The 54399-nt window shown below is 68.4% G+C and carries 60 protein-coding genes and 2 tRNA genes (1 of these 62 only partly in view); 40 read left to right on the forward strand and 22 right to left on the reverse strand.

Annotated features, from left to right (window positions below):
- Positions 1–142: 142 nt before the first annotated feature.
- On the reverse strand, positions 143–784 hold the full coding sequence (gene upp / locus E0H92_RS34365; protein WP_131499210.1) for a uracil phosphoribosyltransferase: 642 nt from the start codon (positions 782–784) through the stop codon (positions 143–145).
- Between the two features lie 271 nt (positions 785–1055).
- Between upp and E0H92_RS44410 the strand changes: the two genes are divergently transcribed.
- From E0H92_RS44410 to E0H92_RS34390, 5 genes are all read left to right on the forward strand, one after another.
- The gene (locus E0H92_RS44410; RefSeq protein WP_165547398.1) at positions 1056–1217 is read left to right on the forward strand and encodes a hypothetical protein; all 162 of its coding nucleotides are present in this window, start codon (positions 1056–1058) and stop codon (positions 1215–1217) included.
- A gap of 240 nt (positions 1218–1457) precedes the next feature.
- A complete protein-coding gene (locus E0H92_RS34375) occupies positions 1458–1943 on the forward strand; it encodes a tRNA adenosine deaminase-associated protein (RefSeq protein WP_131468858.1) in 486 nt (161 codons plus the stop codon).
- A gap of 31 nt (positions 1944–1974) precedes the next feature.
- Positions 1975–2403, forward strand: coding sequence for a nucleoside deaminase (locus tag E0H92_RS34380; protein ID WP_131468894.1), 429 nt, complete (start codon positions 1975–1977; stop codon positions 2401–2403).
- A 13-nt stretch (positions 2404–2416) separates the two neighbouring features.
- Positions 2417–2507, forward strand: a tRNA-Ser gene (locus tag E0H92_RS34385).
- 108 nt (positions 2508–2615) lie between these two features.
- Positions 2616–4127 carry a potassium/proton antiporter gene (locus E0H92_RS34390; RefSeq protein WP_131468860.1) on the forward strand — a complete coding sequence of 504 codons (1512 nt, stop codon included), beginning with the start codon at positions 2616–2618 and terminating at the stop codon, positions 4125–4127.
- Here E0H92_RS34390 and E0H92_RS34395 read toward each other — a convergent pair.
- Complete coding sequence (locus E0H92_RS34395; RefSeq protein ID WP_131499211.1) at positions 4124–4579, reverse strand: MarR family winged helix-turn-helix transcriptional regulator; 456 nt, start codon at positions 4577–4579, stop codon at positions 4124–4126. The genes E0H92_RS34390 and E0H92_RS34395 overlap by 4 nt on opposite strands.
- A gap of 64 nt (positions 4580–4643) precedes the next feature.
- Here E0H92_RS34395 and E0H92_RS34400 point away from each other — a divergent pair, with 64 nt between their 5' ends.
- A complete protein-coding gene (locus E0H92_RS34400; RefSeq protein ID WP_131499212.1) occupies positions 4644–4940 on the forward strand; it encodes a hypothetical protein in 297 nt (98 codons plus the stop codon).
- A gap of 15 nt (positions 4941–4955) precedes the next feature.
- On the opposite strand, the gene E0H92_RS34405 is transcribed toward E0H92_RS34400, so the two are convergent.
- Positions 4956–5519, reverse strand: a complete 564-nt coding sequence (locus E0H92_RS34405) for a LytR C-terminal domain-containing protein (protein ID WP_131468866.1) — start codon at positions 5517–5519, stop codon at positions 4956–4958.
- Between the two features lie 32 nt (positions 5520–5551).
- Positions 5552–5845 carry a type II toxin-antitoxin system VapB family antitoxin gene (locus E0H92_RS34410; protein WP_130386840.1) on the reverse strand — a complete coding sequence of 98 codons (294 nt, stop codon included), beginning with the start codon at positions 5843–5845 and terminating at the stop codon, positions 5552–5554.
- Between the two features lie 158 nt (positions 5846–6003).
- On the opposite strand from E0H92_RS34410, the gene E0H92_RS34415 reads away from it, so the two are divergent.
- The 6 genes from E0H92_RS34415 (at position 6004) to E0H92_RS34440 (ending at position 11545) form a co-directional block, all read left to right on the forward strand.
- Positions 6004–6708 (forward strand): L,D-transpeptidase family protein, encoded by a 705-nt coding sequence (locus tag E0H92_RS34415; RefSeq protein ID WP_131468868.1) that lies wholly within the window; start codon positions 6004–6006, stop codon positions 6706–6708.
- A 58-nt stretch (positions 6709–6766) separates the two neighbouring features.
- Positions 6767–8314 carry a helicase HerA-like domain-containing protein gene (locus E0H92_RS34420; RefSeq protein ID WP_131468870.1) on the forward strand — a complete coding sequence of 516 codons (1548 nt, stop codon included), beginning with the start codon at positions 6767–6769 and terminating at the stop codon, positions 8312–8314.
- Positions 8315–8461: 147 nt separating this feature from the next.
- Entirely contained in the window at positions 8462–9799 is a 1338-nt protein-coding gene (locus E0H92_RS34425) for a GGDEF domain-containing protein (protein ID WP_131499213.1), read from the forward strand.
- 21 nt (positions 9800–9820) lie between these two features.
- Complete coding sequence (locus E0H92_RS34430; RefSeq protein WP_131468874.1) at positions 9821–10345, forward strand: SigE family RNA polymerase sigma factor; 525 nt, start codon at positions 9821–9823, stop codon at positions 10343–10345.
- Complete coding sequence (locus E0H92_RS34435; RefSeq protein WP_131468876.1) at positions 10342–10818, forward strand: hypothetical protein; 477 nt, start codon at positions 10342–10344, stop codon at positions 10816–10818. The genes E0H92_RS34430 and E0H92_RS34435 overlap by 4 nt, the downstream gene beginning before the upstream one ends.
- Positions 10819–11179: 361 nt before the next feature.
- The gene (locus E0H92_RS34440) at positions 11180–11545 is read left to right on the forward strand and encodes a hypothetical protein (protein ID WP_131499214.1); all 366 of its coding nucleotides are present in this window, start codon (positions 11180–11182) and stop codon (positions 11543–11545) included.
- A 104-nt stretch (positions 11546–11649) separates the two neighbouring features.
- Here the strand turns inward: E0H92_RS34440 and E0H92_RS34445 are convergent, their stop codons facing one another.
- Positions 11650–12861, reverse strand: a complete 1212-nt coding sequence (locus E0H92_RS34445) for a hypothetical protein (protein ID WP_131499215.1) — start codon at positions 12859–12861, stop codon at positions 11650–11652.
- A gap of 319 nt (positions 12862–13180) precedes the next feature.
- Here E0H92_RS34445 and E0H92_RS34450 point away from each other — a divergent pair, with 319 nt between their 5' ends.
- Positions 13181–13696 (forward strand): SigE family RNA polymerase sigma factor, encoded by a 516-nt coding sequence (locus tag E0H92_RS34450; protein WP_131295212.1) that lies wholly within the window; start codon positions 13181–13183, stop codon positions 13694–13696.
- Complete coding sequence (locus E0H92_RS34455; RefSeq protein WP_131499216.1) at positions 13696–14781, forward strand: hypothetical protein; 1086 nt, start codon at positions 13696–13698, stop codon at positions 14779–14781. Before E0H92_RS34450 ends, E0H92_RS34455 begins: the two co-directional genes overlap by 1 nt.
- 35 nt (positions 14782–14816) lie before the next feature.
- On the opposite strand, the gene E0H92_RS34460 is transcribed toward E0H92_RS34455, so the two are convergent.
- Together E0H92_RS34460 and E0H92_RS34465 are read right to left on the reverse strand one after the other, a co-directional pair.
- Positions 14817–15320, reverse strand: coding sequence for a DinB family protein (locus tag E0H92_RS34460; RefSeq protein ID WP_131499217.1), 504 nt, complete (start codon positions 15318–15320; stop codon positions 14817–14819).
- Positions 15317–16111 (reverse strand): helix-turn-helix domain-containing protein, encoded by a 795-nt coding sequence (locus E0H92_RS34465; RefSeq protein WP_131499218.1) that lies wholly within the window; start codon positions 16109–16111, stop codon positions 15317–15319. Before E0H92_RS34465 ends, E0H92_RS34460 begins: the two co-directional genes overlap by 4 nt.
- A 114-nt stretch (positions 16112–16225) precedes the next feature.
- On the opposite strand from E0H92_RS34465, the gene E0H92_RS34470 reads away from it, so the two are divergent.
- From E0H92_RS34470 to E0H92_RS34480, 3 genes are all read left to right on the forward strand, one after another.
- A complete protein-coding gene (locus E0H92_RS34470) occupies positions 16226–16588 on the forward strand; it encodes a nuclear transport factor 2 family protein (protein ID WP_131295216.1) in 363 nt (120 codons plus the stop codon).
- Positions 16589–16687: 99 nt separating this feature from the next.
- Entirely contained in the window at positions 16688–18106 is a 1419-nt protein-coding gene (locus tag E0H92_RS34475; RefSeq protein ID WP_131499219.1) for an alpha/beta hydrolase, read from the forward strand.
- 40 nt (positions 18107–18146) lie between these two features.
- Entirely contained in the window at positions 18147–18884 is a 738-nt protein-coding gene (locus E0H92_RS34480; protein ID WP_131466783.1) for a phytanoyl-CoA dioxygenase family protein, read from the forward strand.
- On the opposite strand, the gene E0H92_RS34485 is transcribed toward E0H92_RS34480, so the two are convergent.
- Positions 18865–19722, reverse strand: coding sequence for an aminoglycoside phosphotransferase family protein (locus tag E0H92_RS34485; protein ID WP_131499220.1), 858 nt, complete (start codon positions 19720–19722; stop codon positions 18865–18867). The genes E0H92_RS34480 and E0H92_RS34485 overlap by 20 nt on opposite strands.
- Positions 19723–19810: 88 nt before the next feature.
- Here E0H92_RS34485 and E0H92_RS34490 point away from each other — a divergent pair, with 88 nt between their 5' ends.
- Together E0H92_RS34490 and E0H92_RS34495 are read left to right on the forward strand one after the other, a co-directional pair.
- A complete protein-coding gene (locus E0H92_RS34490; RefSeq protein ID WP_131466782.1) occupies positions 19811–20611 on the forward strand; it encodes a methyltransferase domain-containing protein in 801 nt (266 codons plus the stop codon).
- A 438-nt stretch (positions 20612–21049) separates the two neighbouring features.
- A complete protein-coding gene (locus E0H92_RS34495; RefSeq protein WP_131466781.1) occupies positions 21050–21802 on the forward strand; it encodes a hypothetical protein in 753 nt (250 codons plus the stop codon).
- 218 nt (positions 21803–22020) lie between these two features.
- Here E0H92_RS34495 and E0H92_RS34500 read toward each other — a convergent pair whose 3' ends face one another.
- The 3 genes from E0H92_RS34500 to E0H92_RS34510 all read right to left on the reverse strand — a co-directional run bounded on the left by E0H92_RS34500 (position 22021) and on the right by E0H92_RS34510 (position 24178).
- Positions 22021–22344, reverse strand: a complete 324-nt coding sequence (locus E0H92_RS34500) for a hypothetical protein (protein WP_131466780.1) — start codon at positions 22342–22344, stop codon at positions 22021–22023.
- Positions 22341–22523 carry a hypothetical protein gene (locus E0H92_RS34505; RefSeq protein WP_131295223.1) on the reverse strand — a complete coding sequence of 61 codons (183 nt, stop codon included), beginning with the start codon at positions 22521–22523 and terminating at the stop codon, positions 22341–22343. The genes E0H92_RS34500 and E0H92_RS34505 overlap by 4 nt, the downstream gene beginning before the upstream one ends.
- A gap of 275 nt (positions 22524–22798) precedes the next feature.
- A complete protein-coding gene (locus tag E0H92_RS34510; protein WP_202873983.1) occupies positions 22799–24178 on the reverse strand; it encodes an MFS transporter in 1380 nt (459 codons plus the stop codon).
- Between the two features lie 63 nt (positions 24179–24241).
- Between E0H92_RS34510 and E0H92_RS34515 the strand changes: the two genes are divergently transcribed.
- Positions 24242–24661, forward strand: a complete 420-nt coding sequence (locus E0H92_RS34515; RefSeq protein ID WP_131466779.1) for a winged helix-turn-helix transcriptional regulator — start codon at positions 24242–24244, stop codon at positions 24659–24661.
- Here the strand turns inward: E0H92_RS34515 and E0H92_RS34520 are convergent.
- Positions 24642–25820, reverse strand: coding sequence for an MFS transporter (locus E0H92_RS34520; protein WP_165550157.1), 1179 nt, complete (start codon positions 25818–25820; stop codon positions 24642–24644). The two genes, E0H92_RS34515 and E0H92_RS34520, sit on opposite strands and share 20 nt — an antisense overlap.
- A gap of 62 nt (positions 25821–25882) precedes the next feature.
- Between E0H92_RS34520 and E0H92_RS34525 the strand changes: the two genes are divergently transcribed.
- The 4 genes from E0H92_RS34525 (at position 25883) to E0H92_RS34540 (ending at position 29862) form a co-directional block, all read left to right on the forward strand.
- Positions 25883–26287, forward strand: a complete 405-nt coding sequence (locus E0H92_RS34525) for a helix-turn-helix domain-containing protein (protein ID WP_131499222.1) — start codon at positions 25883–25885, stop codon at positions 26285–26287.
- Positions 26288–26346: 59 nt separating this feature from the next.
- Complete coding sequence (locus E0H92_RS34530; protein WP_131466777.1) at positions 26347–27123, forward strand: GNAT family N-acetyltransferase; 777 nt, start codon at positions 26347–26349, stop codon at positions 27121–27123.
- Positions 27124–27125: 2 nt separating this feature from the next.
- A complete protein-coding gene (locus tag E0H92_RS34535; protein ID WP_131499223.1) occupies positions 27126–27674 on the forward strand; it encodes a hypothetical protein in 549 nt (182 codons plus the stop codon).
- A 109-nt stretch (positions 27675–27783) separates the two neighbouring features.
- Complete coding sequence (locus E0H92_RS34540; RefSeq protein ID WP_131499224.1) at positions 27784–29862, forward strand: DUF222 domain-containing protein; 2079 nt, start codon at positions 27784–27786, stop codon at positions 29860–29862.
- A 205-nt stretch (positions 29863–30067) separates the two neighbouring features.
- On the opposite strand, the gene E0H92_RS34545 is transcribed toward E0H92_RS34540, so the two are convergent.
- The gene (locus E0H92_RS34545) at positions 30068–30667 is read right to left on the reverse strand and encodes a TetR/AcrR family transcriptional regulator (protein ID WP_238173727.1); all 600 of its coding nucleotides are present in this window, start codon (positions 30665–30667) and stop codon (positions 30068–30070) included.
- Between the two features lie 37 nt (positions 30668–30704).
- On the opposite strand from E0H92_RS34545, the gene E0H92_RS34550 reads away from it, so the two are divergent.
- Both E0H92_RS34550 and E0H92_RS34555 read left to right on the forward strand, forming a co-directional pair.
- On the forward strand, positions 30705–31085 hold the full coding sequence (locus E0H92_RS34550; protein ID WP_131499226.1) for a nuclear transport factor 2 family protein: 381 nt from the start codon (positions 30705–30707) through the stop codon (positions 31083–31085).
- On the forward strand, positions 31082–31282 hold the full coding sequence (locus E0H92_RS34555) for a heavy-metal-associated domain-containing protein (RefSeq protein ID WP_131499227.1): 201 nt from the start codon (positions 31082–31084) through the stop codon (positions 31280–31282). The genes E0H92_RS34550 and E0H92_RS34555 overlap by 4 nt, the downstream gene beginning before the upstream one ends.
- 75 nt (positions 31283–31357) lie before the next feature.
- On the opposite strand, the gene E0H92_RS34560 is transcribed toward E0H92_RS34555, so the two are convergent.
- The 3 genes from E0H92_RS34560 to E0H92_RS34570 form a co-directional block, all read right to left on the reverse strand.
- The gene (locus tag E0H92_RS34560; RefSeq protein ID WP_202873984.1) at positions 31358–33829 is read right to left on the reverse strand and encodes a Tex family protein; all 2472 of its coding nucleotides are present in this window, start codon (positions 33827–33829) and stop codon (positions 31358–31360) included.
- A 170-nt stretch (positions 33830–33999) separates the two neighbouring features.
- Positions 34000–35487 carry a DHA2 family efflux MFS transporter permease subunit gene (locus E0H92_RS34565; protein ID WP_131499228.1) on the reverse strand — a complete coding sequence of 496 codons (1488 nt, stop codon included), beginning with the start codon at positions 35485–35487 and terminating at the stop codon, positions 34000–34002.
- 59 nt (positions 35488–35546) lie between these two features.
- Complete coding sequence (locus E0H92_RS34570) at positions 35547–36164, reverse strand: DUF624 domain-containing protein (RefSeq protein WP_238173728.1); 618 nt, start codon at positions 36162–36164, stop codon at positions 35547–35549.
- A gap of 76 nt (positions 36165–36240) precedes the next feature.
- On the opposite strand from E0H92_RS34570, the gene E0H92_RS34575 reads away from it, so the two are divergent.
- The 4 genes from E0H92_RS34575 to E0H92_RS34590 all read left to right on the forward strand — a co-directional run bounded on the left by E0H92_RS34575 (position 36241) and on the right by E0H92_RS34590 (position 40535).
- Positions 36241–37323 (forward strand): substrate-binding domain-containing protein, encoded by a 1083-nt coding sequence (locus tag E0H92_RS34575; RefSeq protein ID WP_131466773.1) that lies wholly within the window; start codon positions 36241–36243, stop codon positions 37321–37323.
- A 116-nt stretch (positions 37324–37439) separates the two neighbouring features.
- Positions 37440–38714, forward strand: a complete 1275-nt coding sequence (locus tag E0H92_RS34580) for an extracellular solute-binding protein (RefSeq protein ID WP_131466772.1) — start codon at positions 37440–37442, stop codon at positions 38712–38714.
- Positions 38711–39649, forward strand: a complete 939-nt coding sequence (locus tag E0H92_RS34585; protein ID WP_131499230.1) for a carbohydrate ABC transporter permease — start codon at positions 38711–38713, stop codon at positions 39647–39649. The genes E0H92_RS34580 and E0H92_RS34585 overlap by 4 nt, the downstream gene beginning before the upstream one ends.
- A complete protein-coding gene (locus E0H92_RS34590; protein ID WP_131499231.1) occupies positions 39642–40535 on the forward strand; it encodes a carbohydrate ABC transporter permease in 894 nt (297 codons plus the stop codon). Before E0H92_RS34585 ends, E0H92_RS34590 begins: the two co-directional genes overlap by 8 nt.
- Positions 40536–40786: 251 nt before the next feature.
- Here the strand turns inward: E0H92_RS34590 and E0H92_RS34595 are convergent, their stop codons facing one another.
- Entirely contained in the window at positions 40787–41323 is a 537-nt protein-coding gene (locus E0H92_RS34595; RefSeq protein ID WP_202873985.1) for a TetR/AcrR family transcriptional regulator, read from the reverse strand.
- Positions 41324–41432: 109 nt separating this feature from the next.
- Between E0H92_RS34595 and E0H92_RS34600 the strand changes: the two genes are divergently transcribed.
- Positions 41433–42266 (forward strand): nitroreductase/quinone reductase family protein, encoded by an 834-nt coding sequence (locus E0H92_RS34600; protein WP_275670121.1) that lies wholly within the window; start codon positions 41433–41435, stop codon positions 42264–42266.
- On the opposite strand, the gene E0H92_RS34605 is transcribed toward E0H92_RS34600, so the two are convergent.
- From E0H92_RS34605 to E0H92_RS34615, 3 genes are read right to left on the reverse strand one after another with little or no spacing between them, the layout of a single operon-like run.
- A complete protein-coding gene (locus E0H92_RS34605; protein WP_131499233.1) occupies positions 42261–43016 on the reverse strand; it encodes a class I SAM-dependent methyltransferase in 756 nt (251 codons plus the stop codon). The two genes, E0H92_RS34600 and E0H92_RS34605, sit on opposite strands and share 6 nt — an antisense overlap.
- A 42-nt stretch (positions 43017–43058) precedes the next feature.
- Positions 43059–45374, reverse strand: a complete 2316-nt coding sequence (locus E0H92_RS34610) for an ABC transporter permease (protein ID WP_131499234.1) — start codon at positions 45372–45374, stop codon at positions 43059–43061.
- Positions 45371–46072: an ABC transporter ATP-binding protein gene (locus E0H92_RS34615; RefSeq protein WP_131499235.1), complete on the reverse strand. Its 702-nt coding sequence runs from the start codon at positions 46070–46072 to the stop codon at positions 45371–45373. The genes E0H92_RS34610 and E0H92_RS34615 overlap by 4 nt, the downstream gene beginning before the upstream one ends.
- A 142-nt stretch (positions 46073–46214) precedes the next feature.
- On the opposite strand from E0H92_RS34615, the gene E0H92_RS34620 reads away from it, so the two are divergent.
- The 6 genes from E0H92_RS34620 (at position 46215) to E0H92_RS34645 (ending at position 52119) form a co-directional block, all read left to right on the forward strand.
- Positions 46215–47003, forward strand: coding sequence for a sensor histidine kinase (locus tag E0H92_RS34620; RefSeq protein WP_131499466.1), 789 nt, complete (start codon positions 46215–46217; stop codon positions 47001–47003).
- The gene (locus tag E0H92_RS34625; RefSeq protein WP_131499236.1) at positions 47000–47650 is read left to right on the forward strand and encodes a response regulator; all 651 of its coding nucleotides are present in this window, start codon (positions 47000–47002) and stop codon (positions 47648–47650) included. The genes E0H92_RS34620 and E0H92_RS34625 overlap by 4 nt, the downstream gene beginning before the upstream one ends.
- A gap of 126 nt (positions 47651–47776) precedes the next feature.
- Positions 47777–49210, forward strand: a complete 1434-nt coding sequence (locus tag E0H92_RS34630; RefSeq protein ID WP_131499237.1) for an FAD-binding oxidoreductase — start codon at positions 47777–47779, stop codon at positions 49208–49210.
- A 75-nt stretch (positions 49211–49285) separates the two neighbouring features.
- Complete coding sequence (locus tag E0H92_RS34635; RefSeq protein WP_131499238.1) at positions 49286–50641, forward strand: hypothetical protein; 1356 nt, start codon at positions 49286–49288, stop codon at positions 50639–50641.
- A 67-nt stretch (positions 50642–50708) separates the two neighbouring features.
- Positions 50709–51575, forward strand: a complete 867-nt coding sequence (locus E0H92_RS34640; RefSeq protein WP_131499239.1) for a class I SAM-dependent methyltransferase — start codon at positions 50709–50711, stop codon at positions 51573–51575.
- Between the two features lie 106 nt (positions 51576–51681).
- Positions 51682–52119 carry a hypothetical protein gene (locus E0H92_RS34645; RefSeq protein WP_131499240.1) on the forward strand — a complete coding sequence of 146 codons (438 nt, stop codon included), beginning with the start codon at positions 51682–51684 and terminating at the stop codon, positions 52117–52119.
- Between the two features lie 73 nt (positions 52120–52192).
- On the opposite strand, the gene E0H92_RS34650 is transcribed toward E0H92_RS34645, so the two are convergent.
- Entirely contained in the window at positions 52193–52591 is a 399-nt protein-coding gene (locus E0H92_RS34650) for a hypothetical protein (RefSeq protein WP_131499241.1), read from the reverse strand.
- Between the two features lie 580 nt (positions 52592–53171).
- Positions 53172–53259 (reverse strand) — tRNA-Ser (locus E0H92_RS34655).
- A gap of 93 nt (positions 53260–53352) precedes the next feature.
- Between E0H92_RS34655 and E0H92_RS34660 the strand changes: the two genes are divergently transcribed.
- The 3 genes from E0H92_RS34660 to E0H92_RS34670 all read left to right on the forward strand — a co-directional run.
- Complete coding sequence (locus tag E0H92_RS34660; protein ID WP_165550158.1) at positions 53353–53862, forward strand: RNA polymerase sigma factor; 510 nt, start codon at positions 53353–53355, stop codon at positions 53860–53862.
- Positions 53859–54266: a hypothetical protein gene (locus E0H92_RS34665; RefSeq protein WP_131499242.1), complete on the forward strand. Its 408-nt coding sequence runs from the start codon at positions 53859–53861 to the stop codon at positions 54264–54266. The genes E0H92_RS34660 and E0H92_RS34665 overlap by 4 nt, the downstream gene beginning before the upstream one ends.
- 120 nt (positions 54267–54386) lie before the next feature.
- Positions 54387–54399, forward strand: the start of a protein-coding gene (locus E0H92_RS34670; protein WP_131499243.1) for a GNAT family N-acetyltransferase. Its footprint extends 503 nt past the window's final position; the window shows 13 of its 516 coding nt (coding positions 1–13); its start codon is at positions 54387–54389; the stop codon falls past the right edge of the window.

Below are 54399 nucleotides of genomic sequence, written 5' to 3' on the forward strand. Positions count from 1 at the left end.
CCGCACCTGCACCACCTAGCAAGCCCCCGAGAGCCCCACCCTGCAACACCCCCGCCCAGCACCAGCCCCAAGCCAAACCCCATTCCGCAACAGGCTCTGCAACCCGCCACTCGACAAACAACCCGCCACTGGAGGCTCTCGATTAGTGAGCTACGCCGTACAGGCGGTCGCCGGCGTCGCCTAGGCCGGGGACTATGTAGCCTTTTTCGTTGAGGTGGGAGTCCATGCCGGCTATGACCAGGTTGCACGGTACGTCGAGGTGGGTTAGTTCGTTTTCGACGCGTTTGACGCCTTCGGGGGCGGCCAGGAGGCAGATCGCGGTGATGTGGTCGGCGCCGCGGTCCACCAGGAACTGGATGGCGGCGGCCAACGTGCCGCCGGTGGCGAGCATCGGGTCGAGGACGTAGCACTGGCGTCCGGACAGGTCCTCGGGGAGGCGTTCGGCGTACGTCGACGCGGTCAGGGTCTCCTCGTTGCGGACCATGCCGAGGAAACCGACCTCGGCGGTGGGAAGCAGCCGGGTCATGCCCTCGAGCATGCCGAGGCCGGCCCGCAGGATCGGGACGACGAGCGGTTTCGGCGCGGCGAGCTTCACGCCCTCGGCCTCCGCGACCGGGGTCTGCACCGTGACCGGACCGGTGCGCACGTCCCGGGTCGCCTCGTAGGCGAGCAGCGTGACGAGTTCCTCGGTCAGCCGCCGGAACGTGGGTGAGTCCGTGTGCTCGTCGCGCAGCGCGGTGAGCTTGTGGGCGACGAGCGGGTGGTCCACGACGAGGATCTGCATAAGGCCGAACGGTACCTGAGAGGGCGTCTGAGAACCCTGCGCCTACTGCGGGGCACTCGGCACGGCACCTCGCCGCACGGGTGCAAAGGCCACGATGCTCCGCATCGAGACCTTCGCCCCCGCACGCCGATGCACCGCACCGAGCACCTCCTCGCTACGACGCAGAGTTCTCAGACGCCCTCTCGGCGATTCGCGGCGGGAAAGCGCGCTCGCTGCGAAACTGGAAACTGCATTGGATTCTGCCCCTGTTCGCCCACCAGGGAGTAGTTCGATGACCGAGAAGACGCCCGAACAGCTCGAGCGGCTGCGGCGCCGTGCCGCCTTTCTGCGTGAGCTCGACGAAGCGCGCGCCCTCCGCGACCGGATCGCTCCCCGGCGGGCTCGGGTCCGCCAGTTGCGCGAGGCGATGCGCAGAGCGACGTACCATCACTGAGAGGTGGTCTGAGAACTCTGCGCCTACTGCGGGGCACTCGGCACGGCACCTCGCCGCACGGGTGCAAAGGCCACGATGCTCCGCATCGAGACCTTCGCCCCCGCACGCCGAGCTACCGCACCGAGCACCTCCTCGCGACGACGCAGAGTTCTCAGACCACCTCTGACCGTTGACCGGTGTTGGTGGATCTGATATCGGCTTGAGATCGCCGGGACGCCGCTGGTCTGGGACGATGATGCGGTGTCTGATGCCACGGTTACCGACCTGGACTTCGCGGTCGCTGCGTACACCGAGGACGGGAACTGGACCGTCACGCCGCTGGTACTGCGCGGTGAGCCCGATCTGTCCACGCTGGTGTCCGCACTCCGCCGGTATCCCGGTGAGGCCGGGGTGCTCGGCCTGGTGTCGGTCGACGAGGACTTCTTCGTCCTGGTCAGGGTGCTCGGCGGCCGCGCCCGGCTGCTGATCTCCGACGTGACCGCCGCGACCGAGTGGCCGCTGGCTCGGCAGGTCGTGGACGAGTTGGACATCCCGCTGGCCGATGACGACGACGAGCAGGTGCCGGCCGGCGACCTGGCGATCGTCGCGGATCTCGGGATGGCCGCGATGGATCTCGGCGCGCTCTGCGACGACGTCGATCTCTACCCGTACGAGATGCTCGAGGAGATCGCCGAGACGCTTGGCTTCGGCAACCAGTTCCAAGACGCGATCGAAGCCGTTGGCTAGCCCGATCCTGCGGCAGGCGTGGTCGCGGTTGATGACGCTGGCCCTCGAGGAGGCCGAGCGGGCGTTGCCCGATGTACCGATCGGGGCGCTCGTGGTGGACGAGGGCGGCGAGATCATCGGGCGCGGGCACAACGAGCGGGAGGCGACCGGCGATCCGACCGCGCACGCGGAGGTGCTCGCGATCCGCGACGCGGCCCGGAAGGTCGGCGAGTGGCGGCTGACCGGGTGCACGCTGGTGGTCACGCTGGAGCCGTGCACGATGTGCGCGGGGGCGATCGTGCTGTCCCGGCTGGACCGGCTGATCTTCGCGGCGTACGACGAGAAGGCCGGCGCGGTGGGGTCGCTGTGGGACGTCGTACGGGACCGTCGGCTCAATCACCGGCCCGAGGTGATCGGCGGTGTGATGGCCGACGAGGCCGGTGCCCGGCTGCGCGATTTCTTCATCGGCCACAGACCTTGATATTGTCCTCGGCGGTGGCGTGTCCGAGCGGCCGAAGGAGCGCGCCTCGAAAGCGCGTGACGGGCAACCCCCGTCCGAGGGTTCAAATCCCTCCGCCACCGCCAAAACCGCCCTCCGGGGCGGCAGCGAGCCCGAAGACCCTGATGCTGTGTGATGCGTCAGGGTTTTCGTCTCTCTGGACCTGACTCGGGACGCTCGACGAGAGGGCCCCTATGGATGTTGCGGAGCTCGACGGGATTCTGCTCGCGGGCGCGGTGATTCTGCTGGTCGCCGTGGTCGCGGTGCGGTTCTCCGCGCGGCTCGGGCTCCCGTCGCTGCTGATCTATCTCGGGATGGGTCTGCTCCTGGGGGAGTCGGGCCCGGGGCACATCCACTTCGAGGACGCGCAGCTGGCGCACGCGCTCGGGTTCGCGGCGCTGGTCGTGATCCTCACCGAGGGCGGTCTGACGACCCGGTGGAACGAAGTACGGCCGGTCATGCCGCTCGGGCTCTTGCTGGCGACACTCGGGGTCGCGGTCAGTGTCGGGGTCGTCGCCTGTGTGGCGCATTTCGGGCTGGGGCTGAGTTGGCAGCTGTCGGTGCTGCTCGGGGCGATCACGTCGCCGACGGACGCCGCGGCCGTGTTCTCGGTGCTCAGACGGGTGCCGATCCGGCCAAGACTGCGGGGGGCGCTGGAGGCGGAGTCCGGCCTGAACGACGCTCCGACCGTGCTGCTGGTCACGCTCGTGAGCACCGGCGAGGTCAGCGAGAAGGGCCTGCTGTGGTTCAGCGGCCTGGTCGTCTACGAGCTGGTGGTCGGCGCGCTGTTCGGGCTGCTGATCGGGTGGGTGAGCGTCGGGCTGATCCGCCGGATGGCGCTCGGCTCCGCCGGCCTGTACCCGCTCGCGGTGCTCTCCGTGGCCTTCATCTCGTACGCCGGTGGCTCGGTGCTGCTCCACGTGTCGGGGTTCGCGGCCGTGTACGTGACGTCGCTGGTGCTGGGACGGGCGGAGTTGCCGCACCGGATGGCGACGCGATCCTTCGTCGACGGGATCGCCTGGCTCGCGCAGATCGGGTTGTTCGTCATGCTCGGGCTGCTGGCGTCGCCGGGGGACTTCGAGCTGAACGACGTACTGGTCGCGTTGGTGATCGGGGTCGCGGTGACGGTCGTCGGGCGGTTCGCGTCGGTGGCGATCTCGGCGGCGCCGTTCCGGTTGCCGTGGCGGGAGCGGACGTTCATCTCGTGGGCGGGACTGCGGGGTGCGGTGCCGATCGTGCTCGCGACCATCCCACTGGCCGAGGGCGTGCCGCAGGCGGCGCGGATCTTCGATGTGGTGTTCGTGCTGGTGCTGCTGTTCACGTTGCTGCAGGGGCCGTCGCTGCCGTGGCTGGCGAAGCGGTTGAAGGTCCTCGACGAGAACGCCGCACACGAGGTGGACATCGACGTGGCGCCGCTGGAGTCGCTCGGCGCGGACATGCTCCAGGTGCACGTACCGAGCGAGTCCCGGCTGGCCGGGGTCGAGATCGGCGAGTTGCGGCTGCCGCCCGGCGTCTCGGTCGCGCTGGTGATCCGCGGCGAACGAGCGTTTGTCCCGGACCGCCGTACCGTCCTCCGGGCCGCCGACAACCTCCTCGTGGTCGCGCCCAGCCCGGTCCGCGAACAGGCCGTACGCCGCCTCCGCGCCGTCTCCCGAGCCGGGCGCCTGGCCGGCTGGTTCGGCGAACGCGGCCGCGAACAGAGCTAGGTGCGCGTGGCTGCGGCGATCACCTTGGTGAGACGGGCGTGCAGGTCCATCAGTTCGTCGACGTCCATGCCCAGCCGCTCGACGATCGCCGGCGGCACCTCGAGTGCCTGGTCGCGCAGAGCCCGGCCCTTGTCGGTGAGCGCTACGGCGAGGGAACGTTCGTCGGCTCTGGAACGGTCGCGGCGCAGCAGGCCGGCCGCTTCGAGGCGCTTGAGCAGCGGCGACAGCGTCGCGGGCTCGAGTTGCAGCATCCCGGACAGGTCCTTGACCGAGACCGGCTCGAACTCCCAGAGCGCGAGCATCACCAGGTACTGCGGGTGGGTCAGGCCCATCGGCTCCAGCACCGGGCGGTAGAGCGCGACGACGGTCCGCGCGGCGACCGCGAGTCCGAAGCAGACCTGGTGCTCCAGCGCGAGGGGGTTGTCCGGCGGCGTGATCTTCGTCCCTGCCATGCGGTTAGTGTAGCAACATTATGTACACTAACTATTAGTGCGATAAGTCAATGAGGGAGTGAGGATGCCAGCGATACGACGCCGGACCCCGCGGCCGATGAACATCGAGACCGTGCAGCGCTGGGTGGTCTCCGCCGTCCTCTTCCACGTCGGCAGCGTTCCCGCCGTCACGCTGGCCGTCTACAGCATCGGTGTCGCCGGCGACACCTTCGGCAAGGGCGTCGGCCTGTGGCTGATGTCCGGCGTGATCGGTGTGCTGACCGCGGCCGGCATCCTCGCCATCCATCGGCGCAGACTGGTCTCGGCCTGGCTGCTGCCGGGCGTCCTCCCGACCGCGGTCACCGGGTTCTTCATCTTCTGACCGCGGCCGGACGGGTCAGTTGGGGTTCTGCCCCGACGGGATCGGCTTCGGGGTGTGGATGACCGGGAGGCAGACCGTGGAGCCGGGGGCGACGGTGACCGACGGGATGCCCTTGAGCTTCACGGAGCCGAAACCTGAGCCGATGACCAGGTCGACGGTGTGGTCGGTGCGGCCGTCGGCGATCATCACGGCCTTCTGGTTCAGCTGACCCGCGACCAGGAGCATCTCGGGCGCGTTCGCGGCGGCACCGCGCAGCGCCACCACGTCGACCTTGTCGCCCTTGGGTTCGTTCGCGATCTTGTCGATGTTGAACCCGCGCTGCTTCAGCGCGTCGGCCACCCGGCCGGCCGAGCCCGCGCGGGCGCCGCCGTTGTAGACGTTCAGCACGACCTGCTTCGGGACCAGACGGTTGTTCGCCAGTTTCTGCTCGGTGCAGGTCGGCTCGGCGCTGCTGTTCACGAGCGAGTTCCAGCCCCACCAGCCTCCACCGACGAGGATCCCCAGCAGGATCACCATCGTGATCGGCGTACGCCACCGGATCCGCGAATGCGGTCTCGGTTGCGGATGGATCGCTGTCATTTGCTCCACCCCCCGTGAGCGGCAGCCATTGGTCAGTCCACTACCAGTACCCGTGCGTGCAGGACCTGACGCTGCTGCAACGCGGCCCGGAGCGCGCGGTGCAGGCCGTCCTCGAGGTACATGTCGCCCTTCCACTCCACGACGTGCGCGAACAGATCGCCGTAGAAGGTCGAGTCCTCGTCGAGCAGTGCGTTGAGGTCCAAGGTGCCCTTCGTCGTGACGAGTTCGTCCAGCCGCACCTGCCTGGGCGGCAGCGAAGACCAGTCCTTCGGCCGCAGCCCATGGTCCGGGTACGGCTTGTCGTCCCCGACACGCTTGAAGATCACCCCCCGAAGTCTAGCGGTGTGAAAGGTCCTACGAGGAGGTCATGAATGTCACCGGAATAGTCCGCTGACACGACGCAACCTTTTGCGGCCGTTGGGCGTCCCACGGAACAGGGAGCAGTGGGCGCGGTCTCGCACCCACGAGCATGGGGGTGACCGGTATGCGAATTCTTCCGAAACTCGGCCTCGCGACCGCGGCGATCACGGTGGTCGCGCTCGGTACGACGGTGCCGGCCGAGGCGATCACGGTGTCTCAGGTGAAGGCGGCCCAGACCCGGCTGAACAAGCTCGGCTGTGCCTCCGGCCCGGTCGACGGCAAGGCCGGTGCGATGACCCAGGCCGCCACGGTCCGGTTCCAGTCCGCCAACGTCCTGAGCCAGACCGGGTCGCTGAACAGTACGACGTACTCCCGGCTGATGGCCTCGACCGCGAAACGCTGCGATGTCCGCGCGGTGCCGGGACGCTCGGGGACCGGGCGCCGGATCGTGATCAGTCAGACGCAGAACTGGGTGTGGCTGATCGATGCCCGCGGCAAGGTGGTCCGGCAGGGCGGGATCATCGACAACCCGACGTACCTGAAGGCCGGCACGTACACGAGCGGCTCGAAGTGCGGGCGGGCGGCCCGGGTACTGCGGAACACCGACGGCGGACGGCTCTACCTGAACCATTTCGTCCGGTTCGCACCGTGCGGCATCGGGTTCCACCAGATCCCGACGTACAAGTCGAACGGGCAGCAGATCCACGCCGACTGGTTGCTCGGGACGAACTACCGCGCCTCGCACGGCTGTATCCGGGTCTCGGCCTCGATGTCGGTCGCGATCTGGTCCTTCGCGGCCGGCGCGACGCGTGTGGTCGTGATGCGCTGACTCCGGACGGCTAGCATGCCGACGGGTAGTTCCGTCAACCGGGGAAAGGCGCGCTCAGATGGCCGAGAAAGCCGACGTCGTGGAGACCGTGAAGCAGGGGTACGCGTTCGAGGGGGCGGCGCTCGAGCTGGGCGCACTGCTGGTCGACGGCGAGCCGAAACCGGACGCGGCGGTCCGGATCCCGCTGGGCATGATGAACCGGCACGGCCTGGTCGCGGGTGCCACCGGTACCGGTAAGACGAAGACCCTGCAGCTGATGGCCGAGCAGTTGTCCGCGGCCGGTGTCGCGGTGTTCGCCGCCGATATCAAGGGCGACCTGTCCGGCGTCTCGCAGCCGGGTGAGGGCAACGACAAGCTGCTGGCCCGGACCAAGTCGATCGGCCAGGACTGGGTCGGGACCGGGTTCCCGACCGAGTTCTATGCGCTCGGCGGGCAGGGTTCGGGCGTTCCGATCCGCGCCACGATCACGTCGTTCGGCCCGGTGCTGCTGTCCAAGGTGCTGGGGCTCAACGACGTCCAGGAGTCGTCGCTCGGGCTGATCTTCCACTACGCCGACAAGGCCGGGCTGACGTTGCTCGACCTCAAGGACCTGCGGGCCGTCATCACGCACCTCACGTCCGACGAGGGCAAGGGCGACCTGAAGGAGCTCGGCGGTCTGTCCGCGGCGACCGCGGGCGTGATCCTGCGTTCGCTGATCGGGTTCGCGGACCAGGGCGCCGAGGCGTTCTTCGGTGAGCCGGAGTTCGACACCGCGGACCTGCTGCAGCAGCGCGACGGCAAGGGCGTCATCTCGCTGCTCGAGCTGCCGAACCTGCAGGACCGGCCGGCGCTGTTCTCCACCTTCCTGATGTGGCTGCTCGCCGATCTGTTCCACGACCTGCCCGAGGTCGGCGACGTCGACAAGCCGAAGCTGGTGTTCTTCTTCGACGAAGCGCATCTGCTCTTCAACGACGCCTCGAAGGCGTTCCTCGACTCGATCGCGCAGACCGTCCGGTTGATCCGGTCGAAGGGTGTCGGCGTGTTCTTCGTGACCCAGACGCCGAAGGACGTGCCGGACGACGTACTGGCGCAGCTCGGTTCGCGGGTGCAGCACCAGCTCCGGGCGCACACGCCGAACGACGCGAAGGCGCTGAAGGCGACGGTGTCGACGTTCCCGAGTTCGTCGTACGACCTGGCTGAGGTGCTGACCCAGCTCGGGATCGGCGAGGCGATCGTGACCGTGATGAACGAGAAGGGCGCGCCGACTCCGGTCGCGTGGACCCGGCTCCGGGCGCCGCAGTCGCTGATGGCGCCGGCGTCCGCGGAGCAGCTGACCGCGACGGTGCAGGCGTCGGCGAACAACGCGAAGTACTCGCAGACGCTCGACCGTGAGTCGGCGTACGAGGTGCTCGCGGCGAAGGTGCAGGCCGGGGCCGCGCAGGCCGAGGCCGAGAAGCAGCAACAGGAGCAGGCCAAGCAGCAGGAGGAGCCGCGGCCGCGGGCGCAGAAGCAGGAGAAGTCGATGGTCGAACAGGTCGTCGGGTCCTCCGCCTTCAAACAGTTCGCCCGCTCGGCCGGCCGGGAAATCGTCCGAGGCCTCTTCGGCGCCGCCCGCCGTCGCCGCTGATTTCCTTTGCCCGCAAGGGAAAACCTGCGTTTTATAGTTGATCAAACGACTGAATTCTCGGCTGTGAGGATCGTTCTCAAGTCGTCATCCACAGCCGCGCCGTCACCGATTGGGACCTGACGCCTACTCGTCGTACCGTGTGAAGTGATGGTTGCACAGAGTAGGCGAGCGATACGTTCCTGGGCGCTCTGGACCCTGACGGTCCCGGCGTTCGCCGTTGTCGTGCTCGTCGACCTGGCCGCGATCGGGTACGGCGCGCACGCGTTCACCGACCGCCCGAGCTGGCGCGGACTGGACGTCGTGTTCGCGCTGACCGTCTCCGCGCTGATCTCCGTCGAGGGCGCGCGCCGGGTGGAGAGCCGGCGGCGGCGCGGCGGCGCGCTGCACAAGGACTTCGCCCCGGCCTGGATGATCGCCGCGGCGCTCATCCTGCATCCGGCGCTGGCGATCCTGGTCGCGGTGCTGCTGCGGATCTGGTGGCGGATCCGGGCCGGCAAGTGCATCCCGTACCGCTGGGCCTTCTCGACCGCCGTCCACGTCCTCGCCGTCGGCGCCGCCCACGCGGTCTTCGTCTCCGCGCGCGGCCTGACCGGCGGCAACCTCGGTCTGGTCGTGTCGATGGTCGCCGGCGCGATCGCGTACGTCGTGACCGACACCTTGCTCTGCGGGCTCGCGATCTCGCTGATCATCCCGGGCAGCAACCGCCGCGAGACAGTCGGCGGCCTCGACGACCTGTGCACCGACGCGACCGCCGCCACCTTCGGCTGCCTGCTCGCGGCGGCCTGCCTGATCAGCCCGTGGTTCGCGTTCGTCGCGATCCCGATCACGCTGACCGCGCAGCGCGCGCTGCTCCTCGGCCAGTTGGAGACCGAGGCGCAGACCGACCCGAAGACCAGCCTGACCCGGGTCGACTGGTGGCGCCGCCGGACCGAGCAGATGCTGCGCACCTCGCGGAACCAGCACGAGCCGATGGCGGTGCTGCTGCTCGACATCGACCACTTCAAGCAGGTCAACGACCGGCACGGGCACCTGGTCGGCGACGAGGCGCTGCGCGCGGTCGCGACGATCCTGCGCAGCGCGATCCGCGCGAAGGACGTGATCGGCCGGTTCGGCGGCGAGGAGTTCGTGATCGCGCTTCCGGACACCGGGCTCGACGAGGCGACGGTGACCGCCGACCGGCTCCGCAACGCGGTGGCGAACAGCCCGCTGGCCGCGATGTGCGCCGGCGTCCTCGATGACCCGGACCTGGACCCGGACACCTTCCACCTGACCGTCAGTATCGGCGTCGCGGTGTACCCGGCCGACGGGACGGCCGTCGACGACCTGCTGCTCCGCGCCGACCGTGCGATGTACGCCGCGAAGGACGCCGGTCGGAACCGGGTCCGCCTGGCCGCCGACACCGTCCCGCTGCCCCGGCTGACCGCCTCGACCCAATTCTCGGAACACACAGAACCTTTGGCGCCCGCTCAGCGTCCTGTGAGGTGAGGACGGCAGGACGGAGTGCAGATGGCGGCAACGGGGAGTCGTGACGACGACTTCACGGCGTTCGTGCTGGCCAGATCCGCGCGGTTGGTGCACTTCGCGCGGGTGCTGTGTGGTGATGCGGGCCTCGCGGAGGATCTCGTGCAGACCGCGCTGGAGAAGGCGTACCTGCGCTGGGACCGGATCGAGATGGCCGACCCGTTCGCGTACGTCCGGCAGGCGGTGGTCAACCAGCACCTGTCCTGGGTACGTCGGCGGCCGTGGCGTGAGCGACCGACCGGGGACCCGGCCGAGCTCGACCTGCTGCTCGAGGCGGAGGTCGATCCGAGTGGCGGGGTCCATCGGCGGGTCGCGGTCGGGGCCGCGCTCGCCACGCTGAGCCGGCGCGAGCGAGCGGTCGTCGTACTGCGGTACGTCGAGGACCTGACCGAACGGGAGACCGCGGCGGTTCTCGGCGTGGCGATCGGGACGGTGAAGAGCGCGAACGCGCGGGCCCTGGACAAACTACGGGCCGCGCCGGAGCTGAGCGGTGTGGGGGAGCGAACATGAACGACGAGCGCGGGACGCCGGCCGAGGAGGAGCTTCGGGTCGTGCTGGCGCCGGACGATTCCATCGCGCCGCTGGATCCGGCGCGGGTGATCGCTGGTGCGCGTCGGCGGCGGGCTCGGGGGCGGGTTGCTGCGGCCGGGGCTTCGGTTGCGGTCGTCGCGGTGGTCGCGGTCGCGGGGATCGCGGGCAGTGGTCAGCTGCGTGGCGACGTACCGCAGCCGGCGAATCCTGGTCCGTCGGTGACGGTGCCGCCTCCGACTCTTCCTACTCCGAGTCGCGTGACTGCGACGCCGACTACGCCGGTCCCGACGCCGACGGAGCCGTCTACTGTGCCGCCGACGGCGCCGCCTCGGAGGATGCCGACGGCGCGGCCTACCAGTACTCCGACTTCGAGCACGCCTTTGCGGCCGCCGCGACGTACGCCGACTGGGTTGCCTACGCCGTCCAGCTTGTCGTCCCGTAGTCCGGGCTGAGGCCGGCAGAACCATTTCGCCACCCGGCTGCGTCCTTCAGCCCGACCGAACATCAATAGGTGCGGAGGGCAACAATGGACGAGGTAGGCCGGAAGCGGCGGATGACCCGGATTCTGCTGGGCGGGCTGGCCGCCGCGGCGGTGGTGGGTGTCGCGGTCGCCGGTACGGCGATGGCGCGCAGCGGCAACTCAGCCGCCGACACAACCGCCCAAGGCGGACCAACCGCCGCAACCCCCTCCGAAGCAACCCCAACCCCCGCCACCCCGAGCGAGTTGGCCACCCCAAGCGCGGTGCCCACGCCGACGCGCTCATCCTCGGCACGCCCGGTTCCCCCGACCCTCCCGCCAACCCCGTCACCCACTTGCACCCCAACCCGCGCCCCGAAACCGACGCCGACCCGTTCGCCGCGAGCGACCCCGAGCGTCCCGCCGACCGCGGTACCGACCCGCGCGCCGCGGCCGACGCCGACCGTGCCGGCGACCCCGACCCGTTCGCCGAGGGCGACGCCGAGTCTGCCGCCGACCGCAGTGCCGACCCGGGCGCCGCGGCGGCCGGCTCCGGCTCCGACGTGTGTGACGCCGTTGGAGCCGCGGGCTACTCCGACGCGGTCTCCGCGGGCGGTGCGGCCGACGCCGACCGTGCCGGGTACGCCGTCTGTCGCGCCGACTCGCACGCCCGAGCCGCGCGCGACCCCGACGCAGCCGCCGACGGTCCCGTCGCGCGGTAAGTAGGCGGACCTGCACCACTCACCAAGGGGACGGCCGCACGCCCACCGAGCAGTCGGTGAGCGTGCGGCCGTGGTGCTGCTGGAGGTTGGTGAGTGGTGCAGGTTCAGCAGGCGCCGAAGCTCCCCGCCGACACCCACGCCTTCGCGACATACATCCCGGTGTGAACCCGCAGCCACACACTGCTGGTGCCCTGCGACCCGGTGACGCTCTGCCCAGTGGTCTGGCACTCGACAGTGACCTGCGCCGACTTCCCGGCCATCCCGACGACCGCACCGGTCGAGTTCGGCGCGTTCCGCACGTTCAGGTACCCGGACGAGATCGACACCGTCCCGCGCCCACCATCGCCGGTCCACAGGTACGTGACGTCGACCCACGAGTTGTCGGCCAGTTTCAGCGCGTCCCAGAACACCCCGTCCGCGAGGTCGATCCCCGCCGGGTTGGCGACCGTCCGGCCGAACTGGTCCTTCCCGCCGTTGTACCCGTTCTGGTACGCGGCCTGCGCCTCGGGCTTGCCCTGCGGCAGGTCCTTCCACATCTCACGGGTCGCACTCGGGTTCCAGTAGTCGTCCTTGGTGTTCCACGGGCCGACGTCCCACACCGGCTCGAACGCGCAGCGCGAGGCGGTGCAGACCTTCACCGAGTACGTGCCCGATCCGGCGCTGGACAGCCCGCGCCGTGACGGCAGCGCGACGAAGTGGTCCCGGCTGACGATCACGTGGCCGTTGGCCGTCGTACCGCCGACCAGACCTTCCCGCGTGGCGAAGACGCGCGACTTGAGTGGTGCCGCCTGAACGGTCATCCGCGGCGCGGCGGCCTGGTCCGTGGGCTGGACGGTGACGTCGCCGACCCACGGGCTCGCGCCGGTCGACGGTGCAGTCGAGGGGGCGCTGACGATGATGCGGACCTGGACCTGGTCGCTCGCACTCGGCAGCGCGGTCGGCGTACCGGCCTTGGCGGCCGTCCACTCCGACCACCTGTTGTTGACCCACGCCCGTACGTCGACCTCCGCCGACGAACTGTCCGGCGTACCGGCGGTGTAGCCGACGACCACGGCGGACGTGGGATCCGGGAAGCGGACCGGCGTGAGTTCCGCCAGGCCGGAGCGTTGCCTGATCTCGGTCGATCCGATCGCGGCCGGTGCGTCGCCGAGGACGATGCGGCTGCCCTCGACCTTCACGTTGCTGGATCCGGCGACGGGCTGGGCCGCGACCGCGACGGGATCTGGGGTCGCAGCGCTGCTGGGCAAGGTTGCCGTAAAGATCGCGGCGGTCATCGCCAGACAGGCGGTGAGCGCGGTTGCACGGGTGATACGCATGGGCGGAACCTCCGGGGCGGTGAAGGTTAGGGCGTGTCTCCCAATCCCACGCCTACTGCGCGGCACTCGGCGGGCACCTCGCCGAGCGGGAGCGAAGGGAACGATGAACCACATCGACCCCTCCGCTCCCGCTCACCGAGGCACTCCGCCGAGCACCTGCTCGCTACGGCGTGGGATTGGGAGACACACCCTCGTGCACCCAATGTGACTCACAAACACCTCTTCTGCATAGACCGTGAATAAATTTCTCGTGACTGCGCAGAACCCGATCGGTCACCCAGCGGGTTTGGACCGGTGTGACAGAGGCTGAGGAGAATCGATGACCCGGACCGCGGACGCCGACTTCGAGCGATTCGTCGTAGCGCAGTCGACCCCCTTGCTCCGCTTCGCGGAGATGCTGTGCGGCGATCGGCACACCGCCGAGGATCTGGTGCAGCAAGCGTTGATGCGGTCCTATCCGAAGTGGCACCGGCTGGAGGGCGACCCGTTGCGGTACGTCCGGCGGGTGCTGGTCAACCGATTCCTCTCCCAGGCCCGCCGGCGCTGGAACAACGAAGTACCCAGCGATCCGGTAGCAAACGATTGGGACCAGCGAGCGGTGGCGGACTTCGCCGGGGCGGTCCAGACCAGGGAGGCCGTGCTCTCGGCCCTCAGTGGTCTGACCGTCCGGGAGAGAGCCGTGGTCGCGCTGCGCTACTCGCAGGATCTCTCCGAGGCCGAGACCGCCGAGCTGCTCGGCATGGCGGCCGGGACCGTGAAGAGCACGGCCTCCCGGGCGCTGGCCAAGTTGCGTCTGGCACCCGACCTGATCGATACCGGAGTTGGAGGAAACTGATGAGTGACGAGCAGCGGGTACACGACGCGCTCACGTACGAGATCGAGCCGTGGCAGCCGGACGCCGGCGACCTGATGCGGCGCGGCAAGCGGCTGACCTGGCTGCGCCGGGGACTGGCCGCGGCGGGTGTCACCGCACTGGCCGGAACCGTTGCGACGGTGTCCGCCGCGGTCGGCGGACCCGCCCTGCCGGTGAAGAACCTGCTGGCCGGCGGGGGAAAGCCCCCGGTGCCGGCGGTGGTTCCGGCGGGTACGCCGACGGCGCCGTCGGTGGACCCGACCTGCCTGCCGCAGAAGCCGCAGAACCCGGAGAAGCCGCAGCTGCCCAAGGCGACGGTCTCGGTGCACAAGACCATCGACCCGAACAACCCGCCGACGGCCAAGCCGACGCTCCCGGGCAAGCCCAGCCTGCCGACCGCGAAGCCGTCGTTGCCAACCACCCCGCCGTCGCTGCCTGGTAAGCCGCAGGTCCCGACGACCAAGCCCACGCTGCCGACCGCGAAGCCGAGCCTCCCGACGACCAAGCCGAGCTGGCCGACCGCGAAGCCGACGCTTCCGGGCACGCCGACGGTTCCGACCGCGAAGCCGACGCTTCCGGGTAAGCCGACCGTGCCGACCGCGAAGCCGACGCTTCCGGGTAAGCCGACCGTGCCAACCGCCAAGCCGACGCTGCCGGGTAAGCCGCAGGTCCCGGGCAAGCCGACTGTTCCGACGGCCAAGCCGAGCCTGCCGACCACGGTTCCGTCGGGCAAGCCGGTGCCGACGCTGCCGGACTGCGTGGACGGCGTGCCGACCACCAAGCCGACCGTGACGAAGCCGACGCTGCCGACCGTGCCGGGTAAGCCGACCGCGAAGCCGACTGCGCCGTCCCTGCCGACGGTCACGGTCTCTGGTGGTGTCGAGGTGACCGTCGACCCGGGTAAGCCGCAGACCACTCAGCCGACGCTTCCGAGCAAGCCGTCGGTGCCGACGACCAAGCCGACCTTCCCGACGGCAAAGCCGACGGTTCCGTCCGAGAAGCCGAGCTTCCCGACGCCGAGCGTTCCGACGACCTTCCCCACCGGCCAACCCTCCTCAGGCCGGTAGGGCACCCCGCCACCGGCGAGTAGGTTCACGCAGCCCTACTCGCCGGTGGCACCATCCGCTAGTTCGCGGGCCACATCCAGGTGGCCCGCGTGCCGTGCGTATTCCTGCAGGACGTGGAACAAAATCCAGTTCAGCGTCGGGCGATTGTCAGTCGTGAACCGCCCGCCCGGCGCTGCGACGGTCGCCGGATCCTCGCCGGCCACCACACTCCGGGTGAACTCGCCGCCCGCGTGCAACTGAGCCAGCAGCCCTTCGAGCGTGTCTCCCGCCTCGACCGTCCACGGCCCGTCCGGGTCGTCCGCCGAGTCACCCCACGGGTGCTCCACCTGCTCGCCCGTGAAGCCCCAGCGCAGCCAGCGGCGTTCCATGAAAATAAGGTGCTTCAGCAGTTCCAGCGGTGTCCAGCCCGATGGCAGCCTGCTGCTGCGCAGGTCGGAATCGCTCAACCCCACAAGCTTCTTCTCGATGATGTCCCGGTAGCGGTCGAGGTACTGCAGGTGCAGTTCGAGGGTGTCGGCGAGATCGCGCGGCGGCTTCATGACAGTGCTCGCAGGTACTCGGCGGTCGCGTCGTCGGCCGGGTAGAAGGACTCGATCATCAGCTCCGACACCGTGACGTCGAGCGGTGTGCCGAACATCGCGATCGTAGTGAGCAGCGACAGTTCGCGGCCGTCGTGCGTGAGGTTGAACGGTACGACGACCTCGGCCGGCCCGGGCGGCGCCGGCTTGTCGTCGACGGCGTACCCGCGAAGTTCGTCGTACAGGTCCTGGAGGTCGGGGTCCGCGGTGCCGGCGACCTGGCGTTGCAGGCTCGCGAGCGCGGCGGAGCGGACCTCGGCGATGTTGGCGATCCGCCGGGCCAGGCCGTCCGGGTGCAGGGTCAGCCGGAGGGCGTTGATCGGTGCCTGCAGCAACTTCTCGTCGACTTCCGCGGTGAAGATCGCGATCCCGGCGTTCGCCTCGACGATGTTCCACCAGCGGTCGACGACCAGCGCCGGGTACGGCTCGTGCGCCTTCAGCAGGCGGCGCAGCGTCGTACGGATCGCGAGCATCGACGGCGAGTGCAGCGACGCCTCGCTGTAGACCGGCGCGAACCCGCCCGCCAGCAGCAGCTGGTTGCGGTCCCGCAGCGGTACGTCGAGATGCTCGGCCAGCCGCATCACCATCTCGCGACTCGGCTTGGACCGACCGGTCTCCACGAAACTGACGTGCCGCGTGGACACCTCGACGCGGTTCGCCAGCTCGAGCTGACTGAGCCGCCGGCGCTCCCGCCAGCCGCGCAGAAGCTCACCCACCGGGCGCTGGAACGTCTCCTCGATCGTCGCTGCCATACCCCTGACCGTAGCGGGCCGCGTAGACAGCTCCATTACCTCTGACGTCATCGACGGTACGCCGGGCGTGGCGGCAAGGTTCTGGTCATCGCAACGAACCGAGGAGGAAACACCATGAACGCAACCGCTCTCGCCGACCAGTACTTCGCGACCTGGAACGCCGCCGACGCCGACCGCCGGGCCGAACTGATCGCGGCGAACTGGACCGCGGACGCGACCTTCCAGGACCCGAGCTTCGAGACCACCGGCCACGACGAGCTGAACAAGCTGGTCGGCGCCGCGCAGCAGATGTTCCCGGGGCTGTCGTTCGTCCGGATCGGGGACATCGACGAGCACCACAACTACCTGCGCTGGACCTGGCACTTGAAGGCCGAGGGGCAGGAGGCGGTGGCCGGCGGCACGGACATCGTTGTCCTCGACGCCGACGGCAAGATCCAGCAGCTGATCGGGTTCCACGACTTCGCCCCGGCGCACTGAACCTTCGGGCACAACCTGTGGCGCATCCGACTTGGGGCTGTTCCTGGATAGCCGATCGGCGGATGCGACGAGCCAGACCCGCCGCCTAGGTTGGCGGGCATGTGGAAATCGTTGACAGCGGCATCGATAGTGGGGTCCTTGGTAGCGGCCGCCGTTCCGGTGAGTACGGCGGCCGCCGCGGGGACCCTGGACTGGAAGGCCTGCAAACCCGGCGCGGTCGAGCAGTGCGCGACACTGACCGTGCCGCTGGACTGGTCGAAACCGGCCGGCCCGACGACGAACGTGTACGTCGCGAAGGTCCCGGCGAAGGATCAGAAACACAAACTCGGCGCGCTGTTCTTCAACCCGGGCGGGCCTGGCGGCGCAGGCGGCTCGATCTTCGCGGCAGGGCTCGCGGACGCGGTCCTGCCGCAGTACCGGGACCGGTACGACCTGGTCAGCTTCGACCCGCGCGGGACCGGGAGCAGCAGTCAGCTCGACTGCGGTCCGGTGCTGCGTCGCGGCGTACCGGTGTTCCCGAAGTCCAAGGCGCAGTACGACGCACTGGTCGCGTCGAGTCGCGCTACCGGGGAGCAGTGCCTGAAGCAGCACGGCGACCTGATGCGGAACCTGGACACCCGGACGGTCGCCCGCGACATGGACGCGATCCGGGCAGCACTCGGCGAGTCGAAGTTCAACTACATCGGGCTGTCCTACGGGTCGTACCTGGGCACGCTGTACGCGCAGCAGTTCCCGCAGCGCGTCGGCCGGATGGTGCTCGACGGGATCCTCGACCACAAGCAGGGCCCGGTGCGGCTGATGCTCGACGAGGCGAAGGAGATGGAGGCCGGCTTCAACCGCTTCGCCGCGTGGTGCGCCAAGGACGCGTCGTGCGCCCTGCACGGGCAGAACGTCGGCGCCGTCTGGGACGCGACCGTCCGCAAGGCCGACAAGACCCCGTTGACCGGTCCGCACGGTCCGGTGAACGGCGACGTACTCCGGATGGCGCTGCCCACTTTGTTGCCGTTGACATCAATGGTCTCGGACAACTGGCCGGTGCTCGCGACCGCGCTGGCGAAGGCGGCGAAGGGCGACGGCACCGACTTCGCGAACGTCAGCTACGTCGGTGATCCCGAGACCGCGTACGCCGCGGTGTCCTGCATGGACCTGCCGGGTGAGCTGCGTGGGTACGCCGATGCGCGCGCCCGGCTCGCACTGGCCAAGACCGTGGCGCCACGAGTCGGTGCGGCGGTCGAGGCCTGGGCGATCACGGCCGCCTGCGCCGGCTGGCCGATCCCGCCGAGCAACCCGTGGGGTGCGACGCCGGTGCACGGTACGCCGCCGATCCTGATCACCTCCACGCTGCACGATCCGTCCACGCCGATCACCAACGCCCGCGGCCTGGCGCGGCAGATCGACAACAGCCGGCTGCTGACCGCCGACGCCTACGGGCACACGGCGTACTTCAACTCGGCCTGCGCGCGGGACCGGATCGCCGACTACCTGCTGGACGGGAGGCTGCCGACCGCGAACTGCTAATTCGGTGGAAGGTGCTCGCCGGACGTGCGCAGGATGGACCATGCTCACTACCGAAGAGCTGGACGTTTTCGAGCGCGACGGGATCGTGAAGATCCCGTCCGCGTTCACCTCCGACGAGGCCGCGGGGATGCGGGACGTGCTGTGGAACGAGCTGTCCGCGCGGTATGCCATGGATCGCGACGACCGTTCGACCTGGACGCCGTCGCGACCGACCGGCCTGAAGACCACGAAGTCCTCACGCGGGGCCCACGCGATCCTCAGTCCGCGCGTGCGGTCTGTGCTCGATGGGCTGCTCGGCGAGTGGATCGAGCCGAAGGACCAGGGGCAGGTACTGGTCACGATGCCGGAAGACGTGCCGTGGGCGGTGCCGCATCGGCAGTGGCACACCGACGTCGGCTTCGAGACCGAGACCGGCGCGGTGAAGATCTGGGCGTTGTACGGCGATATCGGGCCGGGCGGCGGCGGGACTCCGCAGGTCGCGGGCTCGCACAAGGTGATCGAGCGGTTCTTGGGTACGACGGACGAGCGGGAGTTCAAGGCGGTGCGCGATCAGGTGCTGCGGTCGGATCCGTGGTTCCGCAACCTGACGTCGGAGGAGCGGACGGTCGACCCGATGGAGCCGGCCGATCTCGACGGATTGCCGGTCCGGGTCGTCGAGCTCACCGGTCAGGCCGGCGACGTGTACCTGACCCATCCGTGGATCCTGCACTCGATCGCACCGAACGCGGCCGACACCCCGCGGATGATGCGCAGCCGGTTCATCCGGAGAGCGCAGTAACCAGTCGCGCGCAGCGCACCGGGTCCTCGGTGAGGCCGACGGACAGTCCCCAGAGCCAGTAGTCGACAGTCCGCCAGATCACCCAGTCGCGCGCCCGGTCCCGGTCCAAGGCGGCTTCCCGGACCACGCTGTCGAAGTACTCGACGATGTTCGGCATCTCGTCGAGCCGCGTCCACAGCACCCGGCCGAGGTCGTACTCGATGTCGCCCTGGAACAGGACCGGGTCGACGGTGAGCCACGGCTCGCGGATCCCGGCGAGCACCTGCGCCGAGTGGAAGTCGCCGTTCACCGCCGCGGTCGAGGTGGTCTCGGTCGGCGCGACACGCAGCGCCTCGCGGAGGATCGCCTCGTCGAACGGCCGGCCGAGTCGCTCCCACTCCGGCTCCAGTTGGGCCGATCGCGTGGTCACGATCTCCGCGGTCGACCGCGCATCGGCCGGAGCGGGTACGGCGAGTCTGCGCATCAGCTGCCCGAGTACGACGACCGCTTCGTCGACGGGCCGGGTCGTCAACGGTGTGAACAGCCGTTCCAGCAGCATCGCGCCGGCGTCGACATCGGCGTCGTACAGGTGGGCCATGCCCCGACCTGCCCACCAACGGAGCGCCCAGGTCTGCTCGGCGACCTCCTGTCCGGGCGGTGACATCCGCAGTACGAACTCCTCGCCGCCGCGCGTGACCGGTACGACAACGGCGTTCGACCCGTGTGCAACCGCTCCCACGACCGTCAGATCCCACTGCCGGCACTGCCGCTCGACCGCCCTCGGCAGCTCCCGCAGCCAGTCCGCGCCCTCGGTCCACCACCGCGGCATCCGCAGAAATTCCTCGGGCAACTCGATCATCCGGACACCGTAACCGGGGCAACCCGGGGCATCAGCCGATTTTCAAATGCCCTCCCCGGCGGCGCGATCGAGGATCATGATGTTGGGCATGGGCGGAGAGGTTGACGAGGACGGGTTGCGGTTCGACGCGGCGGTGTCCCGGCAGATCGAGGCGGTCTACACCACGTCGGACGTGGTCGAGCAGCGGAGGGCAGTGCGGGCGGCGCTCGCGTTGCGGCCCGGCGACCGGGTGCTGGACGTCGGTTTCGGGCCGGGGCTGCTGGCCGCGGAGATGGCCGCGGAGGTCGGGCCGAACGGGCGGATCTGCGGGATCGACATCAGCGAGAGCATGCTGGCGATCGCCCGCACTCGCGCCGACGTCCCGGGCGGACCGGGGCTCGAGCTAGAGCTCGGCTCGGTCGCGCGGATCCCGCACCCGGCGGAGAGCTTCGACGTGGTGGTCTCCACCCAGGTCTTCGAGTACGTCGACGCGGTCGCGGACGCGCTGGAAGAGGTACGACGGGTGCTCCGGCCGGCGGGTCGCGTCGTACTGCTGGACACGGACTGGGGTTCGGTGGTGTGGCGATCGAGCGACGATGAGCGGATGGCGCGGGTGCTGACCGCGTTCGAGGACCACCTGGCGGATCCGCATCTGCCACGGACGCTGGCCGACGTACTGGCGAAGACCGGTTTCACGCCGACGCATCAGCAGGTGGTGCCGATCCTCAACACGGCGTACGACCAGCACACGTACAGCGGCGGGCTGATCGACATCGTGTCGGAGTTCGTCCCGGGTCACGCCGGCGTGACGGAGGAGGAGGCCCGCGCCTGGGCGGACGATCTGCGCGGTCTCGGCGCGAGCTACTTCTTCAGCCTGAACAGGTACTTGTTCGTCGCGTCGGCGCTTTGACCCATCCGGTTGGACGCTGTCGACCTCGGCGGGTGCGTCCTGGGAGAGACACACCCGCCGGGCCGGTCGTTCTCCCGCCCCTCAGTGGGAGAACTCGCGGCTCGGTGAACACCACCCATGCCCGAATGGCACTGACCGAACCGCGGGACCACCTACAGGTACCCCAGTTCGCGGTTTCGCACACACCCCGGCACGCGGTTCGGCCGGAAAACTTCACATTCCTCAAACCTTCGCCGGTAGTACCTGACCTGACAGCGGCCTAGGCTGGTTCGCGATTTTCGTGCACCAGGGGTCGGTGTGCGGACACCAAGGGGGAAGGAACGGCAATGCCGGATGTGTTCGACGACGAGTTGACCGAAGAGCAGCTGGACGAGCTGGAGGCGCTCGGCGCGGCCGAGGACGCGGAGCGGATCCTCGGAGCCGGGGCCGGTGGAAAAGATGCCTGAGGCAAGGATTCCCTGGCGGGGCTTCACGATGAACAAGCGCACCGTGGCGATGGTCGAGGCCGCGGAGCAGCTGTACCACTCGAAGTTCGCGATCCTGCAGGGGTCGTACAACGCCGGCGGCGTGGACGCCTCGGCCGGTACCCACGACGGCGGCGGCGCGGTCGACGTCGACGTACGGACGAAGAGCGCCGCGCAGCGGGTCGCGGTGGTGAAGGCGCTGCGGCAGGTCGGGTTCGCGGCCTGGCTGCGGACGCCCGCGCAGGGCAACTGGCCGTACCACGTGCACGCGATCGCGGTCGGCGACAAGGACCTGTCCCGCGGCGCGGCGATCCAGGTGGTCGAGTACCACCGGAAGCGGAACGGGCTGGCCAACCGCGGCCCGGACGACGGACCGCCCGGGTACTACGGGATGACGTGGGAGCTGTACCTGAAGGCACACCCGCCGAAGGAGCCGGTGCCGGACTCGACGATCTCGCTGGCCGCGATGGAGTACGCGCGCACGCACGACGCGATGACCGGCGTGTGGGGTGCGGACCGGGCCCGGGTGATCGCCTGGGCGGCGCATCCGCGGGTCGGTGCGATCACGAAGGCCGAGACGGTACCGGCGGCCGGCGTGCCGTGGCACCTGCACTTCCAGCGGGTGATCCGGAAGGTGCAACTGCACTTCAAGCTCGAGGTGACCGGCATCTTCAACACCGCGGTCGCCGGCGTGATGAAGCGCTACGGCTACAAGATCGTCGCCTGAGCAGCGACGAGGTCCCACAGGTAGCAGCCGGTGGGACCTCTCATCTTCTTTCTTTCCTTCCTTCGACAGGACCAAACGACAAAGCCCCACCGGTAGCAGCCGGTGGGGCCTTGGTGGTCCACTACCGCCCGGGCATCCCCGGTGCAGCTGTGGAGGTGGAGAGCGGAACCGACGCCGATGCAGGGGTCAAGACGTCAGCTCCGCTTGCCTGTGTGGAGTTATCTCGAGTCGGCCGCCCAGACGTGCGCCTGGTGGAACTCGAGGTGCTGCCGCATCGCCGCCGGAGTACCGCCGGGGCTGACGTACCCGAGGTGGTTCATGGTCGGTACGACGACCGCGTGGACGTCGGACCGCTTCACCTCGTCGAGCAGTGCGTGGAACGCCGCGGACTCGGCCGCATCGCGCTCGGTGTAGACGGTTCCGAGGGTGAATCCCTCGGCGCTGGCGAAGGCGGCGAGTGAATCGGTCGCCGCGGCCAGCTCCTCCGCGCAGTTCAGCGCGTCGGCCCGTACATACCCGAGCAGCGTCGGCCGGGTCGTCATCGGTCTGCGTCCACCAGCACCGGCTCGCTCGTCACCCGGAGGGACGCGAACCGGCGGCGCATGGCTTCTTCGTACTGCACTGCCTGCTCCGCCATGGCGGTGTGATCCGCGATCGGGTGAGCGCCGAACCAGACCCGCACGCGACGGTGCGTTGTGGGGGTCTCCAGCGTCTCGGTCATCGCAGTTCCTTCGGCAGTCTCGGTCCTCGCCGGACGGCTTTGTCCGGCGTTGAGATAAAGAACACCTCACCGATGGGTACCTTCGGAACACTTTGGTAAGGACCTTTACAGAGGCCTAACGCAGAGTAGGGAAACCCTACGAACGTGCAGGTCAACGCCCTCTCAGCCGGATCGTGAGGCGGACCGGAAACTCTGTCAAGAATGGCTGCAGCTATTTGCAGATAACGATTCGGCGTCGCGAATTGTTCGGCGGAGAGAGAAATTCGGATGTCCTGCTAACCGTTTGCAGCAGTCCGCTCACGCACCGAAAGGTAACTCACCACGACACCGAGCGCAGCGGCCGCCAGCGGTACTGCGAGACCGGTGCGGAAGCCGGCGCTCGTCAGCTCGTCGCCCGCCGCCAGAACGGCCGCCACCGCTGCCAGTCCGAGGGCGGATCCGAACTGGAACGACGTCGTCAGCACGCCGCTCGCCAAGCCCTGCTCGTCTTCGGCGACTCGCTCGGTCGCAGCGATCGTCAGCGGCCCATAGGTGAGCGCAAAGGCGAGCCCGAGCAGCAGGAACGCCGGAAGCATGACCGCGAAGGTCGTTCCCAGCGGTAGAAAGGCCGTGTAGGCGACGGCGGCGAGCACGAATCCGCCGAGCACCACGCGTCCGTTGCCGAACCGGGCGACCAGCCGTGGCGTGAGGGTCGGAGCAAGTACGGCGTCGATGCCGATCACCATGAGGGCTAGTCCGGTTTCCAGTTCGGACCAGCCGCGCAGTTCCTGCAGGTAAAGCACCGCGATGAACTGGAATCCGACGAACGATCCGACCAGCAGGATCGCGCCGAGATTCGCGCGGATCAGCGCGGAGTTCCGCAAAAGACCGAGCCTGATCAACGGAGTGGCGACCCGCTGTTCGATCCGCACGAAGGCCGCCAGCAGCACCAGTCCGGCGGCGGCAGTTGCCGACGTCTGTGCCGCCGGTACGTCGGGCGCGCGCACGACGGTTGTCACCAGCAACAACATCGCACCGGTCAGTGTGAAGGCTCCCGCCAGGTCGAAGCCGCCGCGATGGGCGGGCCGCGCGGGGTCCCGGGGGAGCAGCGCGACGGCGCCGGCCAGGATGACGGCCGAGACGATCACCGGCGCGAAGAACACCCATCGCCAGTCGATCGCGCTGAGCAGTCCGCCCGTGACCATACCCAGCGAGAATCCGCCGGCCGCGGTTCCGGCGTACACCAGCAAGGCCTTGGTGCGTTGCGGTCCCTCCGGGTAGGTCGTCGTGATGATCGACAGACCGGCCGGGGTCATGAAGGCGGCCGCGATCCCGGTGGCGAAGCGGGCCAGGATCAGCACCCAGCCCTCGGTGGCGAACCCGCCGAGGCCGCTGAACAGCAGGAACACCACCAGCCAGCCGACGAACATCCGGCGCCGGCCGAGCAGGTCGGCGGCGCGGCCGCCGAGCAGGACGAACCCGCCGTAGCTGAGGGCGTAGGCGCTGACGATCCATTGCAGTTCGCTGGTGGTCAGGCCGAGTTCGGCCCGGATGGACGGCAGCGCGACGCCCATCATCGAGACGTCGATACCTTCCAGGAAGATCGCGCCGCAGAGGACGAACAGAACGGCCCAGGCGCGGCCGGTCAGCCGCTCCGGGGTGACGGTTGACGACACGGGAGACTCCTTCTCATGGTTACCTCTTGTAACTGACCCCATCATCAGGAACTATCGGGAGTTGTGGAAGAAGGCACTTCAGAGGAACCGAGTCACTCCTGCTGCACCGAGGAGGCGTTCCAGTGGGACACCCGGGAGGACTGTGAGGTCCGCCAGATCCTGGACCGGATCGGCGACAAGTGGTCCCTGCTGGTGATCGCGCTGCTGGACACCCAGTGCATGCGGTTCACCGAGCTGAAGAAGACGATCGACGGCATCAGCCAGCGCATGCTCACGGTGACGCTGCGCCAGCTGGAACGCGACGGCCTGGTCAGCCGGACCGTTCACCCGGTCGTGCCGCCGCGCGTCGACTACGAACTCACCCCGCTCGGCGTCACGCTGCACGCGACGATCCAGTCGCTCGTCACCTGGACGGAGACCCACCAGTCGGAGATCGCGACCGCGCGGGCCAGGTACGACGCTCTCAGCTCGGGGACCGTGTGAAGCTCGCTGGATGACCTGGTACGACGAACAGCGTGAGGCCCGCGGCGCAGACCGCGAGTCCTGCGATGACGTTCAGCGTGATCGGCAGACCGAGCGCAGTCGTCGTCGCGGGCGCGGCCAGCGCACCGATCAGCAGTGCGAGTGAGTCCGCGGCGAAGAAGATCGCGCTGACGCTCGCGAGCACCTCCCGGGGGGCGGTGCGCTGGATCGTCGTCTGGGCAGTGACGAGGAGGATGCTGCCCGGCAGGCCGATGAGGGCCGCGGCGACGATCGCGAAGGGGACGTTCGGGGCGTTGAAGAGCGCGAAGTACGCCGCGGCTGTGGCGAGTTGGGTCACGGTGAGAAGCGCGCGGGTTCCGAGCACGCGGGCGGCTTTGGTGGTCAGGGCGGCGCCGATCAGGTACCCGGCGCCGAGGCCGGAGATCAGGTAGCCGACGACGTACCCGGGCGCGTGCAGGCGGCCGACGGTGAACGGTACGAGGAGCGCGGTGAGGCCTGCGTTGGCGGTGAGGAAGACGGTCTGGCCGATCAGGATGCCGCGCAGGGCGCGATGCCGGATCGTGGTGCGGAGTCCTTCGAGTGAGCGCGGTGGAGCGCCAGTGGTCGGGTGCCGGCGGGTGCGGACCGTCGCGATCGTTGCTGCGGACAACAAATAGCTGGCGATGTCGACGGCGAGTACGAACGTGATGCCGGGGCCGGCCAGCAGCAAGGCGCCGAGCGGCGGTGCTGCCAGGCGAATCACGCTGCCCGTGACGGCGTTGATCGAGTTCGCGGTGGCCAGTTCTTTGCCGGTTCCCACGACGGCCGGGAGCAAGGCGCGCGCGGCCGGACGGAACACCGTGGTCGCGGTGTTCTCGAGCAGGATCGCGAGGTAGATCGGCCAGAGGTGGTCGCTGTCGGCGAACAGGATCAGCCCGACCGCCGCCGCGCTGACGAGATCCGCGATCCACATCGCCCGGGCCAGGTCCCAGCGGTCCAGCAGGACGCCGGCCCAGGGACCGATGAGCAGTGCCGGAAGGGCCTCGAGGGCCAGGGTCAGGCCGGTCGCGACGGCCGACCCGGTCAGCGCGAACACATGGAACGGAATCGCGACCACGAGCAGCCACGACCCGATCCCTGAGACCGCGCCGCTGAACCAGAGTCGCCGGAAATCTCTCACGGCGCCGGAATCTATCCTGTCGAGATAGACAACGGCAAGAGTGTTCTGTGAAGATATGTCACATGGAGCTTGGTGATGTCCTCCGCGACCGGCGGAAGGCGGCCGGGCGGACGATCGCGTCCGTCGCCGTCGACGCGGGCCTGTCCGTGCCGTACATCGCGAACCTGGAGAACGGGCGCGGGAACCCCACGATCTCCGCGCTGGATCGGCTCGCGACCGCGCTCGGGGCGCGGCTCGACGTACGGATCGGCGACGAGGATCCGCTGCCGTCGCCGTCGGTCGGCGCCGAACTTGTCGCGGGCTCCGACCGGGTCGACAAGGTCCTCGCCGCGGTGGCCGGTGGGAGGTCCCGGGCCGCCACCCGGCGCGAGTTGATCGCGACGCTCGACGCCCTCGCCGTACTGCTGGGCCGACCGCCGGGCCCCGCAGACCTGAGCCGTCTCCTCGACCTCCTCCAGCTCGCCTGACCCGGTCCTGTGGTGATCTTGGTCGCGCGGGGTGATCGGCGGGCCGTAGGGTCGCGGTCATGGAGATCGGTGCGCGGATCGCCGCGGCTCAACTGACCGGAGCCGCACGATCGAAACGTCAGGTGATCGCCGGCCCGCTCGCCGGTCTGCTGCACGACAAGGACGACTGGTACCTGTCCGGTCTGCTCGCGGCCGAGCCGGGCAGGCCGTTCTCGCCGGACGACCTCCCGTGGGCGCTCGACACGATCCGCCAGGCGTTCGCGGCCGAAGGGCGCTGGCTGAGCGCAGAGCTGGTCGAGGAAGCGAACCCCGGCCTCGCCGAGGCGCTCGCGGCGAACGGGATGACGCTCGTGTCCCGCCTGCCGTTGCTCGTCGTCTCACCGGCCGAGTTGGTCCTTCCCGAACTGCCGGACGGCGTGACCGTGCGAGTCGTGGCCTCGGAGTCGGATCAGGAGGCGGCGAATGCAGTGGCGGCGGAGGCATACGCGATGGACACCGCGGGCTTCGTGTTCAAGCCGGATGCCGCCGATGGCGGAGCAGTCCTCGTGTACGCCGACGACGTACCGGTCGCGACCGCGGCGTGGACCGCGGTGGCCGACGAGGTGACCGAGGTTGCCGGAGTCGGGACGGTGCACAGTCATCGACGGCGCGGGTTCGGAGGTATCGCGACGGCGTACGCGACGTTGAAGGCGTTCGAACTGGGCGGCGTGACGCTCGCTTGGCTGACGCCTGGGGACGATGGTGCGGACCGGGTGTACCGGCGGCTGGGGTATGGGCCTAGGGCAACGGCCGTGCACCTCGGCGACCCCGGCGGGCACCTGGCCGACTTGCGCTGATCATGGCGCTGCGAGCGGAGATTGTTGCCGAGGACGGCGCGGGCTGGCTCCGGCTGTGCGGTGAGCTGTCCGATGAGCAGGTGAGTCGGCTGGTCGCGCTCTGGGTTGGGGAGGCCGTGCCGCCGCGGGAGTCTGTCGAGCGCGTGTTGGGCGGCGACAGGAGTGTGTTCGGTGGGGTGCGATTGACGGATTCTGGCGCGCGGGTGGATCCGGGATGCTGCCTGCTGCTGGAGGACTGGCGTAGCTGGGTCGGGGTCGAGAACGGCGGGTGGCCGGACGTCGGCCATGACGGCCCGTGGCTGGAACGCGACGCCGAAGCGCTGACGATCTGGCCGCGCGGCGCAGAGGACTGGCGTTCGGATCCGGTGCGCGAAGGGCCGCCCGTGCGGATCCTCTACAGCCAGCTACCTGAACTGCGCCGCTCGCTCCAGACCGACCTCCGCGGCCTCCTGGACAGCCTCCGCCGTTGGGCCGACACCAACTGCCCAGACAGCGCCGGTGCTCTGGTCGCACACGCCGACCACATCTTCGCCATCACCGGCCCGGTCTAACTACACGTTTCCCGGTTCGCCGAACCTGTGACGTTTCCCCTTGTGGATAAGGGAAAACACCCCGCCACCAACTTGATCACCCAACCATGCATCACATAGAATCGAACACATGTTCGAGCAAGATCTGGATATGCTGACCACCCGCGACCTGCTAGAGCAGGCCGCGGACTGCCGCACAGTGGCCAACCTGGCCGACGCCCGCCTCCTGGAATGCGCCCAGACCTACGCCGACCGCTTCCACCCCTCCATCTGCCCAACCCGCCCAACCCGCCGCGCCCACGACGGCCGCGAACGCGCCGTCATCCTGGGCGGCGACGGCTGCCCAGAAATCGCCGAGTTCGCGATCGCCGAGTTCGCCGTCGTGCTCGGTGTCTCACCCGGCGTAGGCCGCGACCTCCTCGCCGATGCCCTAGCCCTACGCCACCGCTTCCCCCGCACCTGGTCCCGCATCCAAGCCGGCGAAGCCACCCCCTGGAAAGCCCGCCAGATCGTCCGAGCCTGCAGCAAACTCGACCACGCCGCCGCGGAGTACGTCGACCGCCGCGTCGCCGCGATCATCGACACCATCCCACCCCACCGACTCGAAAAGATCGCCCGCGCCGCCCGCCAACAGGCAGACCCCGCAGCCGCAGCCGACGAGGCCGCAGCGGCCGCCGACGACCGCGGCGTACACATCGGCCGCGGCGACGGCCACGGCAACAAAACCATCTACATCAAAGCCGCCGCAGCAGCCGTCAACCGCTGCAACGCAACCATCACCGACATCGCCGAAGCCCTCAAAACCTTCGGCGACACCCGCCCCGTTCAACACCGCCGCGCCGACGCCATCGAAATCCTCGCCGACCCCCGCTACACCCAAGAACTCCTCAACCAAGCCCGCAACCACCCCCACCCAAACCCGACCGCCCCACCAACCAGCCCCACCACCCTCGAACCAAACACCAACGAACCCCGCACCCCCACAACCTCCGACAACCCTGCGGCCGCCCACAACGCAGCACCCCAGTACGACGAGGTGGCGCAGGACGAGGTGGCGCAGGGGAACGACCTGCCGCTCCAGGACGACATTGCGCAAGACGACGTGGAGGTGCGGAACGACCCGCCGGTGCAGGACGACGCGGTGGTACAGGACGACATGGCCATGTGGAACCACCCGGTGGCGCAGGACGACGCGGTGCAGGACGGGGTGCACGACGACTCGGTGGCGCAGGACGGGGTGGTGGTGCGCAACGACCCGATGACGCAGGAGGACGTGGAGCCCGTAGGTCCGCCGGACGATCCGTGGCTGGAAGCTGCCGCGCCCTACGACCCCGACCCACCAACCGACCCGTTCGACCGGCGAACCTCACCCGATCCAACGGACCCACGAACCGAACCCGACCAGGGCTCGGCGATGGATGCTGCCGCGCGGCGAGCACTCCGTGCCCGGCTCGCGCAGATCAAGCAAGACGCCTACGCCACCCCGAGCTATCCCATCCACCCGGCAAGTCCGCCCGCCGTGTCGGCGGCATGTCTGGGGACGCCGATCCTGGACAGTTCGGGTGACTCGGGCAGGTCAGGTGATCCGGCCGGGTCGGGTGAGGGCGCGTGCTCGGATGTGCCGGTGCGGCCGGGTGACGAGGACAGGGGACAGGTGCGTCCGGATTCGGGGCGGGTAGGTCGGGTGCGGGCCGGGCAGGTGCGTCCGGGCCAGGTGCGTCCGGGGCAGACCGAGGTGGTTGTGCATCTCACCGACTACACGCTGGCTACCGGCAGCGGCGTACTGCGTGCCGAGGACATCGGGCCGCTGCTCGCGGCGCAGCTCGGCGAGCTTGTCGGGTATGGCCCGTACACCGTCAAACCGGTGATCGACCTCAACGACGCCGTCAGCGTCGACGCCTACGAGATCCCCACCCGGATCCGCGACCGCGTCCGATTCACTCACCCCGTCGAGCTCTTTCCGTACGGCACCCGCGAAACCACCAACACCATCGACCTCGACCACATCAAGACCTACGACCCACACGGACCCAGCGGACAGACCAGCACCACGAACCTCGCCCCTCTCGGACGCTTCGGGCACCGGGTGAAGACCCACGCGCGTGGATGGAGCGTGCGCCGGATCGACCACAGGACTCTCGAGTGGAGGACACCCCACGGCTTCACGTTCCAGGTCGACCCCAACGGCACCCACCGAACCGACCCATGACGCGCCGCTGCGACCGCAGTTCAGCCACCGCACGGATTCGGACGAGTGGCGGCTGCTGCCGCGAGCTCCCGGTTACGGATCGAGCGGGCCGCGTGAGGCGGGCGGCGCGACGACGGCAGATGTGACGTTGGGTGGGATGGCGTTGGGTGGGATGGCGCGGGATGGGATGGCATGGGGCCGGGCGGCGTGGGTTTACCTGCGGGCGCTAGCTCGGTTGCAGGAGGCGGGTGATGGTTTTGTTGAGGGTCTTGTTGGCGGTTCGGGTGGTGAGGCGGGCGGTGGCTACGGATTCGCCGGCTGCGTGGCCGAGGGCGATGAGGGTGGTGACCAGCCAGTGGGCGGGGAGGTCGCGGGTGATCTCGCCGGCGCGTTGGCCTCGGCGGATCAGGCGCTCCAGGCGGTCCGCGACCGGGTCATGGCGCTCGTCGCGGGAACCGAGCTGTGGCGGATTGTGGGTGCCGGTGTGCGGTAGGTGCAGGAGGAGGGGGTGGCGTTCGAACGTTCGCCATGCCAGGTCGATGAGGCGTAGCACGTTGCCGAGTGCCGGTCCTTGATCGAGGTCGAGGGCGTCGATCGCTTCGAGTGTCTCGGCGGTGACCTCGTCGAGGGCGGCGTTCAGCAGTACGTCGCGGGACGAGAAGTGCGCGTACACGGTCTGTCTGGTGACGTGGGCCGCTTCGGCGATCCGTTCCAGGCTCGCGTCGGGCTGCTCGTCGAGCAGGACGATCGCCGCCGCCAGGATCGCCGTACGGCTTCGGTCCGCATCCGCTCGGCGCCGGCGTCGTACCGGCTTGTTCTCTGACACCTTGTCAAGGTTAATGGATCTGCTTATCTTTGACGGCATGTCAGATTTAAGCGCACGGGAGTTCGTCGCGGGCTTCTTCGAGTCGTTCACCCGGGAGGTCATCGCGGGCGGTGACGCCGAGGCGGTCGTGGATCGGTACTACACAGCTGATATCGAACAGGTCGCCGACGGCATCACGCTCGACCGGCAGCGGCTGATCGACCACCTCCGCCCGGTGCGGAAGAACGTGGTCTCCTGCTCGTACGACGTGCACGAGGCGATCCGTACGAGCGACCAGGTGGCTGCGCGATTCACGATTCACGCGGAACTGCGGCGCGGGCGAAAGATCGCGACCGAGGTGTACCTGTTCGGCGAGTTGGCGCCGGACGGCCGCATGCGCCGTACGACGCAGGCGACCCGCACTGTGAGTACGTCATGAAGACGTTCCGGGTGCTGGGTATGACGTGCAGTCACTGCGTCGGGTTCGTCACCGAGGAGCTCGAGACGCTGCCGGGTGTCGAGTCGGTGCGAGTGGATCTGCCGACCGGAATGGTTGCCCTCGTCACCGATGGACCCCTCGATGCAGCCGCCGTACGTACGGCGGTGGAGGTGGCCGGCTACGAGGTCGAGGGGTGAGGAGGCGGGGTCAGCCGCGATCAAGTGGGCGGGTGACGATCAGGCAGGTACGGCGCTGGTCGTCACCCGTCGGCGTCAGCGGACGGTGAAGCCGGCCTTGCGGAAGGCGTCGGCGAGGGAGGTCTCGTCCATCGGGGTCTCGGTCTGGTTGCCGCGACCACCGGATCCCCGGTTGCCGCCACGACCGCCCTGACCACCTTGACCGCCCGAGCCGCGGCCCTGACCGCCGGACCCGCCGGGACCGCGACCCTGACCGCCCGGTCCACGCCCACGACCGCCGCCCTGACCGCCTTGACCGCTCTGACCGCCTTGGCCTCGGTTCTGGCCGCCCGATTGACGTCCGCCCTGGCCGCCTCCTTGGCGTCCGCCGGAGCCGAGTTCGTCGTCCAGGCGCAGTGTGAGCGAGATCCGCTGGCGCGGAATGTCGACCTCGAGCACCTTCACCATCACGATGTCACCCGGCTTGACCACCTCGCGCGGGTCCTTCACGAAGGTCTTCGACAGCGCGGACACGTGCGCCAGCCCGTCCTGGTGCACACCGATGTCGATGAACGCACCGAAGGCGGCCACGTTCGTGACCTGGCCCTCCAGCCGCATCCCCGGCTTCAGGTCCGCGATCTTGTCCACGCCCTCGGCGAACACCGCGGTCTTGAAGGCCGGCCGCGGGTCCCGGCCCGGCTTCTCCAGCTCGGCCAGGATGTCGGTGACCGTCGGCAGACCGAACATGTCGTCGACGAAGTCCGCCGCCTTCAGCCGCTTCAGCTCCGCCGACCCGATCAGCGCCTTCACGTCCGACCCGGTCGCGTCGAGGATCCGCCGGACGACGGGGTACGACTCCGGGTGCACGCTGGACGCGTCGAGCGGGTCGTCGCCGTCGGGGATCCGGAGGAACCCGGCCGCCTGCTCGAACGCCTTCGGCCCGAGGCGTGCCACGTCCTTCAGCGCCGTACGGGACGCGAACGGGCCGTTGACGTCGCGGTGCTGGACGATGTTGTCCGCCAGGCCGGGCGTGATGCCGGAGACCCGGGTGAGCAGCGGCGCGGACGCCGTGTTCAGGTCGACGCCGACCGCGTTCACACAGTCCTCGACGACCGCGTCGAGCGAGCGGGACAGCGAGTTCTCCGGGAGGTCGTGCTGATACTGGCCGACGCCGATCGACTTCGGGTCGATCTTCACCAGCTCGGCCAGCGGATCCTGCAGCCGGCGCGCGATCGACACCGCGCCGCGCAGCGAGACGTCCATCCCGGGCAGTTCCTGGGACGCGAACGCCGACGCGGAGTACACCGACGCCCCGGCCTCGGACACGACGGCCTTGGTGAGCTTGAGCTCCGGGTGCTTGGCAATCAGCTCGGCCGCCAGCTTGTCCGTCTCGCGCGACGCCGTACCGTTGCCAATCGCAATCAGTTGTACGTCGTGCGCGGCCGCCAGCGCGGCGAGAGTGGCGATCGACTTGTCCCACTGGTTCTGCGGGACGTGCGGGTAGATCACGCCGGTGTTGACGACCTTGCCGGTCGCGTCCACGACGGCGACCTTCACGCCGGTGCGGAAGCCCGGGTCCAGGCCCATCGTGGCGCGGGTGCCGGCCGGGGCGGCCAGCAGCAGGTCGCGCAGGTTGGCCGCGAACACCCGGATCGCCTCGTCCTCGGCGACCTGCCGCAGCCGCATCCGCAGGTCGATGCCGAGGTGCACCAGGATCTTCGTCCGCCATGCCCAGCGAACCGTCTCGACCAGCCACTTGTCGGCCGGGCGGCCCTGGTTCTCGATGCCGACCTTGCGGGCGATGGTGGTCTCGTACTCCGTCGGACCGTCCGCCTCGACGCCCGCGGGCAGGGGCTCGACGGTGATCGTCAGCACGTCCTCCTTCTCGCCGCGGAACAGCGCGAGGATCCGGTGCGACGGCATCTTCGTGAACGGCTCGTCGAACTCGAAGTAGTCCGAGAACTTCGCGCCGTCGGTCTCCTTGCCCTCACGCACCGCGGAGGCCAGCCGGCCCTGCTCCCACAGCCGCTCCCGCAGCGAGCCGATCAGGTCGGCGTCCTCGGCGAACCGCTCGACGAGGATCGCCCGGGCACCGTCGAGGGCGGCCTGCGGGTCGGGTACTTCGGCGTTCACGAACACCGCGGCGGCGGCGATCGGCTCGACGTCCGGGTCGGCCATCAGCCCGTCGGCGAGCGGCTCGAGGCCGTTCTCGCGGGCGATCATCGCCTTCGTCCGGCGCTTCGGCTTGAACGGCAGGTAGATGTCCTCGAGCCGCGACTTGGTGTCGGCCGCCAGGATCGACGCCTTCAGCGCGTCGTCGAGTTTGCCCTGGCTCTCGATCGAGTCGAGTACGGTCTGCCGGCGCTCCTCGAGCTCCCGCAGGTACCGCAGGCGCTCCTCGAGGGTGCGCAGCTGGGCGTCGTCCAGCATCCCGGTGACCTCTTTGCGGTACCGCGCGATGAACGGGACCGTCGACCCCTCGTCCAGCAGCGCCACCGCTGCCCGCACCTGGTTCTCACCGACCTCCAGCTCCCCGGCGATCCGCTGCTCGATCGACTGCACCACCACGTCCGATTCCCCTCTACCGACAACACCCGGCGAGCGTTCTGCCACCCTGCCGGACCCACATCCTTCCCCATCCCGCCCTCACTCCGAAACTCGATCCCCCACCCTGTGGACAAGCGCGGTACGACGAACTCCCCGCGACCGGTGTGGTCGCGGGGAGTTCGGTCGGCGGGTCAGACGGCTTCGCAGACGAGTTCTTCGGTCTCGGTGGCCGCGTCGGTCGGCTGCTTGGCGGGGCGCATCACCGTGACGGCGATGGCGACCGCGGCGGCGACGATCACGGCGGCGATGGCGAACGAGAGGTGGTAGCCGTCGGTCAGGGCCTCCAGGGCGGGCTTGGTGTCGGCGACCGCGGCGGTGCGGGTTGCGGACAGCGTCGCCAGGACGGCCAGGCCGAGGGCGGCGCCGACCTCACCCATGGTGCCGATGAGGCCGGAAGCCAGACCGGCGTCCTCAGGCTTCACGTCCGACATCGACAGGCCCATCAGAGCCGGGAAGCAGATGCCGCCACCCAGACCCAGCAGCGCCAGCACCGGCAGGACGTGGACGAAGTAGTTGCCACCGACCGGGGCCTGGGTGAACAGGGCCAGTCCGAGCACGATCAGCGACAGTCCGACGATCAGCGGGCGGCGCGGGCCGAAGCGCATCACGAGCTTCTCGGAGTACTTCACCGACAGCAGCCCCATCACCACGGTGGTCGGCAGGAACGCCAGTCCGATCTCCAGAGCGTCGTACCCGAGCACGCGCTGCAGGTACAGCGAGCCGAGGAAGAAGATGCCGAACATCCCGGAGGCGGACAGTGCCTGGACCAGGTTCGCGCCGGTCAGTGTGCGGGAGCGGAAGATCCGCAGCGGGACCAGCGGGTTGGCAGCGGTCGCCTCGCGGACGATGAACCCGGCCAGCAGCACCAGCGTCACCGCGGTCAGCACCAGGGTCCGCGGAGCGGTCCAGCCGAGCTCGGCGGCCGGCTTCACGATGGTGAACACACCGACCATCAGCGCCGCGGTGATCAGCACCGCACCCGGTACGTCAGTGCCGCGGCTCATCCCGATGCCCTTGTCCTTCTCGATGTACCGGAGCGCCACGACGACGGTCAGGACGCCGATCGGCAGGTTCACGAAGAAGATCCAGTGCCAGCTGATCGCCTGCGTCAGTACGCCGCCTGCCAGCAGACCGATCGATCCACCGGCGGACGCGACGAACGCGTACATGCCGATCGCCTTGGCCTGCTCCCGCGGCTCGGGGAACAGCGTCACGATCATGCCCAGGATCACCGCGGAGGTCAGTGCGCCGCCAACACCCTGGATGAAGCGGGCGATGACCAGCACCTCCTGGGACCCGGCCAGACCGCAGAGCACAGAGGCGGCGGTGAAAACGACCAGTCCGGCGACGAAGACGTTCCGCCGGCCCAGGAGGTCGCCGAGGCGGCCGGCCAGCAGCAGGAGGCCGCCGAACGCGATCAGGTACGCGTTCACCACCCACGCGAGGGAGGAGCTCGTGAAGCCCAGGTCGTCCTGGATGGCCGGCAGGGCTACGTTCACCACGGTCACGTCGAGCACGATCATCAACATGCCCGCGCAGAGGGTGTAGAGCGCCAGCCAGCGCGAGCGGCCGCCCTGCGCAGCCGGCGCAGTCGCCAGGGTGTCGGTCGTCGCGTACATTCCGGTCTCCTTGCAGTTCGTCGTAGTGGCCTTACACCTCTACGTCGAACCAGGAGGAGTCAGATTGACACGTCTTCAGAAGTTTTTTCTCGAGGCGGCCGGGACAGGGCGTACGCCGTGAGCGCCGGGACCAGTCCGGACCCGACAAGAAGCAGTGTCGGCACCACGGCCGCCAGAGCGAACCAGGTGAGCAGTACGACGACCCCGCCGGCTACCGGGAGCGGCCGACGGAGCAGGAACAGGTTGGCGGACCGGAACAGCGACGTGAACGTGGAGGTCTCCGGCGCCGCGGGCAGGATCGCCAGTCCGCCCAGGTACAGCCCGAGGATCATCCCGGTGAGCGGGACCAGGATCAGGAGCGCGAAGATCCGCGCCGGTCCGGTGGCATTCGCCCAGAAGGACAGACCGAACGCCAGCATGACGGCCCCGACCCACAGACCGAACGCGGGCAGCCAGAACCGCTTCATCGCCCAGCGGAACTCCTTGAAGAACCGCCGCATCAGCTTCGGCTTCTCCTGGCTGATCGCGTCCGGCACTACCCGCTGCAGCGCGAACGCGGCCGGGAACACCGTCAGGATGCCCAGGCTGATCACCACGAAGACCAGTTGCAGCATCAGCAGGTCGCCGACGACCGCGAGCCTCGACAGCACGCTGGTCGTCCGGTTGGCCTTCTCCACCGATCGTCTCCTCGTTCCGTACGGGCGGGTCCTGATCGTATGATCACGAACAATCACGGAGAGACCAGGGGGCTGCATGCTTGCACAGGAGCGCCACGAACTGATCCTGCGTAGCCTGCGCCGGCACGGCCGGCTCCGGGTGGCCGACCTGGTCGCCGAGCTGGGTGTCTCCGCGATCACAGTACGCCGGGACCTGGCCGAACTGGACTCAGCCGGCCTGCTCCGCCGGGTGCACGGCGGCGCGATCGGCACCGGCACCGCCGAGCAGGGGACGCACGGCAGCCGCCTGACGATCGGCATCGTCGTGCCGAGCGCGGCGTCGTACTACTCCGACGTGATCCGCGGCGCCGAGGCGATGGCCGACCGGTACGGCGCCCGCCTGGTCCTCGGCGTCTCCGGGTACGACGTGGCCACCGAGCGTGAGCGGCTCGACAAGGTGCTCGGGATCGGGGTCGCCGGTCTGCTGATCAGCACCGCGCTCGGCGACGCCGACGCGGACCGGCTGGACACGCGGCTGGACGACATCGACGTACCGGTGGTGCTGATGGAGCGCGCGTTCGGGTTTCCGCAGGTGGCCCGCGAGTACGACCACGTCCGCACCGATCACGCGTACGGCGCGATGCTGGCGCTGCGGCACTTCGTGGCGCTCGGGCATCGCCGGATCGCGATCAACCTGCAGGCCACGGTCACGGCGTACTGGCTGCGCCGGGGGATCGAGTCGGCCGCGAAGGCGCTCGGTGTCGAGGTGTTCCTCTCGCCGGTCGACCTGCCGATGCGCGGCGACGACCCCGGCGCGGTCGGGCAGCTGGACGCGTTCCTCGCCGAGTGCGAGTCGTTCGGCAGTCGCGCCGTACTGGTCCACTCCGACGAGCACGGCGCCCGCCTGGTCGAGCGTGCGATGGAGCTCGGCCTCCGCGTCCCCGAGGACCTGGCCGTGATCGCCTACAACGATGTGACCGCGTCGCTGGCCGTCGTCCCGCTGACCGCGATCTCGCCGCCCCGCCGCGCGCTCGGCGAGACCGCCTGCGATCTGCTGCTCCGCAAACTCCAGTCGCCGGCCTTCCCGGTCCAGCACCTCAGCCTGCTGCCCAGGCTCAACATCCGCACCTCGTGCGGGGTCGCGACGGCGGAACAACATCTCTCCGCGTTCCGATCTTGATCGAATGTGATCATTCGAGCGGTGAGGTATTGACGAGGAAAGCCCTTTCCCATACTTTCGCTGCACTTGAGGGGTCGCGGGCCCCCGGCTGAAACAGGCAGCGAAGGAGTTCCCCTGTGAGACGAGGTGTGGGACTGACCTTGCTGGCCGCTGCGCTCAGCGTCGTGGTCAGCAGTTGTGGCAACGGGGTGATCGACAAAAGCACGGACGGTGTCCCGCCGGCCGAGGCTACCGGGACCCTGCGGGTGCTGATCCCGTCGTTCCCGCCGAGTACGAAGGGCCGGGACGCGTTCCAGAAGGTCGTCGACGACTTCCACAAGACCTATCCGAAGATGAAGGTCGAGCCGGACTTCGCGACGTACAAGAACCTGAACGAGAAGCTGTCGACCTCGATCGCGGCCGGGATCCCGTACGACGTGGTCGTCACCGGTGTCGGCTGGGTCCAGCCGTTCGCGTCGAAGCGGATCTTCGAGGACCTCGGCAAGTACGGCGTCACGCCGGACGTGATCAAGGAGAAGAGCACCCCGGCGCTGATCCCGGCGGTGACGTACGACAAGAAGCTGTACGCGTACCCGCTGGTCGCGGACGCCCGGGCGGTCGCGCTGCGCAAGAGCGCGTTCATCGAGGCCGGCCTGGATCCGTCGAAGCCGCCGACCTCGCTGGCCGAGATCAAGACCGCGGCCGAAAAACTCACCAAGCGGGACAAGAACGGCAACATCACCCGCAGCGGGTTCGACCTCGCCTCGGCGACCGGCTTCCGGCAGTCGTTCACCACCTTCCTGGCCTCGACCGGTACGCCGCTCTACGTCGGCGGCGAACCGAACTTCGACAACAAGGCCGGCCTGGACACGCTGCTGTGGATCAAGTCGATGATCAACAACGTCCAGCCGTACGGGCAGACCAACGCGGCGCAGCAACCCCTCGTGCTGACTGGTGAGGCCGCGATGGGCATCGTCAACGGTGGCGTCGACTGCTCGGCCGACGGCATCGGCCAGAAGAACTGCGACGACCTGGAGTTCTTCCGCTTCAACAGCGGCAAGGAGATCGAGTACGTCGGCGGCGACCTGGCCTCGATCGGGTCCCGCAGCCGGCACAAGGACGCGGCCTGGTCGTTCATCCAGACCCTGACCACGACGTCCAGCCTGGACGCGATCGCCAAGCTGAACAAGAAGGTCCCGGCCTACAAGGACGCGAGCAACTCGCCGCAGGCGAAGTCGAACCCGCTGAGTCAGTTCGTCGCGGACGGCCTGAAGTACGCGGTCAACGAGAACGAAGTTCCGTCCAACTGGCTCGAGATGCGCGGCAACTTCGACATCCAGCTCACCCAGGCGGTCCTCGGACAGAAGGATCCCGCGAAGGTGCTGCACAACCTGGCAGGACAGTCCCGATGAGCACAACACTCGAACGTCCAGCACTCAGCACGCCCCGCAAGGTGAGCCCGTCCAAGGACGGCCGGACCCTGATCCGCAGTCAGGTCCGGGCCGGCTGGGCCCTGCTCGCCCCGGCCTTGCTGCACTCGGCCGTCTTCATCGTGATCCCGGTGATCGCCGTCCTGGTGCTCAGCCTCAGCGACTACAGCTTCGGTGACACCTGGGCCTGGGTCGGGTTCGGCAACTACGCCGACCTGTTCCGCGACGTCGACTTCCTGGCGTCGCTGTGGCACACCGTGCTGTACGCGATCGTGGTGATCCCGATCTCGATGGCGATCTCGCTCGCGGTCGCGGTCGGGCTGAACCAGAAGATCCGCGGGCTCAGCTTCTTCCGGACCGCGTTCTACATCCCGACCGTCACCGCGACGGTCGCCGTGGCCACCATCTGGCTGTGGATCTACAACCCGGGCTCCGGGCTGGCGAACGGGTTCCTCAGCCTGTTCGGGTTCGCCCCGAACCGCTGGCTGGCCGACCCGGCGACCGCGTTGCCGTCGCTGATGGTCGTCGGCATCTGGCAGGGGCTCGGCACCAAGGTGATCATCTACCTGGCCGCGCTGCAGGGCGTCTCCCGCGACCTGCTCGAGTCGGCCGACCTGGACGGCGCGAACCGCTGGCAGCGGTTCGTCAACGTCACCTGGCCGGCCATCGGCCCGGTCCAGTTCTTCGTCCTGATCACGTCGATCGTCGGCACCTTCCAGGTGTTCGACCTGGTGTACGTGATGACGCAGGGCGGGCCCGGATCGGAGACGCGGGTGCTGGTGATGGACATCTACCAGAACGCGTTCCAGGACCTGAAACTCGGCTATGCGTCCGCCGAGACCGTGATCATGATGCTCGTGATCGCGATCTTCATCGCGGCCGGACGCCTGCTCCAGAAGGCGGATGCCAATGACTAGCTTGACCGTCGCGGCCTCGAAGCCGCCGGTACTCCGGCCCGGCCGCATCGCGCTGTACGTCGTCCTGACGGTCGGCGCGATCCTGATGATCACGCCGTTCGTCTGGATGCTGCTGACCGCGTTCAAGAGCAACCTGGAGATCGCGAAGTTCGGCTGGCTGCCGTCGGAGCTGCGCTGGCACAACTTCGTCGACGCGATGCGGACCGCGCCGTTCCTGACGTACTTCCGCAACAGCCTGTTCATCGCGGTCGGCGAGACCGCGTTCACGCTGGCGGTCTGTACGACGGCCGGGTACGCGCTGGCGAAGCTGCCGATCCGCGGCGGCAAGGCGCTGCTGAACTACTTCATCGTGCTGTTGCTGGTGCCGTTCCAGATCATCCTGGTGCCGCTGTTCCTGATCGTGAAGTCGATCCCGCTGTTCGGCGGGAACAACATCCTCGGCCAGGGCGGGATCGGCTGGCTGAACTCGTGGTGGGGCCTGATCATCCCGCTCGGCGCGGCGCCGTTGTTCACGTTCCTGGCGCGGCAGTTCTACGTCTCGCTCCCGGATCAGCTGGCGCAGGCGGCCCGGGTCGACGGGCTCGGTGAGTTCGGGATCTTCTGGCGGATCATGACGCCGCTGGTGAAGCCGGCGCTGATCACGATCGCGGTGTTCCAGATCGAGGCGGCCTGGAACGGGTTCCTCTGGCCGTTGATGATCACCACGTCCGACGACATGCGGCCGCTGCAGCTCGGGCTGGCGATCTTCTCCCAGAACCCGGCGGAGATCCAGTGGCCGTACCTGATGGCCGGTACGGCGCTCGCGACGCTGCCGATGATCGTGCTGTTCGTCTTCGCCCAGAAGCGGTTCGTCGAAGGAATGGCGAACGTCGGAATCAAGGGCTGACGGATCGGGGGCAGATCCTCGAACAGGTGCTCACCCCGCCCCGGGTGAGCACCTGCGAGGCCCCCTCCACATGCGGTGGTCCCGAAGAAACACCGGAACTTCCCACTAGGTCCCCCCCTGCTGGGTCGTTCACCCGTTTATCGGCGGAGTGTGCCGCTCGTTACAGCATTCGTGAGGATTTTTCGCCGCTTCCCGAAATGATTTCCCGAAGACGGCAGGAATCACGACTGATCGCGACCACTTGTACACAATCAGTGCACATGGCTGTGGACGACGTACCGGATGATCGGCTCGAGATCCGTCGTACCGAGAAGTTCCAGGGCGTTGGTGGCGCGGAGCGTGGCGAGGCCGTGGATGTTTGTCCACAGGGCGGTGGCGCGGAGTCCCGCGTCGGCAGGATGGAGCTGGGCGACCAGGTCGACGAAATTCTGGAACAGCGGGAGCGAGGTCGCGCGGAGGTTGCCCCCGGCGCCGGCCAGGAGGTCGTGGCGGAAGATCAGGTCGAACATGCCGGGGCGGTCCGCGGCGAATTGCAGGTAGTTTCTGGCAGCCACTACCAATTGTTCCTCGGGCGGTCCGTCGGTCGGGGTACCGAGCCGGGCGGCCAGATCCTGCAGTCCGGTGGCGGCGATCGCGGCCAGCAGCGAGTCGTGGGTCGGGAAGTAGCGCCGCGGTGCGCCGTGCGAGACGCCCGTACGGCGGGCGATCGCGCGCAGCGTCAGGTCGGCGAGGCCGTCCTCCTCGAGGAGTTCGACCCCGGCCTGGACGAGCCGATCCGGCAGGGACACATACGGTAGTATCGCCGACGTGACTGCCGGGTCGGCTTCTTCCAGCCATTACCGAGTTGGGTCCCCGGCTGCGTTCTGAGCGCCGCGCGGGCCCCGCCCCGCTTCTCTGATGTCTGCAAAACCCTTTCACGACACCAGAGAGAAGAGAATCCTGAACGATTTCACCGCACAACTCATCGCGGAGTTCCGGGCGAACGACGGTCGCGTCGGCGGGCCTTTCGAGAACTCCAGGTTGTTGCTTTTGACAACCACCGGCGCGCGGACCGGGCAATCGCGCACCGCGATCCTCGGGTACTACCCGGACGGCGACCGCGTCCTCGTCGTCGGTTCGGCCGGCGGCAGCCAGAGGCACCCGGCCTGGTACCACAACCTGCTCGCCGATCCGTCGGTCCACGTCGACCTCGGCCTCTTCGAGTACGACGCCACAGCCGTCGTACTGCGGGGCGCCGAGCGGGACGAGGTGTTCGCGAGGCTCGTCGAGGCCGATCCGGGGTGGGGCGAGTACCAGGAGCAAACCACGCGGACCATTCCGGTGGTGGCGCTTGTTCAGCAACCGGGGCCACCAGTCCGAGGGTCCTTTGCCGAGATGCTGAAGACCATCCACGCAGCCTTCCGGCGGGAACTGGCCTTGATCCGGCACGAGATCGCGACGTCCGGGACCCTGGGCGCGCAGCTCCGTATCAACTGCCTCACCATGTGCCAGGGCCTGCACTACCACCACACCGGCGAGTCCACCGGGTTGTTCCCGGCCCTGGTCGAGCAGCACCCGGAGCTGACGGACGTGATCGCCGTATTGCAGAAGGAGCACGACGAGATCGCAGTGCTGCTCGCGGAGCTCGAGCAGTTGGTCAGTACAGACCTCCTGGGCCAGGTGGACGAGCTGATCGCTCGGCTCAACGCCCACCTGGACCGCGAAGAGGCAGCGCTCCTGCCTTATCTATAGGGGCTTGTGCGCCAGGAGAGCGTAGGAGTTGGGGAGCCGGCCGGACCACGCTGCGGCGGTTGTGTCGTCCTGCGGGCGCCAGAACGGCTCGGCGTACTCCTCGAGGATCTGGAGTCGTAGGCCGGCTCTGGTGACCGCGGTGACGATCTGGCCGAGTGTCCACTGCCACTCCTGGGCGCCGTTGCCCGGGAACGTGTCGTTGATGTGGGACTGGGCGAAGTAGCTCCGGTCCGGCCGGATCCGCGGCTCGTCCTCGTCCCAGGTCCAGAGCGGTACGGCCGGGTGGCCCTCGTACACGAAGAGGTGTCCACCCGGCCGCACCACGCGCGCCGCATCGCGCGCCCACGCGTCGATGTCGCGCATCCAGATCAGCGCGCCCTTGCCCGTGTACACGAGGTCGGCCGACGCATCTCTGATCGGTACGCCGGGAACCTCGGCCACGACGTACTGACAGCTCACTCCCACGTCCCCCGCCCGTCGCTGCGCAGCACCTGCCGCCACCGAGCTGTAGTCGACCCCCACGACGCTCTTGGCTCCGGCTTTCACCAGCGCCACATCATCCAACCCGTGCCCGCTCTGGAAGTGCACGACTACCGGAGCCTCCGCCAGCACGGGCGCCAACAGCTCCCGCTCCCGCGCGAACAACCTGCCTTCCCCACGAGCCTCTTCAAGCAGCTCGTCGTACTCCCGAACATGCTTCGTAGAAGCCTGCTCCCAGACAGCCCGGTTACCCGCCACCACCTTGTCCATACTCACAGTCAGCCTGACTCTTCGCCTGCGAGCAAGCGCATTTCACTCGTTGTGGAGCACCTCGGCGATGGTGGTGCGGGCGGCTGTGCGGGCCGGGAAGTAGGCGCCCGCGGCGGAGATGACGATGCCGGCGAGGACCAGCAGGGCGAGGAGGCCGGCTGGGTAGACGTCGAGCATGAAGTCCGGGAGTTCTATCTGGGCTCCGTTCGCCATGGCGGGGACGACCAGGCGGTGGGCGATGATGCCGACCGGGATGCCCAGCAGGCCGCCGATGGCTCCCAGCGCGATCATCGAGGTCACGACCATCCCGGTGACCTGTGCGGGCGTCATACCGATCGACTTGAGCATGCCCAGGTCGCGGCGGCGTTCGCGGGTGTTGAGGACGACGGTGTTGAACACACCGAGCGCCGCAACGGTCCCTAGCATCAGCGTGAGCAGTACGACGGTCGCGAGTACGACGGCCACGAAGGTGCCGGCGTCCTGACCCTCCGACTCCTGCAACCCGGAGTCCTTCGCCTGCACGGCTTTGACTACCGAGTCCAGATCCGTCCCGGGCTTCACGTTGACCTCGTACATGTTCGCCCGCAGCTCAGGTGCGATCAGCGCGAGTGTGGCCCAGTTGGACAGCACCTCGTCGGCGGAGTTGTACATCGCCTTCCCGACGATCTGCGCCCGTACCGTCTTGCCCTTCGACTGCAGTGTGATCGTGTCGCCGACGGCCAGACCGCGTTGCTTGAGGAAGCGTTCCGACACCACCACCTGGCCCGGGCCGTCGAACCAGCGCCCGGCGAGGATCCGGTAGCCGACCTGGTCGAAGTCCCCGCGGTAGAACGACACGCGGAGGTCGGCCTGCGTACCGGTCAGCCGCATCTCCAGGTCCGCCATCGCCGCCACGGACGTGACACCGGGCGCAGAACGCAATGCGGCCTCGTCCTCGGCATCGGTCAGCTTCGCACCAGGCGGCGCGTTCGGTCCTTCAGGCCCGGAGCCGTTGGGACCAGCGAAGATCGTCAGGTCAACAGCGCCCGCCCGACTCGCGGCGGTCTGGTACGTCGTCAGCGACTTCCCCAGCCCCACCGCCAGCGTCACGCTGGTGACACCGAGCACCACAGCCGCCAGAGTCAGCGCCGTACGTCCAGGACGAGCGAAGGGCAGTCCCAGCCCCAGACTGATCGGCCTGGGCAGCCGGGTGCCGCTCAGCCACCGCTGCACCCGCAGGCCTCGTCCAGCTCGCGGTGCGCTCCCGGCACTGATCGCCTGGGCTGCTGACAGGCTCCGGGCCCGCAGAGCCGGCAGGAAGGCGGAGAGTGCGACGAGCGCAGGTACGCCGACCAGCGTGGCCACGTCGACCCAGATCGGGACAGTGGTCCCGCCTGCGCCGTAGTTCTCGAAAGCCCTTGCCAGTAAGGAGGTGGCGAGTACGTTGCCTAGGACAACACCGCCCGCGCACCCGATGACAGCAGGGATCGAAATCATCCCGAGGTACACCGCCATCACCTGTGTCGGTGTGAACCCCAGTGACTTCAGCACACCGATGTGCTTGAACCCTGCGACCACTGCACCGCTGACGACGTTCGCCACGATCAGTACTGCGACAGCGAGGCCCAGCCACCCGAACACCATCAGGAACGGTACGAACGTGTTCGGCTGACCCGCTGTCAGCGCCCGCAACGCCAGGTACGACTGCGTACCCAGAAGGGCGTCGCTGGGCAGTCCTTTGGTCACAGCTTGCTGGCCTGCCGTCACCTCGGCGTTCGTGTCGGCGTGGGTGAAGCGGTAGAGCATCTGCGTCGACGTCGGGTGCAGCGCGTTCAGCTGCTCCGGCGTGACCCACGCATCGGCCGACTGGCTCACGCTGTACGCGAACCCGACGATGGTGAGCGTCTGACCGCCGGCAGTCATCGTCCCGTTCAGCTGCGGCGCACCGCGGCCGTTGGACTCGGTCGGGTTCCGGTTGAGCACGATCTCGCCGGGCTTGGTCGCCCAGCGGCCCTTCCACACGTTGAGCCGGTCGACAGCGCCACCGGGATCCGCGCGCCCCACGGTCACCAGTGACCCCATCATCGCGGGCTGCGCGAGCTCGAGCGTCGCCTGCGGGAACGGCCCGCCGACAGCCGCCGCACTCCGCGCAGCCTCGGTCAGCTGCGCATCAGTCACCTTGCTGCGGTCGTACGACGCAGTCAGCTGCGAGCCGCTCTGTTTCGCGTACGCGCGGTCGAACGGACCACTCGACGCGGCCAGCAGGCCTAGCGCGACGACGATCATCGTGGTGGAGAGCAGTACGACCACGCCGATCACCACGGTCTGCACACGACGCCGTCGTACGGCCGCTCGCGCGACAGGCCAGACGGCGCTCACGCCGTACGCTCCAGGCTGCGTTCGCCGGCGATCTGCCCGTCGACGAAGTCGATGACCCGACTGGCGCACCGTGTCGCGAGCTGCTGGTCGTGTGTCACCAGCAGGAGGGTCTGGCCGATCTGGTTGAGGTCCAGGAGCAGGTCCATCACCTGCTCGCCGGCACGAGTGTCGAGCGCACCTGTCGGCTCGTCGGCGAGGAGGATCGCTGGGCGGTTCATGAGCGCGCGGGCGACCGCGACTCGTTGCCGCTCACCACCACTCAGCTGCGAGGGGTAGATGTTGCGGCGACCGGCTATGCCCAGCTCCTCGAACAGCTCGAGTGCACGCTTCCGTGCGTGCGCCGCCGACGTACCGGTGAGCTGTGCGGCCAGTGCGACGTTGTCGAGCGCGGACAGGTCGTCCAGCAGGTTGAAGAACTGGAAGATCATGCCGATCCGTCGGCGCCGGAACAGCGCCAGCCCCTTCTCGTCAAGCGCGCCCAGGTCGTCGCCGTGCACCACGACGGACCCTGACGTCGGCCGGTCCAGTCCGGCGACCATGCTGAGCAGGGTCGACTTGCCACTGCCGGACGGTCCCATCACCGCGACCGCCTCACCGGCGTGGATCTCCAGCGACACTCCATCGAGTGCGGCGGATTCGCCGTACTCCTTGCGTACGGCGGTGAGCTGTACGACCGCCTGTCCGTTGTCCTCCGTCATGCTGCTCACGCTAGGGCCGGCAGGCGACCGCTGACGTCACGCTGCCGGGGTAATGTCGGCGCGCTGTCATCCTGGAGATGTACGGCGGTGCGTCTGGCGGATGATGCGATGTGGCGTACAGCTTTGGGACAGTGGTCTCGTGATGTGGTTCCTGGTGGTGCTGCTGGCGGTGGTGGCCGGTCTGCTCGCGCTCTTATGGTTGCGCGCTCAGCGTGCTCACGGTCGCGCGCTGGAGGAGCGCGGGTGGCTGCTGGAGCGGGAACGGGAGTCAGCGGCGCGCAAGGCGGTCGACGCGGAGCGGGCGCGGATAGCGCACGACCTGCACGACATCGTGAGCCACAACGTCAGTGTCATGGTCATCCAGACCGGTGCGGCCCGGCAGGTGCTGGGAACCTCACCGGACGAGGCGGAGGCAGCTCTACTCGCGGTAGAAGCCGCAGGCCGCGACACCATGGCTGAGCTGCGCCATCTGCTCGGGCTACTCGCACCGAAGGCTGACGGCGTCGAGGACGACGCCTTGGCCCCTCAGCCGAGCCTGACTCGTCTGAGCGAGCTGATCGACCGCATCGCGTTCGCGGGTCTACCTGTCGAGGTACGGATCTCCGGAGACCCGTACCCGTTGCCGACCGGCGTCGACGTCACGGCGTACCGCGTCATCCAGGAAGCGCTCACCAACGCCCTCAAGCACGGCGACGGTGTCAGGGCCGAGGTGACCGTCCGCTACGCGCCGCACGCGTTGCGGGTCGAAGTCCTCAACTCCGGTCCGAGCGTCCTGACTGGCAGCGGCCGTTCGGTGGTCTCCGAAGGCGACGGCCGTGGGCTCCTCGGCCTCAAGCAGCGCGTCGGCGTGTACGGCGGCCAGCTCGACGCCCGCCGGCGCCTCGGCGGCGGCTACCGCGTCCGCGCCAAGCTCCCGCTGGAACGCCCATGACGACCCGAGTGGTGATCGCTGACGACCAGGCCCTGGTACGCACCGGCTTCCGGATGATCCTCACTGCCCGGGGCATCGAGGTCGTGGGCGAGGCCGCGGACGGCTTGGAAGCGGTAGACGCCGTACGACGCCTGCACCCGGACGTCGTCCTGATGGACATCCGCATGCCCACCATGGACGGCCTGGAGGCCACCCGCCGCATCCTGGCCACCCCGACCGACTGCCGCGTCCTGATCCTCACCACCTTCGACCTGGACAGCTACGTGTACGCCGCACTGGCCGCCGGCGCCAGTGGCTTCCTCCTCAAGGACGTGACACCCGAACACCTGGCTGCGGCCGTCCGCCTGGTCACCACGGGCGACGCTCTCCTGTCCCCGTCCATCACCCGCCGCCTCGTCGAGCGCTTCGCCACCCCCGAACCCGCCCTCCACCGCGACTTGTCCAACCTCACGCCGCGCGAACTGGAAGTCCTCACCCTGATGGGCCAAGGCCGCTCCAACGCCGAAATCGCCACCGCCCTCACCCTCAGCGAAGCCACCGTCAAAACCCACGTGGCCCGGATCTTCGCCAAACTCAACCTTCGAGACCGCTCCCAAGCCGTGGTCCTCGCCTACGAAACCGGCCTCATCACCCCCGGCGACCATTGAGCGCGGGCAGTAGCCCAACGGTTGCTTACGGCAACCGTCGCTGGACCCGTGCCTACCTGCCCATCCAGGTTTAGCCTCGGTAATGGGGTGATGTGCTCCCCCCGTTCAGGAGTAGGGGGCAAGGGGATGACTGTCACGGTGACGACGCTGAAGGGCGTCGAGACGAAGATCGGCAACGAGATGCTCGAAGAGCTCCGGATGACGATCCGGGGTGACGTGCTGACGCCGGAGGACCCGGGCTATGCGGGGGTTCGCTCGGCCTACAACGCGATGTATCCGGGGAGGCCGTCGCTGGTCGTACGTCCCAGCGGCACCGCGGACGTGATCGGCGCGATCAATTTCGCCCGGGAGAACGGTCTCCTGGTCGCCGTTCGTGGAGGTGGTCACTCGGTCGCCGGGCTCTCGAGTGTCGACGGAGGGTTGCTCCTCGACCTCGCCCGGATGAACGGCGTCGACGTCGACCCCGAGGCCCGGACGGTGCGCGTCCAAGGTGGAGCGCTGATCGGCGACATGGACCACGAGACCCAGGCCTTCGGGCTCGTCGCCCCGAGCGGCGTCGTCTCCGACACCGGCGTCGCGGGGCTGACGCTCGGCGGTGGTGAGGGATGGGTTCGCCGTCAGTACGGGCTGGCGATCGACAACCTGTTGTCCGCGCAGGTGGTGTGCGCAGACGGGCAGGTCCGGACAGCGTCGGCGGACTCGAACCCTGATCTGTTCTGGGCGATCCGCGGCGGTGGCGGCAACTTCGGCGTGGTCACCTCGTTCACGTTCCAATGCCGGCCGGTGGGCCCGACGGTGGCGTTCGCCGGCGTCTTCCACCCTGTCGAGGACGCCGAGAACGTGTACCGGCAGTTCCGCGACTGGGCCGCGACGGTGCCCGACGAGATCTCGGCCCTGATCGGATGTACGACGCTTCCGGCCAGCGAGCACACACCGCCGCAGATCCACAACGTACCGATGATCGTCACCGGCGCCGTGTACTCCGGCGACCCGGAGGAAGGCATGAGGATCATTCAGCCGCTCCGCGACATCGGTACGCCGCTCGTCGACATCTCCGGCCCGCTCCCGTTCGTCGGTGTCCAGACCGCCTTCGACGAGTTCTTCCGGCGCGGAACGCTGCGCAGCTACTGGAAGTCGACGTTCGTGGAGGACCTCACCGACCCGGTACTCGACATCATCGTGGCCAAGGCCCGCACGCGACCGCACGACCGGGTCTTCGTGGTCACCTTCCTGATGGGCGGCGCGATCAACCAGGTCGGAGCAACAGACACCGCCTACAGCGAGCGGTCGGCGAAGTGGATGGTGTCGATCGACGGCAACTGGGAGGACGCCGCTGACGACGACAAGGTCATCTCGTGGGTCCGCGGCGCGTGGGGCGAGGTCCACGAGCACGGAACCGGTTCGCTGTACCTGAACTTCAACAGCGTCGCCGACGAGGCAGTCACCGTGGGCGTCGAGAGCGCTTTCGGCGCCAACCTAGAACGGCTCGCCGCGATCAAGGCGACGTACGACCCGGACAACTTCTTCCGCCTGAACAACAACATCACCCCGGGAGCCTGAGAGAAGGGCCGGGCGCACCAAGCGTCCGGCCCTTATGGGGGCGCCGGTGACCCGTGGCTCGCCGACAATCAGCGCGTGCAGATCAATCGCCGTGCGTTCGGGACGCTGGCCGGCGGCGTCGTACTCGGAGTTCTGACCGGATGCGACAAACCCGACGCCGCAGCGAGCCTCCTGGAGTGGATGCGCCGGCTCGACGGTGTCGAGAAGGCTGAGCTGGCTGGTCCCGCCGACAGCCGGCACATCCTCATGACGCTGGCGAAGCAGCGGTCGGACGAGGACGTGACCGCGTTGATCGCCAAGATCAGAGAGGAGTACGCGCAGCGCGAAGACGAGGACCTCCCCAGGGTTGAGCTGGAGATCGACACGTTCCGCGCCGAGTTCTACATGTCGCTTCCAGACCGGAACGAGGACGTGGAGCGAGTGCTCTGGCTCCGTCGTGACGGCCGGGCGACGGCGTCCAGGTACGGATCGTCGGGACTGCTCGTGACCGCTCCACCGGCCGCGGTGGCCGGCGTTGCCGTCGGACTGGACGAGGTGGTGCCGAGCAAGGACGGCCGGCGTACGCATCGGGTCGAATCCAGTGATCGGCAGGTCGTCGTCGAGTGGACCGACTGCCCCAGCCTCGGCTTCCGCCTCGATCGTGCCGCGACCCGGCATTTCGCCGACCTCCAGCGGCGGTACCCCCACCTGACCGGGTGGACCGCGGCGCCGGACAGCGGGGCGGGGATCTACTTCTCGGCCGCTGACATCGGCCTGGACGCCCTGCTCAAGGCGTTGCCGACCCTGGCGATCGCGCGGCAGTTCGGGGATCTGAAGCTCGGCTGGGGACCGGCCCGGGCGCGCTACACCGACTTCGCGAAGGCGTTCACTCCTCAGGTCCGCAGACTGACCGCGGACCTGATGAAGATCCCCGACGTCATTCAGATCGATCTCGGTGCCGACAGGCCGAGATCGGTCACCGTGCGGAACGGCGCCGGGTACGTCGCCGCGGTTGCGAGCCTGCGCAAAGGCTGGGGCTCCTATCTGCCGATCGACCTGATCAGAGGGCAATCGCGATTCGTCGGGCAACTGGGCAACCCGGTCTTCACGGGCTCGCCGTTCGACACCGGCCCGCAGTACCGGGTCCATGTGGCTGTTGCCGACGTCGCCGGGGTGACCGGGATTCGGGTCGGCCCGGCATCCGCCAACCTGACCATCGCCCACGACATCACCGACGCCGACCTCACCGCGGCCCTCAAGGCGATGACCGAACTCCCGGCCACACACCAGATCAACCTGTACGTGAGCCCGGATCCGGACATGCTCGCCTCCGCGGTCCTGGGTCAGGTGGTCAGCCGCACCTACGTACCCCCAAGCCCCACCCCGGCCGAAGTCCCTCCGAGCCTGATCACCCGCGTCACCAAGACCTGCGCCCGCGTATTCCAGCCCTGAACCTGTTGCCGATTGGCTTCTGGGTCAACTAGATTCGCCCCTTCTCGATCACGGGGGACCGGTCGCCATGCGTGATGAAACGGTATGCATTCTGTGTGCGGCGCGCGGACCTTTCCGCCGTCGCTTCACGAAGGACGGCTACGGAATCGCCGAGTGCCAGGCGTGCGGCCTCGTTCAGCTCCAACCCACACCGACCCCGGAAACCCTCCGGGCCCTGTACGAGACGGACTCGTACTTCGGCGGCGACGGTTCCGGCTACTCGGAGTACGAGAGCCAGGAGCCCGAGTACCTCGCAACCTTCCGGGAGGACGTCCGCCGGATCGCCGAGTTCGTCCCGTCCGGCAAGGTGCTGGAGGTGGGCTGCGGCTACGGCTACTTCCTGCAGTGCGCCCTGCAGGCCGGATACGACGCCTACGGCATCGATCTCTCACCAACCGCGGTCAAGTGGGCCTCAGAACGGCTACCGAACCGGGTCTTCTGCGGCTTGCTCGAGGAGGTGCCGGAGATCCAGGAGCAGCAGTACGACGTGATCTTCGGATCGCATCTCATTGAGCACCTCACCGAACCGGGTGCCTTCCTCGAACGCGCCGGCAGCCTGCTCCGGCCGGGCGGCCTGCTCGTCCTGGTAACGCCCAACATCAGAAGCCTGCTGTCCCGGGCATCCGGCCGACGCTGGGTCTCCTACAAGATCCCCGAACACGTCAGCTACTACGACCCCGACACCATCGCAGCCCTCCTGAAGCGAGCCGGCTTCACCGTAAGCGCCGTCGACAGCGCCTACCAGTACTACGCCCTCCCGTTCGTAGCCACCCGCCTACGCGAACTCCTCGCCCCCGCCTCCCGCCTCATCCCACCCATCGAGCGCCTCCCAGCCCTCCACACCCGCCGAATCCGCGTAACCAGCGGCTCAATGCGAGTGGTTGCAGTCCGGTAGCTCGCTGACCCCCGGTGTACGGGCGAGGTACGGGCAGCGATCCGACTGGGCCGGCTCATAAAGTCACCGGCGTCAACGGGCGGACTCGCGGAGAAGAGGCAGTCAATTGAAGAAGAAGCTGAGAATTCTGACCTTGGCGGTGCTGTCCCTTGCGACGGTGCTATCCGTGGGCGTCATCTCGAAGGCCGAGCAAAGTGACGCGGTGTCGTACCTGGCTCAGGGAACGAACTACCAATTCCGGGACAGCGTCATTTCTTATCGCACCTTCAGCGGGAACGGCGGCGTGATCAAGCTCTCCTACTACGCTTCCTGCGACTACGGCGTGTTGTCCGCAGGCGGTTACTGGGACGTGAGACTGCAGAAGCTCGTCAACGGCGTGTGGGGCGATGCGAAACAGACGAAGGACGTCCCCTGCACCACCTACAAGACCGTAGACACTTTGTCCTTCGGGACAGTGGCCAGCGGCACCTACCGAGTCCGCTTCAACAAGGTCACCAAATCCGGCCTCGTAACAATCCACTCCTGGGGCGCCTACCGCGGCTAGCGCTTCGTTCCAGGAGTTCGGATGACATCGGACAAGACCCAGCGCAAGCAGGACCTCCCTCAAACCCGCGACACTAGGCTGTTGCGCGCAGTACGGCAATTGCCATCGCGACGTGCAAGCGTTCGACAAACGCGTTGCCCCCGCTGCGGTTGATACCGAGGTGCGTCTGATCACCGCCGTGCGTTGTCACCATGAAGCCCAGACTTGCATGGACATTGGCGATCTGGGTCAGATTCCAGGCGAGGACCTGCGGCAACGGGTTGACGAACAACAGGCGCGCGTCGGTGATCACCAGCGCGCAGTTCTCCACTGTGTTCAACGGTTCGACGCCGGCGCTGACGATGTGCTGAACTCGCTCAGTCTCCGGTAGATGCTCGTCGAGAATCTTCATTGCGCTCAGGCCGGTGCCGCCGAGCTTGGCTTGGACGTCGGCTGAGGCAGCCTCCATGGCAACGATGATGTCGGGGCGCACGACGAGTCCTTTCTGGTGACCAGATCGAGGCATATCGCTGGTCTGTGATCGCGGTTCAGCCGGAGGGTGAGACATCGGGATCTCAGGGATGTCGAAAGTCGGCGAAATTGCTCCTGTTCCCGGAGCCGGACTCGACATGGTCGGCCTGGAGACCGGCGGCTTCGGTGCGAGGTAGGCGTCCCAGTCGCGGGTTGACTCCGCCGGCGGAACGTGCCGGTATTCCGGTCTCAGGGCTCGCCGAATGAGCGCGTATCCGCCGTAACCACCGGCTGCAGCCAGCACCCAACAAACCAATGCTTGACCCTGATGCGTTGCCGCTACCGCACCGACCACAAGCCGCACAGTGATGAGCCAGCAAACCACTGCCAGCCCTACCAGCGTTCCCCTCATACATTCCCCCACGTGCCGCCCTTGCCGGCCATTGAACCCCGGCCCGCCACCCTTGGCCAGGGTTCGATCAGCCGTGCTTTCCGAGCACGAGGAGACTGAGGTTTCTCAGCTTGGGGGGTCTTGAGACCTTCGCCGAGGCCGTGAACGCTCAGAGGGCCGGCCGCGACTGCGGTCGACCCTCTGTGTTCCCTGGCGGAGGATACGAGATTCGAACTCGTGAGGGGTTGCCCCCAACACGCTTTCCAAGCGTGCGCCCTAGGCCTCTAGGCGAATCCTCCAAGCGGAGAGAATACCGAGGCGGCGCGGGATTCCGAAATCGGGTGTGAACCTGGAGGCGGGCCGGCGCGACTGTGGGGTGAGGGAGGTGGCGTGTGGAGTCGGCTTGGGTGGCTGTGGTGGTGCGGGCTCAGGTGGGGGACCGGGAGGCGGTTGCTGAGCTGGTGCGGGGGTGGCACGAGGCGGTGTGGGGGTACGTGCGCCACATGCTCGGGCAGGCTGACCTGGCCGATGACGTGTCGCAGGAGGTGTGGTTGGCCGTCGTACGTGGGCTGCCGCGGCTCAAGGAGCCGGAGCGGTTCGCTGCGTGGCTCTTCACCATCGCCCGGCGCAGTGTGGTCAACCAGCTGAGGCAGCGGTACGCCGAACAGCCGCACGTCGACGTAGACGAGGAACCCGACCCGGCGGACCACGTGGTCGAGCGGATCGACGTACGGCGGTTGCTGGGCGGGGTGCCTGTGATGGAGCGGGAGGTGCTGGTGCTGTTCCACCTGGAGGACCTCAGCTTGGAGGAGTGCGCGGAGGTGCTCGGCGTACCGGTGGGGACCGTCAAGTCGCGTCTGTACCGAGCACGCCGGCTGTTGCGAGAGGAGGCAGGGTCGTGATCTCAGCAGAGGAAACCATCGCGGGACTGCATGACTCGCTCTCACTGCGGCGACGCGTCCGGTCCGTGGTCCAGCTCTGCGGTGCGGGTGCTGTGGTCGCACTGGTCGGAGTGCTCTGGCTGACCGAGGACAGGTTGCCGGCACGGGCACAGGTCGGATTCGCCGCCATCCTGCTCGTCGGGCTCGGTGTCATGGCCAGAGCGGTCTACGTACTTCGTCAGCGCGGTCACCTGTTCGCCAAGGACCGAGTGATCGCCGGCTGGATCGCCTCCGGTTTCGCCGTACTCCTGTCGATCGGACTCGCACTCGCCGGGCACGGCCGACTCGGCCTGCCGTTCGTACCAGCAGCAGTGGCTTACCTCTTGTTCACCCATCTAGCAAAGAGACGACTGGAGCGACGATGAAACCGATCGGACCATTGGCCATTGCCCTGAGGCGCTTCGGCACCAAGCGCGCCGGCCTAGTGATCGCAGCCGTGCTAATCCTGCTGCTGGTGGTGGGGCTGCTCATCTAGGGTCGGCTGCATGGAGTTGCGCC

Origin of the sequence: Kribbella speibonae, from assembly GCF_004331375.1 — a bacterium.
GTDB lineage: Bacteria > Actinomycetota > Actinomycetes > Propionibacteriales > Kribbellaceae > Kribbella > Kribbella sindirgiensis.

Bases quoted from the DNA above. Each gene is read 5' to 3' on its own strand.
- upp (WP_131499210.1), bottom strand. From the start codon at position 784: ATGCAGATCCTCGTCGTGGACCACCCGCTCGTCGCCCACAAGCTCACC.
- E0H92_RS44410 (WP_165547398.1), top strand. From the start codon at position 1,056: ATGACCGAGAAGACGCCCGAACAGCTCGAGCGGCTGCGGCGCCGTGCC.
- E0H92_RS34380 (WP_131468894.1), top strand. From the start codon at position 1,975: ATGACGCTGGCCCTCGAGGAGGCCGAGCGGGCGTTGCCCGATGTACCG.
- E0H92_RS34390 (WP_131468860.1), top strand. From the start codon at position 2,616: ATGGATGTTGCGGAGCTCGACGGGATTCTGCTCGCGGGCGCGGTGATT.
- E0H92_RS34395 (WP_131499211.1), bottom strand. From the start codon at position 4,579: ATGGCAGGGACGAAGATCACGCCGCCGGACAACCCCCTCGCGCTGGAG.
- E0H92_RS34400 (WP_131499212.1), top strand. From the start codon at position 4,644: ATGCCAGCGATACGACGCCGGACCCCGCGGCCGATGAACATCGAGACC.
- E0H92_RS34405 (WP_131468866.1), bottom strand. From the start codon at position 5,519: ATGACAGCGATCCATCCGCAACCGAGACCGCATTCGCGGATCCGGTGG.
- E0H92_RS34415 (WP_131468868.1), top strand. From the start codon at position 6,004: ATGCGAATTCTTCCGAAACTCGGCCTCGCGACCGCGGCGATCACGGTG.
- E0H92_RS34420 (WP_131468870.1), top strand. From the start codon at position 6,767: ATGGCCGAGAAAGCCGACGTCGTGGAGACCGTGAAGCAGGGGTACGCG.
- E0H92_RS34425 (WP_131499213.1), top strand. From the start codon at position 8,462: ATGGTTGCACAGAGTAGGCGAGCGATACGTTCCTGGGCGCTCTGGACC.
- E0H92_RS34430 (WP_131468874.1), top strand. From the start codon at position 9,821: ATGGCGGCAACGGGGAGTCGTGACGACGACTTCACGGCGTTCGTGCTG.
- E0H92_RS34435 (WP_131468876.1), top strand. From the start codon at position 10,342: ATGAACGACGAGCGCGGGACGCCGGCCGAGGAGGAGCTTCGGGTCGTG.
- E0H92_RS34445 (WP_131499215.1), bottom strand. From the start codon at position 12,861: ATGCGTATCACCCGTGCAACCGCGCTCACCGCCTGTCTGGCGATGACC.
- E0H92_RS34450 (WP_131295212.1), top strand. From the start codon at position 13,181: ATGACCCGGACCGCGGACGCCGACTTCGAGCGATTCGTCGTAGCGCAG.
- E0H92_RS34455 (WP_131499216.1), top strand. From the start codon at position 13,696: ATGAGTGACGAGCAGCGGGTACACGACGCGCTCACGTACGAGATCGAG.
- E0H92_RS34460 (WP_131499217.1), bottom strand. From the start codon at position 15,320: ATGAAGCCGCCGCGCGATCTCGCCGACACCCTCGAACTGCACCTGCAG.
- E0H92_RS34465 (WP_131499218.1), bottom strand. From the start codon at position 16,111: ATGGCAGCGACGATCGAGGAGACGTTCCAGCGCCCGGTGGGTGAGCTT.
- E0H92_RS34470 (WP_131295216.1), top strand. From the start codon at position 16,226: ATGAACGCAACCGCTCTCGCCGACCAGTACTTCGCGACCTGGAACGCC.
- E0H92_RS34475 (WP_131499219.1), top strand. From the start codon at position 16,688: ATGTGGAAATCGTTGACAGCGGCATCGATAGTGGGGTCCTTGGTAGCG.
- E0H92_RS34480 (WP_131466783.1), top strand. From the start codon at position 18,147: ATGCTCACTACCGAAGAGCTGGACGTTTTCGAGCGCGACGGGATCGTG.
- E0H92_RS34485 (WP_131499220.1), bottom strand. From the start codon at position 19,722: ATGATCGAGTTGCCCGAGGAATTTCTGCGGATGCCGCGGTGGTGGACC.
- E0H92_RS34490 (WP_131466782.1), top strand. From the start codon at position 19,811: ATGGGCGGAGAGGTTGACGAGGACGGGTTGCGGTTCGACGCGGCGGTG.
- E0H92_RS34495 (WP_131466781.1), top strand. From the start codon at position 21,050: ATGCCTGAGGCAAGGATTCCCTGGCGGGGCTTCACGATGAACAAGCGC.
- E0H92_RS34500 (WP_131466780.1), bottom strand. From the start codon at position 22,344: ATGACGACCCGGCCGACGCTGCTCGGGTATGTACGGGCCGACGCGCTG.
- E0H92_RS34505 (WP_131295223.1), bottom strand. From the start codon at position 22,523: ATGACCGAGACGCTGGAGACCCCCACAACGCACCGTCGCGTGCGGGTC.
- E0H92_RS34525 (WP_131499222.1), top strand. From the start codon at position 25,883: ATGGAGCTTGGTGATGTCCTCCGCGACCGGCGGAAGGCGGCCGGGCGG.
- E0H92_RS34530 (WP_131466777.1), top strand. From the start codon at position 26,347: ATGGAGATCGGTGCGCGGATCGCCGCGGCTCAACTGACCGGAGCCGCA.
- E0H92_RS34535 (WP_131499223.1), top strand. From the start codon at position 27,126: ATGGCGCTGCGAGCGGAGATTGTTGCCGAGGACGGCGCGGGCTGGCTC.
- E0H92_RS34540 (WP_131499224.1), top strand. From the start codon at position 27,784: ATGTTCGAGCAAGATCTGGATATGCTGACCACCCGCGACCTGCTAGAG.
- E0H92_RS34550 (WP_131499226.1), top strand. From the start codon at position 30,705: ATGTCAGATTTAAGCGCACGGGAGTTCGTCGCGGGCTTCTTCGAGTCG.
- E0H92_RS34555 (WP_131499227.1), top strand. From the start codon at position 31,082: ATGAAGACGTTCCGGGTGCTGGGTATGACGTGCAGTCACTGCGTCGGG.
- E0H92_RS34565 (WP_131499228.1), bottom strand. From the start codon at position 35,487: ATGTACGCGACGACCGACACCCTGGCGACTGCGCCGGCTGCGCAGGGC.
- E0H92_RS34575 (WP_131466773.1), top strand. From the start codon at position 36,241: ATGCTTGCACAGGAGCGCCACGAACTGATCCTGCGTAGCCTGCGCCGG.
- E0H92_RS34585 (WP_131499230.1), top strand. From the start codon at position 38,711: ATGAGCACAACACTCGAACGTCCAGCACTCAGCACGCCCCGCAAGGTG.
- E0H92_RS34590 (WP_131499231.1), top strand. From the start codon at position 39,642: ATGACTAGCTTGACCGTCGCGGCCTCGAAGCCGCCGGTACTCCGGCCC.
- E0H92_RS34600 (WP_275670121.1), top strand. From the start codon at position 41,433: ATGTCTGCAAAACCCTTTCACGACACCAGAGAGAAGAGAATCCTGAAC.
- E0H92_RS34605 (WP_131499233.1), bottom strand. From the start codon at position 43,016: ATGGACAAGGTGGTGGCGGGTAACCGGGCTGTCTGGGAGCAGGCTTCT.
- E0H92_RS34615 (WP_131499235.1), bottom strand. From the start codon at position 46,072: ATGACGGAGGACAACGGACAGGCGGTCGTACAGCTCACCGCCGTACGC.
- E0H92_RS34620 (WP_131499466.1), top strand. From the start codon at position 46,215: ATGTGGTTCCTGGTGGTGCTGCTGGCGGTGGTGGCCGGTCTGCTCGCG.
- E0H92_RS34625 (WP_131499236.1), top strand. From the start codon at position 47,000: ATGACGACCCGAGTGGTGATCGCTGACGACCAGGCCCTGGTACGCACC.
- E0H92_RS34630 (WP_131499237.1), top strand. From the start codon at position 47,777: ATGACTGTCACGGTGACGACGCTGAAGGGCGTCGAGACGAAGATCGGC.
- E0H92_RS34640 (WP_131499239.1), top strand. From the start codon at position 50,709: ATGCGTGATGAAACGGTATGCATTCTGTGTGCGGCGCGCGGACCTTTC.